The 56,835-nt window shown below is 71.2% G+C and carries 51 protein-coding genes (2 of these 51 running past the window's edge); 27 read left to right on the top strand and 24 right to left on the bottom strand.

From position 1 onward, the window contains the following. Both APR04_RS24185 and APR04_RS24180 read right to left on the bottom strand, forming a co-directional pair. A protein-coding gene (locus tag APR04_RS24185) for a hypothetical protein (protein WP_253875301.1) crosses the window boundary here: on the bottom strand, positions 1–442 show its 5' portion. The gene continues 326 nt to the left of window position 1, outside the view; the window shows 442 of its 768 coding nt (coding positions 1–442); it begins with the start codon at positions 440–442; its stop codon lies beyond the left edge, outside the window. A 193-nt stretch (positions 443–635) separates the two neighbouring features. Then, on the bottom strand, positions 636–839 hold the full coding sequence (locus APR04_RS24180) for a cold-shock protein (RefSeq protein WP_116677330.1): 204 nt from the start codon (positions 837–839) through the stop codon (positions 636–638). A 225-nt stretch (positions 840–1,064) separates the two neighbouring features. On the opposite strand from APR04_RS24180, the gene APR04_RS24175 reads away from it, so the two are divergent. The 7 genes from APR04_RS24175 to APR04_RS24145 all read left to right on the top strand — a co-directional run bounded on the left by APR04_RS24175 (position 1,065) and on the right by APR04_RS24145 (position 9,216). Next, on the top strand, positions 1,065–1,919 hold the full coding sequence (locus APR04_RS24175; protein ID WP_253875299.1) for an aldo/keto reductase: 855 nt from the start codon (positions 1,065–1,067) through the stop codon (positions 1,917–1,919). A gap of 256 nt (positions 1,920–2,175) precedes the next feature. Then, complete coding sequence (locus tag APR04_RS24170) at positions 2,176–3,459, top strand: ABC transporter substrate-binding protein (RefSeq protein ID WP_253875297.1); 1,284 nt, start codon at positions 2,176–2,178, stop codon at positions 3,457–3,459. A gap of 319 nt (positions 3,460–3,778) precedes the next feature. Beyond that, positions 3,779–5,221, top strand: coding sequence for a branched-chain amino acid ABC transporter permease (locus tag APR04_RS24165; protein WP_253875295.1), 1,443 nt, complete (start codon positions 3,779–3,781; stop codon positions 5,219–5,221). A gap of 13 nt (positions 5,222–5,234) precedes the next feature. Then, on the top strand, positions 5,235–6,221 hold the full coding sequence (locus tag APR04_RS24160; RefSeq protein ID WP_253875293.1) for a branched-chain amino acid ABC transporter permease: 987 nt from the start codon (positions 5,235–5,237) through the stop codon (positions 6,219–6,221). Then, the gene (locus tag APR04_RS24155; protein ID WP_372496167.1) at positions 6,211–7,233 is read left to right on the top strand and encodes an ABC transporter ATP-binding protein; all 1,023 of its coding nucleotides are present in this window, start codon (positions 6,211–6,213) and stop codon (positions 7,231–7,233) included. The genes APR04_RS24160 and APR04_RS24155 overlap by 11 nt, the downstream gene beginning before the upstream one ends. Further along, the gene (locus APR04_RS24150; protein WP_253875291.1) at positions 7,230–8,015 is read left to right on the top strand and encodes an ABC transporter ATP-binding protein; all 786 of its coding nucleotides are present in this window, start codon (positions 7,230–7,232) and stop codon (positions 8,013–8,015) included. The genes APR04_RS24155 and APR04_RS24150 overlap by 4 nt, the downstream gene beginning before the upstream one ends. 85 nt (positions 8,016–8,100) lie before the next feature. After that, positions 8,101–9,216, top strand: coding sequence for a threonine aldolase family protein (locus APR04_RS24145; protein WP_253875289.1), 1,116 nt, complete (start codon positions 8,101–8,103; stop codon positions 9,214–9,216). A 35-nt stretch (positions 9,217–9,251) separates the two neighbouring features. Here APR04_RS24145 and APR04_RS24140 read toward each other — a convergent pair whose 3' ends face one another. Further along, the gene (locus APR04_RS24140) at positions 9,252–11,513 is read right to left on the bottom strand and encodes a S9 family peptidase (RefSeq protein ID WP_253875287.1); all 2,262 of its coding nucleotides are present in this window, start codon (positions 11,511–11,513) and stop codon (positions 9,252–9,254) included. 92 nt (positions 11,514–11,605) lie between these two features. Next, the gene (locus APR04_RS24135) at positions 11,606–12,955 is read right to left on the bottom strand and encodes an endonuclease/exonuclease/phosphatase family protein (RefSeq protein WP_253875285.1); all 1,350 of its coding nucleotides are present in this window, start codon (positions 12,953–12,955) and stop codon (positions 11,606–11,608) included. A gap of 284 nt (positions 12,956–13,239) precedes the next feature. On the opposite strand from APR04_RS24135, the gene APR04_RS24130 reads away from it, so the two are divergent. Further along, positions 13,240–13,797, top strand: coding sequence for a septum formation family protein (locus APR04_RS24130; RefSeq protein WP_253875283.1), 558 nt, complete (start codon positions 13,240–13,242; stop codon positions 13,795–13,797). On the opposite strand, the gene APR04_RS24125 is transcribed toward APR04_RS24130, so the two are convergent. Beyond that, positions 13,778–14,995 carry an MFS transporter gene (locus APR04_RS24125; RefSeq protein ID WP_253875281.1) on the bottom strand — a complete coding sequence of 406 codons (1,218 nt, stop codon included), beginning with the start codon at positions 14,993–14,995 and terminating at the stop codon, positions 13,778–13,780. The two genes, APR04_RS24130 and APR04_RS24125, sit on opposite strands and share 20 nt — an antisense overlap. Before the next feature lie 249 nt (positions 14,996–15,244). Here APR04_RS24125 and APR04_RS24120 point away from each other — a divergent pair, with 249 nt between their 5' ends. Beyond that, on the top strand, positions 15,245–17,566 hold the full coding sequence (locus APR04_RS24120) for an immune inhibitor A domain-containing protein (RefSeq protein ID WP_253875279.1): 2,322 nt from the start codon (positions 15,245–15,247) through the stop codon (positions 17,564–17,566). Between the two features lie 92 nt (positions 17,567–17,658). Next, the gene (locus APR04_RS24115) at positions 17,659–18,639 is read left to right on the top strand and encodes a Gfo/Idh/MocA family protein (protein WP_253875277.1); all 981 of its coding nucleotides are present in this window, start codon (positions 17,659–17,661) and stop codon (positions 18,637–18,639) included. A gap of 105 nt (positions 18,640–18,744) precedes the next feature. On the opposite strand, the gene APR04_RS24110 is transcribed toward APR04_RS24115, so the two are convergent. The 4 genes from APR04_RS24110 to APR04_RS24095 form a co-directional block, all read right to left on the bottom strand. Beyond that, on the bottom strand, positions 18,745–19,575 hold the full coding sequence (locus APR04_RS24110) for an amino acid ABC transporter ATP-binding protein (protein WP_253875275.1): 831 nt from the start codon (positions 19,573–19,575) through the stop codon (positions 18,745–18,747). Then, on the bottom strand, positions 19,562–20,221 hold the full coding sequence (locus APR04_RS24105; protein ID WP_253875273.1) for an amino acid ABC transporter permease: 660 nt from the start codon (positions 20,219–20,221) through the stop codon (positions 19,562–19,564). Before APR04_RS24105 ends, APR04_RS24110 begins: the two co-directional genes overlap by 14 nt. A 44-nt stretch (positions 20,222–20,265) precedes the next feature. Further along, a complete protein-coding gene (locus APR04_RS24100) occupies positions 20,266–21,063 on the bottom strand; it encodes an amino acid ABC transporter substrate-binding protein (RefSeq protein ID WP_253875271.1) in 798 nt (265 codons plus the stop codon). Between the two features lie 80 nt (positions 21,064–21,143). Next, complete coding sequence (locus APR04_RS24095) at positions 21,144–22,091, bottom strand: AraC family transcriptional regulator (protein WP_253875270.1); 948 nt, start codon at positions 22,089–22,091, stop codon at positions 21,144–21,146. Positions 22,092–22,304: 213 nt separating this feature from the next. On the opposite strand from APR04_RS24095, the gene APR04_RS24090 reads away from it, so the two are divergent. Further along, complete coding sequence (locus APR04_RS24090; protein WP_301312927.1) at positions 22,305–23,102, top strand: class I SAM-dependent methyltransferase; 798 nt, start codon at positions 22,305–22,307, stop codon at positions 23,100–23,102. Between the two features lie 17 nt (positions 23,103–23,119). Here the strand turns inward: APR04_RS24090 and APR04_RS24085 are convergent, their stop codons facing one another. Together APR04_RS24085 and APR04_RS24080 are read right to left on the bottom strand one after the other, a co-directional pair. Next, complete coding sequence (locus APR04_RS24085) at positions 23,120–26,608, bottom strand: S41 family peptidase (protein ID WP_253875268.1); 3,489 nt, start codon at positions 26,606–26,608, stop codon at positions 23,120–23,122. Positions 26,609–26,640: 32 nt separating this feature from the next. Next, positions 26,641–27,282 (bottom strand): hypothetical protein, encoded by a 642-nt coding sequence (locus APR04_RS24080; RefSeq protein ID WP_253875266.1) that lies wholly within the window; start codon positions 27,280–27,282, stop codon positions 26,641–26,643. Positions 27,283–27,471: 189 nt separating this feature from the next. On the opposite strand from APR04_RS24080, the gene APR04_RS24075 reads away from it, so the two are divergent. After that, positions 27,472–28,128: a nucleoside/nucleotide kinase family protein gene (locus tag APR04_RS24075; protein WP_253875264.1), complete on the top strand. Its 657-nt coding sequence runs from the start codon at positions 27,472–27,474 to the stop codon at positions 28,126–28,128. Between the two features lie 8 nt (positions 28,129–28,136). Here APR04_RS24075 and APR04_RS24070 read toward each other — a convergent pair whose 3' ends face one another. The 3 genes from APR04_RS24070 to APR04_RS24060 all read right to left on the bottom strand — a co-directional run bounded on the left by APR04_RS24070 (position 28,137) and on the right by APR04_RS24060 (position 30,477). Continuing rightward, positions 28,137–28,889, bottom strand: a complete 753-nt coding sequence (locus tag APR04_RS24070; protein WP_253875262.1) for a VOC family protein — start codon at positions 28,887–28,889, stop codon at positions 28,137–28,139. Between the two features lie 107 nt (positions 28,890–28,996). Further along, positions 28,997–30,064: an arsenate-mycothiol transferase ArsC gene (locus APR04_RS24065; protein ID WP_253875260.1), complete on the bottom strand. Its 1,068-nt coding sequence runs from the start codon at positions 30,062–30,064 to the stop codon at positions 28,997–28,999. Positions 30,065–30,111: 47 nt separating this feature from the next. Further along, positions 30,112–30,477 carry an ArsR/SmtB family transcription factor gene (locus tag APR04_RS24060; protein WP_253875258.1) on the bottom strand — a complete coding sequence of 122 codons (366 nt, stop codon included), beginning with the start codon at positions 30,475–30,477 and terminating at the stop codon, positions 30,112–30,114. A gap of 142 nt (positions 30,478–30,619) precedes the next feature. Here APR04_RS24060 and APR04_RS24055 point away from each other — a divergent pair, with 142 nt between their 5' ends. After that, complete coding sequence (locus tag APR04_RS24055) at positions 30,620–32,203, top strand: FAD-dependent oxidoreductase (RefSeq protein WP_253875256.1); 1,584 nt, start codon at positions 30,620–30,622, stop codon at positions 32,201–32,203. Between the two features lie 132 nt (positions 32,204–32,335). On the opposite strand, the gene APR04_RS24050 is transcribed toward APR04_RS24055, so the two are convergent. The 6 genes from APR04_RS24050 to APR04_RS24025 form a co-directional block, all read right to left on the bottom strand. Beyond that, positions 32,336–33,151, bottom strand: a complete 816-nt coding sequence (locus APR04_RS24050) for an aquaporin (protein ID WP_253875254.1) — start codon at positions 33,149–33,151, stop codon at positions 32,336–32,338. After that, entirely contained in the window at positions 33,148–33,582 is a 435-nt protein-coding gene (locus APR04_RS24045) for an arsenate reductase ArsC (RefSeq protein WP_308292392.1), read from the bottom strand. The genes APR04_RS24050 and APR04_RS24045 overlap by 4 nt, the downstream gene beginning before the upstream one ends. Before the next feature lie 42 nt (positions 33,583–33,624). Next, on the bottom strand, positions 33,625–35,343 hold the full coding sequence (locus tag APR04_RS24040) for an FAD-dependent oxidoreductase (protein WP_253875252.1): 1,719 nt from the start codon (positions 35,341–35,343) through the stop codon (positions 33,625–33,627). Next, positions 35,340–36,410, bottom strand: a complete 1,071-nt coding sequence (locus APR04_RS24035) for a metalloregulator ArsR/SmtB family transcription factor (RefSeq protein WP_253875251.1) — start codon at positions 36,408–36,410, stop codon at positions 35,340–35,342. Before APR04_RS24035 ends, APR04_RS24040 begins: the two co-directional genes overlap by 4 nt. A 39-nt stretch (positions 36,411–36,449) precedes the next feature. Beyond that, positions 36,450–37,529 (bottom strand): glycoside hydrolase family 5 protein, encoded by a 1,080-nt coding sequence (locus tag APR04_RS24030; protein WP_253875249.1) that lies wholly within the window; start codon positions 37,527–37,529, stop codon positions 36,450–36,452. 105 nt (positions 37,530–37,634) lie between these two features. Beyond that, positions 37,635–39,005, bottom strand: a complete 1,371-nt coding sequence (locus tag APR04_RS24025) for an NAD(P)/FAD-dependent oxidoreductase (protein WP_253875247.1) — start codon at positions 39,003–39,005, stop codon at positions 37,635–37,637. Positions 39,006–39,086: 81 nt separating this feature from the next. Between APR04_RS24025 and APR04_RS24020 the strand changes: the two genes are divergently transcribed. The 3 genes from APR04_RS24020 to APR04_RS24010 all read left to right on the top strand — a co-directional run bounded on the left by APR04_RS24020 (position 39,087) and on the right by APR04_RS24010 (position 42,605). Then, positions 39,087–40,490 carry an amino acid permease gene (locus APR04_RS24020; protein WP_308292391.1) on the top strand — a complete coding sequence of 468 codons (1,404 nt, stop codon included), beginning with the start codon at positions 39,087–39,089 and terminating at the stop codon, positions 40,488–40,490. Positions 40,491–40,566: 76 nt separating this feature from the next. Then, positions 40,567–41,799: a metallophosphoesterase family protein gene (locus APR04_RS24015; RefSeq protein WP_253875245.1), complete on the top strand. Its 1,233-nt coding sequence runs from the start codon at positions 40,567–40,569 to the stop codon at positions 41,797–41,799. A 98-nt stretch (positions 41,800–41,897) separates the two neighbouring features. Further along, positions 41,898–42,605, top strand: a complete 708-nt coding sequence (locus APR04_RS24010) for an MOSC domain-containing protein (RefSeq protein ID WP_253875243.1) — start codon at positions 41,898–41,900, stop codon at positions 42,603–42,605. 75 nt (positions 42,606–42,680) lie between these two features. Here APR04_RS24010 and APR04_RS24005 read toward each other — a convergent pair whose 3' ends face one another. After that, a complete protein-coding gene (locus APR04_RS24005) occupies positions 42,681–43,172 on the bottom strand; it encodes a DUF6194 family protein (RefSeq protein ID WP_253875241.1) in 492 nt (163 codons plus the stop codon). A 42-nt stretch (positions 43,173–43,214) separates the two neighbouring features. On the opposite strand from APR04_RS24005, the gene APR04_RS24000 reads away from it, so the two are divergent. Next, the gene (locus APR04_RS24000; protein ID WP_253875239.1) at positions 43,215–44,003 is read left to right on the top strand and encodes a MerR family transcriptional regulator; all 789 of its coding nucleotides are present in this window, start codon (positions 43,215–43,217) and stop codon (positions 44,001–44,003) included. Between the two features lie 54 nt (positions 44,004–44,057). Here the strand turns inward: APR04_RS24000 and APR04_RS23995 are convergent, their stop codons facing one another. After that, positions 44,058–44,549 (bottom strand): PH domain-containing protein, encoded by a 492-nt coding sequence (locus tag APR04_RS23995; RefSeq protein ID WP_253875237.1) that lies wholly within the window; start codon positions 44,547–44,549, stop codon positions 44,058–44,060. Positions 44,550–44,582: 33 nt separating this feature from the next. Next, positions 44,583–45,269 carry a histidine phosphatase family protein gene (locus tag APR04_RS23990; protein ID WP_253875235.1) on the bottom strand — a complete coding sequence of 229 codons (687 nt, stop codon included), beginning with the start codon at positions 45,267–45,269 and terminating at the stop codon, positions 44,583–44,585. A gap of 122 nt (positions 45,270–45,391) precedes the next feature. On the opposite strand from APR04_RS23990, the gene APR04_RS23985 reads away from it, so the two are divergent. The 9 genes from APR04_RS23985 to APR04_RS23945 all read left to right on the top strand — a co-directional run bounded on the left by APR04_RS23985 (position 45,392) and on the right by APR04_RS23945 (position 55,125). Beyond that, positions 45,392–47,170: an FAD-dependent oxidoreductase gene (locus APR04_RS23985; protein ID WP_253875233.1), complete on the top strand. Its 1,779-nt coding sequence runs from the start codon at positions 45,392–45,394 to the stop codon at positions 47,168–47,170. Beyond that, the gene (locus tag APR04_RS23980; RefSeq protein ID WP_253875231.1) at positions 47,163–48,071 is read left to right on the top strand and encodes a hydroxyquinol 1,2-dioxygenase; all 909 of its coding nucleotides are present in this window, start codon (positions 47,163–47,165) and stop codon (positions 48,069–48,071) included. Before APR04_RS23985 ends, APR04_RS23980 begins: the two co-directional genes overlap by 8 nt. A gap of 62 nt (positions 48,072–48,133) precedes the next feature. Continuing rightward, the gene (locus tag APR04_RS23975) at positions 48,134–49,441 is read left to right on the top strand and encodes an ABC transporter substrate-binding protein (protein ID WP_253875229.1); all 1,308 of its coding nucleotides are present in this window, start codon (positions 48,134–48,136) and stop codon (positions 49,439–49,441) included. Continuing rightward, positions 49,438–50,235, top strand: a complete 798-nt coding sequence (locus tag APR04_RS23970; RefSeq protein WP_253875227.1) for an ABC transporter ATP-binding protein — start codon at positions 49,438–49,440, stop codon at positions 50,233–50,235. The genes APR04_RS23975 and APR04_RS23970 overlap by 4 nt, the downstream gene beginning before the upstream one ends. Continuing rightward, complete coding sequence (locus APR04_RS23965; protein WP_253875225.1) at positions 50,232–50,963, top strand: ABC transporter ATP-binding protein; 732 nt, start codon at positions 50,232–50,234, stop codon at positions 50,961–50,963. Before APR04_RS23970 ends, APR04_RS23965 begins: the two co-directional genes overlap by 4 nt. After that, positions 50,963–51,874 (top strand): branched-chain amino acid ABC transporter permease, encoded by a 912-nt coding sequence (locus APR04_RS23960; RefSeq protein ID WP_253875223.1) that lies wholly within the window; start codon positions 50,963–50,965, stop codon positions 51,872–51,874. Before APR04_RS23965 ends, APR04_RS23960 begins: the two co-directional genes overlap by 1 nt. Then, positions 51,871–52,941 (top strand): branched-chain amino acid ABC transporter permease, encoded by a 1,071-nt coding sequence (locus tag APR04_RS23955; protein WP_253875221.1) that lies wholly within the window; start codon positions 51,871–51,873, stop codon positions 52,939–52,941. Before APR04_RS23960 ends, APR04_RS23955 begins: the two co-directional genes overlap by 4 nt. Positions 52,942–53,105: 164 nt before the next feature. After that, on the top strand, positions 53,106–53,246 hold the full coding sequence (locus APR04_RS23950; protein WP_253875219.1) for a hypothetical protein: 141 nt from the start codon (positions 53,106–53,108) through the stop codon (positions 53,244–53,246). A gap of 406 nt (positions 53,247–53,652) precedes the next feature. Next, positions 53,653–55,125: a class-II fumarase/aspartase family protein gene (locus tag APR04_RS23945; RefSeq protein ID WP_253875217.1), complete on the top strand. Its 1,473-nt coding sequence runs from the start codon at positions 53,653–53,655 to the stop codon at positions 55,123–55,125. A 58-nt stretch (positions 55,126–55,183) separates the two neighbouring features. Here the strand turns inward: APR04_RS23945 and APR04_RS23940 are convergent, their stop codons facing one another. Next, positions 55,184–55,786 (bottom strand): ribonuclease H family protein, encoded by a 603-nt coding sequence (locus APR04_RS23940; RefSeq protein WP_253875215.1) that lies wholly within the window; start codon positions 55,784–55,786, stop codon positions 55,184–55,186. A gap of 200 nt (positions 55,787–55,986) precedes the next feature. On the opposite strand from APR04_RS23940, the gene APR04_RS23935 reads away from it, so the two are divergent. Continuing rightward, positions 55,987–56,835, top strand: the 5' portion of a protein-coding gene (locus APR04_RS23935) for a VIT1/CCC1 transporter family protein (protein WP_372496168.1). Its footprint extends 312 nt past the window's final position; the window shows 849 of its 1,161 coding nt (coding positions 1–849); it begins with the start codon at positions 55,987–55,989; the stop codon falls past the right edge of the window.

Below are 56,835 nucleotides of genomic sequence, written 5' to 3'. Positions count from 1 at the left end.
GCATCGAGCCGAAGCCCGGTCCGCGGCTCGAGCCGAAGTTCCGCTCGAGCGTGCCCGGGTTACGCATCTCCGCGCGGGTCGCCATACGGGCCAGGTCCCGCGGCTCGTCCGACGTCGCGCGCTCGTTCGCCGGAACGGTCTCGCTCAGCTGCGCCTGGACCTGCCGCCGCTGCTCGGGCGTGAGCTGCGCGAACGCTTCGGCGTGCGCCTCCTCCACCTGGTCCGGCGGGGCGGTACGGAGCAGGTAGCGGTACCGCTCGATCGCCACCTCGTCCTCGCTGCGGCCCGTGCTCGCGGCAGAGCCGTAGACAGGCGCCGTGCCGTACTCGGGGGTCTGGCCTGGCTGCTGCTGGTACTGCTGTCGAGGCGCGCTACTGCCCTGGTACATGCCGGGGATCTGCTCGCGTGGTTCGCGGCCGAGCAGTCGGTCGAGGAAGCCCATGATCTCGTCCTTCGTAGGTGACGGTCCAGGTGGGGAACGCCCGGCGCGGTCCAACGGTTCCGGATCGGACCGTCAGGCCTCCGGGTGGAATGGCGAAGGCCCGGCCACCTCGAAAGGTGACCGGGCCGACGTCGTACAACCGGCGACGAACTCAGACGAGCTCACCGCGGAGGCTGCGAAGTTTGTGAAGGGATCAGATCGGGCGGATGTTCTCCGCCTGCAGGCCCTTGGGGCCCTGCTTCACGTCGAACTCGACGCGCTGGTTCTCCTCCAGTGAACGGTAGCCGTCCGACTGGATCGCGCTGAAGTGGGCGAACACGTCCTGCCCACCGTCCTCGGGTGCGATGAACCCGAAGCCCTTCTCGGCGTTGAACCACTTAACGGTGCCGAATGCCATGTACTGCTCCTTGCAAGATGCGACGACCCCGGCCTTCGGGATCGCAGTAATCACGGTGTCGTCGTCATCTCTTGGAAGAACGATCGAGGCACTGCAACACCCCTACCCTACCCGCACTGCGCAAGGAAAGCCCGATCAAACTCGAGTGAGTTGTGTCGAGGGGCCCTCCGGGCCGGTTCTCGGCCGCCGTCGACGGTGCGGGACCGGGGTGTTAGAACGGTTGGCATGAACCCAGTCACCGACATCCCGTCCGTCACGCTCAACAACGGCGTAGTGATCCCGCAGGTTGGTCTTGGCGTCTTCCAGGTGCCCGACAACGGCACACAGGCGTGTGTCGAGACCGCCATCGAGCTCGGCTACCGGCACATCGACACTGCCGCCGCCTACTACAACGAGGAGGGCGTCGGCGCGGCCGTCCGGGCGACAGGCGTCCCGCGCGAGGAAATCTTCGTCACCACAAAGCTCCGCAACGGCGATCAGGGCTACGAGAACGCCCTGCGGGCCTTCGAGAACAGTCGGCAGGCGCTCGGCCTCGACGTCGTCGACCTCTACCTCATCCACTGGCCGACGCCCGGCCGCGGTCTGTACGTAGAGACCTGGCGTGCCTTCGAGAAGCTGCTGGCCGACGGCGCGGTACGGGCGATCGGCGTCTCCAACTTCTTGCCCGAGCACATCGACCGCCTGGTCAGCGAGTCGAACGTGGTGCCGGCGGTCAACCAGGTCGAGCTTCACCCGACCTTCCGGCAGCCCACGACGGTCGAGCGGAGCCGGGCCCACGGGATCGTCCCCGAGGCGTACTCGCCACTGGGGCAGGGCGCCGATCTGGAGGCGCCCGCGGTGGTCCGCATCGCGAGCGAGCTGGGCGTGACACCTGGACAGGTGGTGCTCCGCTGGCAGGTCCAGCACGGGGTGATCCTGATCCCGAAGTCCGTGAACCCGGAGCGGATGGCGACCAATATCGACCTGTTCTCGTTCTCGCTCAGCGAGGCGCAGATGTCAGATATCAACGCATTGCACAGGCAGGACGGCCGGATCGGCGCCGACCCGGCGACCGCAGCGTTCACACAGTTCCGGAGCTGAGCCCAGGGACCGACGGCGGTGTCCGTGCGGGCCGGGAACGGGCCCTCGCGCACGCCGCCAACTCATTCTCTTTCCTGTTTGAGACCTGTTATCACCCCCTCTCTTGGGACGCCGCGCGCGTGAGTAACATCCTCGTAACGATCGGGTCGGTGTGACGGACTAGACACACTCGTGTCACACAAGGTGGCTACGTTCATCGCCACGACGAGGCAATTCGCCGCGTCAGGTTCACTCCCGCTCGAAGGGGAACAGCAGAATGATTCGACGTTCCACGGCGGCGCGCGGTCTCGCGATCGCAGCTGTCCTCAGCGTGGGCCTCGCGGCCTGCTCCACGACCACGGAGTCCGGCGGCGACGGCGACGGTGCCGCATCGCAGGATCCGCTCATCGTCGGCACCATCCTCCCGCTCACCGGCACGCTCGCCTCTCTCGGCCCGCCCGAGGTCGCGGGCGTCGGTCTGGCGATCGACGACATCAACGCAGTCGGCGGTGTGCTCGGCAACGACGTCACCCTGGAGCAGGGCGACTCCGGCGACACGACGGACACGAGCGTCGCCCAGCAGACGGCGACCGACCTGATCAGCAAGGGCGCTCAGGTGGTCATCGGTGCCGCGTCCTCACAGGTGAGCCTGAACGTGGTGGACCAGTTCACCGAGGCAGGCGTCATGCAGGTCTCCCCGGCCAACACGGCCGCCGACCTCTCCGGTGCGAGTGACTTCTTCGCACGTACGGCCCCGCCGGACACCGTGCAGGGCGCGGCCCTCGGTTCGCTGATCCTCGACGGCGGTCACCAGAAGGTGGCCATGATCGTGCAGGACGAGGCCTACGGCACCGGTCTGCGCGACCACATCCAGGAGGCGGTCGAGGCAGGCGGCGGCGAGGTCGTCTACGGCGCCTCCGACGCGGGCGACGAGTTCCCTCCCGGTGAGAGCAACTTCTCCACGATCGTCACGGAAGCCCTGGCGGCCAAGCCGGACGCCATCGCGGTCATCGCCTTCGAGGAGACCAAGGCGATCATCTCCGAGCTGACGGCGCAGGACTGGGACTTCAGCGGCACCACGTACTTCTGCGACGGCAACACGCAGACGTACGAGCCCGACTTCGACCCCGGCACGCTCGAGGGCGTCGTCGGCACGATCCCCGGTGCGCAGGCCCCTGACGACTTCAAGGACCTCCTGAACGCCTGGTACGAGGAGAACGAGGGCGAAGAGCTCACGGACTACTCCTACGGGCCGGAGTCGTACGACGCCGTCATCCTGGCCGCGCTCGCCGCCGTCCGCGGTGAGGGCACCGACGGCGCGACCATCTCGGAGAACATCAAGGCGGTCTCCGGTGCCGACGGCGGTACCGAGGTCACGACGTTCGAGGAGGGCGTCGCGGCGCTCGAGGCCGGCGAGGAGATCCACTACGTGGGTCAGTCCGGTGTGGGCCCGCTGAACGAGCAGAACGACCCGACGTCCGCGTTCATCGGCGTCTACAAGTACGACAAGGACAACGTGAACGTCTTCGAGCGCGCGATCGAGGGCAAGGTCGCGGAGTAGCCCGCGAACCGGGGTGACCGCCTGCCACGGCCGGGGTCAGCCCACTTGTGACGACGGCCCGATCGCCTTCCGCGCGGAGGGTGACCGGGCCGTCGTCCTGCCTCGGTTGATGTTTCCTGTAGACAAAAGCAGGCGGACCGTAACTCTTTCGTGTGACATCGGCTGCGCCGAATGTGACACAAACCACGGCTACACTTCCGGCACGCTCGCGAAAACCTTGCGATACACGGCCCGTTCAGGGCTGCTACATCACGGGGAGAACGGTGGCCCGGAGGCTCAGCCCCTTGGCCAGCCCCAGACACCACGGAGGACCCGGCACATGACAGCCGACCGACAGATCGCCTCCGCGGCGCGGCGAATCCTCGCCGTCGTCGTGGCGGTACTCGCGGGCTTGACCGCGAGCGCGGCGATGCTCGCCGCCCCAGCTGCCGCGTCCACAACGGACGTCGCCACCGACTGCACCCCTGACGGGACCACCGCATGTGTCTCCCCGATCGTGCTCGACGAGAACAACGAACCCCTGCCCGGCGTCGACGTGACGATCAGCGGCCAGGGCTTCGAGGAGGTCGTGACCTCCACCGACGGACCGGTGTCCGTCGCGGTCCCCGAGGTCGGCAGCTACACGCTGACCCTCGATCCGGCGACGGTGCCGGACGGTATGCAGCCGAATGCCGCTGAACGTCAGGTCACGGCTCAGCTGGGTTCGACGGCCCGCGGGGCGTTCAGCATCACGGCAGGCTCGGCGCCCGCCGAGACCGGATCGACGACGGAGCCGTCGGAGACCGCTGACGGCGAAGGGGCCAGCACGGACGACGAGGCGGAAGCCAGCGGCATCGGCGCCGATGGATCGACGGAGAACGTCTCAGGATGGCCGGCGTTCAGCCAGGTCTGGCAGCAGTTCGGTTCGGGCATCCGGTTCGGCCTGCTCCTCGCGCTCGCCTCGGTGGGCCTGAGCCTGATCTACGGCACCACCGGCATCTCGACCTTCTCGCACGGCGAGCAGGTGACGCTCGGCGCCCTGCTCGGATTCGTGTCGATCAACTGGTGGGGCCTGCCGGTCTGGGCGGCCGTGCTCGTCACGATCATCGTCTGCGCCGCGACGGGGTGGTTCCAGGACGTGGTCCTGTGGGGACCGCTACGCAGACGTGGCACACCCGTCATGCAGCTCATGATCGTGACCATCGGTCTGTCGATGGCTCTGCAGTACGCGATCCAGATGGTCATCGGCGGCCGCTCCCAGCGGGTGCTGTCGTCGAACGCTCGACCGGTCGAGATCGCGGGCGTCACCCTCAGCGCCGCGTCCTGGCTCTCGATGCTCGTCGCTCTGGTCGTGATCGGCGTCATCGCCTGGTTCCTCACGCGGACCCGGATCGGCCGTGCGACACGTGCCGTCTCCGACAACCCCGCGCTGGCAGCGGCAACGGGGATCAACCCGGACCGCATCGTGCGCATCGTCTGGACCGTGTCCACCGGCCTGGCCGGCCTGTCCGGCATGCTGCTCGCGATCTCGTTCGGCTCGTTCACGTGGACGCTCGGCATGATCCTGCTGCTGCTCATGTTCGCGGCGGTGACGCTCGGCGGCATGGGCACGGCCTTCGGCGCCCTGGCCGGATCCATAGTGATCGGCCTCGTCGTCGAGATGTCCACCCTCATCCCCGGCATGCCGAGCAGCCTTCGGTACGCCTCGGGCCTCTTGATCCTCATCCTCGTGCTGCTGTTCAGGCCCCAGGGCCTGCTCGGTCGCGCCGTGCGGGTCGGCTGAAAGGAGAATCGTCATGGACGAACTGAGTCGAATCCTCATCCAGGCGCTTGGCCAGCTCATTGCGCCCGCCACCGCCGCATACGCTCTCGCGGCGATCGGCCTCAACCTGCACTTCGGCTACACGGGGCTGCTCAACATCGGCCAGGCCGGCTTCATGCTGATGGGGGCGTACGGGTTCGCTATCGCCACCATCGAGGGCGCGCCGTTCTGGCTCGCCTTCCTCATCGCGGCGGCCGCGGGTGCTCTGCTGGCCTTCGTGCTCGGCATCCCCACGCTGAAGCTGCGCGGGGACTACCTCGCGATCGTGACCATCTCAGCGGCGGAGATCATCCGGTTCGCCGGCCGTTCCACCCTCTGGGCCGAGTACACCGGCGGCGCCTCGGGTCTTGCCGGCACCGCGTACAAGGGCACCTTCCAGGACCTGTCCCCGCTGCCGGACGGGCGGACCGCCATCGGGCCGCTCGAGTACATCCACAACGGGTCGGACTCCTGGTGGACCCGGATCTTCGCCTGGGGCGTCGTGCTGATCGCCGTCCTCCTGGTCTGGCTCATCACCCGGAGCCCGTGGGGCCGGGTGCTCAAGGGGATCCGTGAGGACGAGGACGCCGTGCGTGCCCTCGGCAAGAACGTCTTCTCCTACAAGATGCAGGCCCTGGTCCTCGGCGGTATCGCCGGATCCTTGGCGGGCATGTTGTTCGTGCTACCCATATCCGTCGCCCCCGACAACATGGGCCGCACCCTGACGTTCTTCGTCTGGACCGTCATGCTGCTCGGCGGTGCCGCCACCCTGTTCGGGCCGGTACTGGGCTCGATGCTGTTCTTCTTCGTCTACATGCTGCTCCGCACGGGCATGCGCGCGGGGCTCAGCGACGTCATGCCGGCGCAGAACGTGGAGCACCTGGCCGGCCTCATGGTGGGCGTCGCGCTGATGTGCATCGTGATCTTCCGGCCGCAAGGCATCCTGGGAAACAAGAAGGAGCTCGCCTTCGATGTCCGTTGAGAAGACGAAGAACGAGAACGAGCCCGTCGAGCCGACCACGCCCGACGAGGCGGAGCCGATCGGGGCCGTCGCGGCCGCAGAGGCTGCCGCAGTGTCGGACGACGAGCGCAGCGACGCCGCCAGGAAGGTGACCGAGACGCTGAGCCACGTGGAGGCGAAGGTCGGCGTCGCGAAGCCGGACATGATCCTCACGGCCACCGGCGTGCAGCGCCGCTTCGGCGGTATGACCGCCGTCGACGTGGACCACCTGGAGGTGCAGCGTGGCGCTATCACCGCGCTGATCGGCCCCAACGGTGCGGGAAAGACGACGTTCTTCAACCTGCTGACCGGCTTCGACAAGCCCAACCAGGGCAAGTGGGAGTTCGAGGGCCGGCCGATCACCCACACCAGCGCCGCGAAGCTGGCTCGCACCGGCATGGTCCGCACGTTCCAGCTCACCAAGGCGCTGTCGCGCCTGACGGTGCTGCAGAACATGCTGCTGGCCGCGCCGGGCAACCCCGGCGAGAACCTGTTCGGTTCCCTGTTCCGGCCGCTGTGGTCGGGCGTGGAGAAGCGGAACACGGTCAAGGCGATGGAGATCCTGGAGCGGTTCAACCTCGCCGCGAAGAAGGACGACTTCGCCGGGTCGCTCTCCGGTGGGCAGCGCAAGCTGCTGGAGATGGCCAGGGCCCTCATGACCAACCCGACCATGATCATGCTCGACGAGCCCATGGCCGGCGTGAACCCTGCCCTGGTGCAGTCGCTGCTCCACCACGTCCAGGCGCTGCGCGACGAGGGCATGACCGTGCTGTTCGTCGAGCACGACATGCACGCCGTCCGGCACATCTCCGACTGGGTGGTCGTCATGGCCGAGGGCCGCATCGTGGCCGAAGGCCCGCCGGACAGCGTGATGCAGGACCAGGCCGTCGTGGACGCCTACCTCGGCGCCCACCACGACACCGATCTCGGGGACGACGCGCTGCTCGACCCCGCAGTGCTGGCCCGGCTCGAGGCCGAGGAGGAGAAGCGATGAGCGAGGCGACCACGACCGAGCCGAAGGCACCCGAGGCGAAGGCCCCAGAGCTGCTGCTGCGCGCCGAGCACCTGGTGGCGGGCTACGTGCCCGGCGTCAACATCCTGCAGGACTGCTCCATCGAGGTGGCCAAGGGCGAGCTGGTCGGCATCATCGGCCCCAACGGCGCCGGCAAGTCCACGCTGCTCAAGGCGATGTTCGGGCTCGTGAAGATCCACAGCGGCAAGGTGATCCTCGAGGGCGACGACATCACGGGCATGAAGGCGAACCGGCTCGTGGAGCGCGGCGTCGGGTTCGTGCCGCAGAACAACAACGTGTTTCCGTCGCTCACCGTCGAGGAGAACATGCGCATGGGCGTGTTCCTGCGCCCCAAGACGTTCAAGGAGCGGTTCGAGTTCATCACCGACCTGTTCCCCAACCTGGGGGAGCGACGCTCGCAGCGAGCGGGCGCCATGTCGGGCGGTGAGCGCCAGATGGTCGCGATGGCCCGCGCGCTCATGATGAACCCGTCGGTGCTGCTGCTCGACGAGCCGTCCGCCGGCCTGTCGCCGGTGCGGCAGGACGAGACGTTCCTGCGGACCCGCATGATCAACAAGGCAGGCGTCTCCGTGATCATGGTGGAGCAGAACGCGCGGCGCTGCCTCCAGATCTGCGACCGGGGCTACGTGCTGGACCAGGGCACGGACGCGCACACCGGGACCGGCAGGGAGCTCCAGGCCGACCCCAAGGTGATCTCGCTGTACCTGGGAACGCTGGCGGAGGACGTCGACAAGGCCTCCTGACCCACCTCCCGCGACGTGTCAGACGTACGGGTCGCCTCAGGCGACCCGTACGTCTGACGTGTTGGGGGAGAGGGAGAATGGGGGCGTGCAGCATCTCGCCTCCGACAACTACGCCCCCGTCCACCCCGAGGTCATGGCCGCGATCGTCGCGGCCAACGACGGGGCCGCCGTCTCGTACGGTGACGACCCCGTCTCCGCCCGTCTCCAGGAGCGCGCCACCGAGGTGTTCGGCGACCAGGCCCGCATCTTCCCGGTCCTGAACGGCACGGGCGCTAACGTCATCAGCCTCATGGCCGCCGCACCTCGCTGGGGCGGCGTGATCACCAGCGACGTCGCGCACGCCCACACCGACGAGAACGGCGCCCCCGAGCGCGTCGGCGGTCTCAAGGTCCTGGCCGCACCGAGCGTGCAGGGCCGCATCGGGCCCGACGCCGTCGACCGCTACGCCGGCGACATCGGCAACGTGCAGCGCGCGCAGCCGGCGGTCCTGAGCCTCACGCAGGTCACCGAGCTCGGCACCGTCTACTCGCCTGCCGACCTCAAGCTCCTCGCCGACACCGCCCATGCGATCGGCCTGCGCGTGCACGTCGACGGGTCACGTCTGGCGAACGCGGCGGCCACGCTCGGCGTCGGGCTGCGGGAGATCACCACCGACGTCGGCGTGGACATCGTGTCCCTCGGCGCGGCGAAGAACGGCGGCATGCTCGGCGAGGCGGTAGTGGTGCTGGCCGACGGCGCGGCGGGCTCGCGCGGGGCGGCCGGCGCACCGGCCGGGCTGGTCGAAGCGGTGCCCTACCTGCGCAAGGCCACCATGCAGCTCGCGTCGAAGACCCGGTTCGTGTCGGCACAGCTCCTGGCGCTGCTCGGCGAGCCGGGCACACCGACGTCCGGCACAGGGGACAGCGCGCCCCTGTGGCTGCGCAACGCCACGCACTCCAACGCGATGGCGGCGCGCCTGCGCGCGGGCATCGAGGCGGCAGGCCTGACCGGGACCGTCCGCATCACCTGTCCGACCGAGGCCAACGTCGTGTTCGCGACCCTGCCTCGCGCCGCTGCCGACCGGGCGCGTGCCCACACGCGCTTCTACGACTGGGCAGCCGGCGAGACGGCGGACCGCGTCGAGGTGCGCTGGATGTGCGCGTGGGACACCACGGAGGCGGACGTCGACGGGTTCGTACGGGTGCTTGCCGACGCCCTCTGACCGGGCCCTCGCGGCCAAGGCCGACCGCTGACGGATCAGCGGTCGGCGAGGCTCAGGACATCCAGCACCCACGCGTGCTCGAACGCGATCTGCTCCCACGCGGAGTAGCGCCCCGAGACGCCGCCGTGCCCCGCCGACATCTCGATCTTCAGCATCGCGGGCGCGCCGGCGGCCTGCAGCCGGGCCACCCACTTCGCCGGCTCCACGTACAGCACGCGGGTGTCGTTGAAGCTGGTGGTGGCCAGGATCCGGGGGTAGTGCGAGGCGTCGTCCGCCACGTTCTCGTACGGCGTGTACGAGCGCATGTACGCGTACACCTCTGGATCGTGCAGCGGATCGCCCCACTCGTCCCACTCGGTGACGGTGAGGGGGAGCGTCGGGTCGAGCATCGACGTCAGCGCGTCCACGAACGGCACGCCGGCCAGCACGCCCGCGAACAGCTCGGGGGCCAGGTTGGTCGCGGCTCCGACGAGCAGCCCGCCGGCGCTGCCGCCGTCGGCCACCATGCGCTCGGACGACGTCCAGCCGCTGTCGACGAGGTGCCGGCCAGAGGCCACGAAGTCGGTGAAGGTATTGCGCTTGGCGCCCAGCTTGCCGTCGTCGTACCAGGCGCGGCCCATCTCGCCTCCGCCCCGCACGTGCGCGACGGCGAACACGACGCCGCGGTCCAGCAGGCTCAGGCGCGGCACCGAGAAGTAGGGGTCTATCGACATCTCGTAGGCGCCGTACCCGTACAGGAGGAGGGGCGCAGGCTCGGCGGGGACGTCGGAGCCGAACCGGACCTTGTCCTTGCGCCAGACCAGGGAGATCGGGATCCGCGTCCCGTCCTCGGCGACCGCCCACTCCCTGCGCTGGTCGTAGTCGGCGGGGTCGTAGCCGCCGAGCACCGGCTGCTGCTTGAGCAGGGTGCGCTCGCCGGAGGCGACGTCGTACAGGTAGAGCGACTGCGGTGTCACGAACGACGTGTAACCGGCCTTGAGGTTGGGCTGCTCCCACACGCCCACGCCCGCGCCGACCGACTCCAGCGGCTGACCGAACGAGATCTCCTGGAAGTCCCAGTCCCGCTGGTCGAGGCGTGCCTCCAGCGACAGCACCGCCGAGCGGGAGATCGCCTCTCGGCGGTAGTAGAGCACGAGGTAGCGCTCGCTCGCGCTCACGCCTTCCAGGCGCACGTCCGGTGCGTGCGGCACGACGACGGTCGCCGCCTCCGGGGTGACCGTCTCGCCGGGTGCGGGCACCGGTGAGCAGACCAGCTCGAAGTTCAGGGCGTCCTTGTTGTGCAGGACCAGGAGCACGTCGCGGGTCGCGGGCGCCGCGTCCTGGGTCTCGACGGGCTCGACGAGCGACGGCGGCTCGGACAGCGAAGGTGGCTCGACCAGCGAGGCAGGCAGCACGGCGTGCTCCACCGAGTACTCGACGCCCTCGCGGCGCGGCCACACGATCCGGAACTCACCCGTCGGGTCGTCGGACTCCAGCAGCCACGACTCGCTGGTCACCTTGGAGCCGAGCTCGATCTGCAGGTACTTCTTCGACCGTGACAGCCCGACGCCGACCCAGTACCGCTCGTCGGGCTCCTCGAACACGAGCACGTCGTCGGACGCGGGCGTGCCGAGCCTGTGCCGCCAGACCCGCCACGGGCGCCAGGCCTCGTCGACGGTGAGGTAGAAGATGTGCTCGCCGTCGGGGGCGAACAGTCCGCCGGGTGCGGTGTCCCGCACCTCGTCCGGGAGATCCTCGCCCGTCGCCAGGTCGCGAACGCGCAGCGTGTAGCGCTCGTCACCGGCTGTGTCGGACGCGTGGAGCAGCCGGGAACCGTCGTCGGACACGTCGAGCGAGCCGAGTGCGAAGAAGTCGTGGCCGGCGGCCGCGACGTTCTGGTCCAGCAGCACCTGCTCGCCCGGCACCGGCTCGCCGGGCTCGAGCAAGCGGGGCGTCCAGTCGTCGGGCCCGGCGGCGGGGTAGCGCGCGTGGATCGCGTACTGCTGGCCCTCGACCGTGCGGGCGTAGTACCACCAGTCGCCGTCGCGGGAGGGGACCGAGAGGTCGGTCTCGAGGGTGCGGCCCTTGATCTCGTCGAACAGGGTCTGCCGCAGCGGCGCCAGATGCTCCTGGCGGGCCAGGGCCCACGCGTTCTGCGCCTCCAGGTGTGCGACGACCTCGGGGTCGTCCTTGCGGCGCAGCCACTCGTAGTGGTCCGTGACGGTGTCGCCGTGGAACGTTCGCTCGCTCGGGCGGCGCGCCGTGGAGGGGGGTGTGGTGGCGGGGTCGATCTCGGCGGGGGTCAGGGCGTCGGACACCGCGTCAGCCTATCCGCGCAAAGCATCGTCGGGTGCGGGATTCTCGCCCTCCAGACGGAACCGGACGGGCGAAGATCCCGCACCCGACGATCTCAGGGCTTCAGGTCGGTCCAGACCAGGCGGTGGTCGCTGCTCGGGAACGGGTAGGCGCCCGTGAGCCGGGACAGCGGGTCGGCGGCGACCGGCCAGAAGACGCCGGCGTCCCGGACCCGCAGGTCACGCGACGGCAGCACGTAGTCGACGCGCAGGTTGCCCGGTGCCGTGTCGGCGAAGTCGGCGGTGTCCAGCGCCGGGTCGCCCAGGTGGTCGAGGTTCGCCCCGGCCTGGAGCCCGGCAGCCTCGGGAGCGCCCGCCGACGTCGCCTGCGGGTCGGCGATCCACGGGTGGTGCAGCAGCTGGTCGATCGCCGCGGCCCCAGAATCGCCGGTGACGGAGTCGCCGTCGAGGGGGTCGGCGTTGTAGTCGCCCACGATCACGAACGACGAGCCGGGCCGCAGCCCGCCGCGCCGGCCCGCGTCGTCGTACTGGTAGCCGGCGGCGCGGCCACCGCGCACGTAGTCGGCCCAGAACCGGATCTCGTCATGGTTGCGCAGCCCGTTGCGGTCCTCGGTCCCGTCGAACGACGGCGGGGTCGGGTGTGCCGCCAGGACGTGCACCGTGTCGCGCCCGACGCGCACGGGGACGTCCCAGTGCGACTTGCTCGACAGAGGCAGGGCCGCCAGCTCCTCGGCCGAGTACCAGTCGGCCGGCGCGTCGGTGGCGGGGTCGTCGGGCAGCAGCGCGCCCGGCATGTCCTGCCACCTGAAGTCCTGGAACGTGCGCACCCGGTCGTGCTGGATCGGGTACTTCGACAGCACCACCATGCCGTACTGCCCCGGGAACAGGCCGAAACCGAGGGCGTCGTCGCCCCCGCCCACCGTCCCGTCGTTGTTCAGGTCGAACCCGCTCGGGACCCCCGTGTTCACCGGTGCCACGAAGGCGTACGGGTACTCCACCGGATCGCCGGTGCCCTGCGGCACCTCGAGGTAGTTCTCCCGGAACAGGTCCGCGGCGGCGTATGCGTCGGCGTCACCGGAGTAGTCGAACTCGTTCAGCAGCACGACGTCGGGGTTGGCGTGCTGGATGACCTCGGCGACCGTCGCCGCCTGGGCGTCGCCACCCGTGGACAGGTCGTCGACGAGCTCGCCCTCCTCCGCGCGGTTGAGCGACAGGTTGTAGGTGGCAGCGCGCAGGGTCTTGTGGCCGGTGCCGCGCCGGCCGCCGTCGGACGAGGTGCCCGCCGAGAGCGTGTCCGCCGACGACGTCGGGGCTGTGCCTGCCGACGTCGCGCCTGCCGACATCGTGCCTGCCGAGGCCGTGCCTGCCGAGGCGACGAGCGCCCCGGCCAGCAGGGCCGCTGCCGCGGCTGCGCCGGTCAGGCGCGCGGGGGTGCTGGCTCGCATGACTGCTCCTTCTTTGCCGGCGCCGTGGGTGTCACCGGCTCCGTGCGGGTGGTGTGGTGCGCGGTGGTCCGCAGCAGTCACGGTAGAGCGGAGTCGGTTCGCCGGGGTGAACGGCGCATGAACAGCCCCGGCGGCGAGCGGCACCAGCTGCCTGCCGGGTGGGTCGTGACCGAATAGTTGCACGTCAGAGCCTGGCGAGGGCCGTTGTGACGGTAGTTTTCGGGGCGGCCGTCCTGGCCGTGACGTCGGCGTCCGTCGTCGCGCAGATCTCTGAGGAAGAGTCGATGAACCGCACTTTCCGTTCCCTCCGCAACGCCCGGCTGCTCGCGACCGCCGCAGCGATGACCGTCTCGCTGACGATGCTCACCGGCTGCGGCGCGGCTCTTGACGAGATCCTGTCGGGCGGCGAGCCCCCGCGTGACGAGCCGGGCGGCGAGATCACCGCCTCGGCCGAGGCGGACGCCTTCGAGATCCTGAAGGGCGACTGCATCGACCTGGGAGCCCTCGCCGGCTACGACGACCACGCGGCGGGCGAGGAGTACGAGGTCGAGTCCGTTCCGGTGGTGCCCTGCGCCGAGCCGCACACCGGCGAGGTCTATGCCGAGCTGGTCATGGAGGGCGACAGGTTCCCGGGCGAGAAGGGCATGGCCAAGACGTTCGACGACTGGTGCTACGCCGAGTTCGAGAAGTTCGTCGGCATCTCCTACGACGAGTCGGTGTACGGCTACACCGGCTTCTACCCGACGAAGGACACCTGGGAGATGCTGGACGACCGCACCCTGCAGTGCATCGTCAGCTCCGAGGAGCCCGTCAAGGGCACGCTCAAGGACGCGCTGAAGTAGCGCCCCGCGCCGTCGCCCGCAGGTCGATCGCGAGCACTGCCAGCGCGGCCAGCACGAACGCTGCCCCGACCAGGGGCACAAGGCCGACGCCGACCGTGGCCACCACCAGTGCCCCGAGCGCCGACCCGCCGCCGATCCCGACGTTGAACACCGAGCTCGATATCGCGGTCGCCGACTCGGTGGCGCCGGGGGCTACCTGCATGGACAGGAACGACAGGGCGGGTGGGATCGCGCTGAACGCGAGCCCGAACAGGGCCAGCCCGACCAGCGCGAGGGCCGGGATGTGCCCGAGCCCCCAGAGCAGGAGCAGCGCGCCGGTCAGCAGGCCGAGCGCCACGAGCACCGTCTGCCACGGCCGCTTGTCGAGCACCTGGCCGATCAGCAGGGTGCCCGTCAGGCCGGCGGCGCCCTGGCCAAGCAGCAGGGCGCTGAGATACCGGTCGGGGAAGCCCGCCGTCTCCAGCAGGAACTGGGTGACGAACGTGATCATCATGAAGCCGCCGGTCACGAGCAGGACCGTGACGGCCATGAGCACCAGGAAGTGGCGCATGCTTGGATGCGTGCCGACGGCCGTGCCGCTCAGCTCGGCGTCGACGTTCGGCATGGCGATCGCCATCGTGATGCACGCGAGGAGGCTCACCACGGAGAACGCCAGGAAGGCGGTGCGCCAGCTCGACTGCTGCCCCACCCAGGTGCCGAGCGGCACGCCGAGCAGCGGCGCGAGCGAGTTGCCGATGGCGAGCCGCGCGATCATCTTGCCCCGGACGGCGGGGGCGAACAGGCTGGCGGCGGCCGGAGTGACGACCGACCAGAACAGCGCCTGCCCCAGCGCCGTGACCATGCGTGCGGCCATCAGGTCCGCGTAGCCGACGGCGACCGCCGACCAGAGCGTTCCGACGGCGCACACCGCGGTGGTCGCAGCCAGCACGTAGCGCCGCGGGAACCGGCGCGTGAGGCGCGAGAGCGGCCACGACGTGAGGACGACGACGGCGGCGTAGGCGGTGACCAGCAGACCGATCTCGGACGTGGTGCGGTCCAGGTCGGGGGCGATGAGGGTGAGCAGACCGCCCGGCAGGTTCTCCGCGGTGACAAAGGTGAACGCGCTCACGGAAAGGGCGAGGAGCGCGACGATCGCGCGGCGCTGGTCCACCGGTGGCGCGGCGAAGCTCGCTGCGGTGGTGCTCGTGCTCACGTTCATGCTGTTCTCCGGCGGGTCGGCAGGCTGTCACCCGGACGACGAACGGCCGGCGGGTACGACGAACGTACGTGGCCTCGAATCGATTCTATCGCGCCGTGTCCGCTATACGTCATGACCTTGATATGTGTCGTAGGCAACATTGTCGTAATATTTCCCTGCTTTCCTCCTCCAGGGACATTGGTGTCCCGGTAGGTCCGGTGACCCGAATCACCTCCTCGTCCCGGACGTCGCACTCTTCACGGAGGAAAGATGAACCGACGTATCTGTGCCGTCGGCGCGGGAGCCGCTCTGCTGCTCTCCACCGCCGTAGTGCCGATCACCGCCTCGGCAGCACCCCATGCCGAGGAAGCACCGCCACAGGCGGCGCCGGCCAAGGAGGACAACCGTCCCGACGCCCTCGCCGAGAAGCAGATCGCGAAGCGGCAGACCGCTGTCGACATGGTCGCGACCGGAGAGGCCAAGGTCGAGACCCGCGGCAAGGGGTCCCGCGCCTCGAAGGTCGTGGAGATCTCCCCGCGTGAGTACGTGCAGTACGGCGTCGAGGAGACGGCGCAGCTGTTCAGCATCCTCGTCGAGTTCGGCGACGGCGACGGTGGTGCCAACACCGACGCCCCTGCCGGCCCGCTGCACAACGAGATCCCTGAGCCGGCCGAGGACGACAGCTCTACCTACTGGGAGCCCGACTTCTCGCGCGAGCACTACAAGGAGATGTTCTTCACCGGCCTGGAGGACCAGAACGGGGAGTCGTTCGCCGGTGTGTACGACGAGATGTCGTCGGGCCGGTTCGACCTGCAGGGCGACGTGTCCGACTGGGTCTCCGTGCCGCACCGGGAAGCCTATTACGGCGATGGCGACGGTGACGGTGACGGCGTTCTCGACGGTGCGGAGACCGGCGCCGGTATGACGGCGTACATCCAGGACGCCGCGAACGCCTGGTACGAGCAGCAGGTCGCGGCGGGCAAGAGCGCCGAGGAGATCGACGCGTACCTGAAGTCGTTCGACGTCTGGGACCGCTACGACATGGACGGCGACGGCATCACGTCCGAGGCCGACGGCTACATCGACCACTTCCAGGCGATCCACGCCGGCGAGGGCGAGGAGGCCGGTGCGCCGCCGTGGGCCATCTGGTCGCACCGCTGGTCGGTCAACCAGGGCGGTCTCGGGTCTGACGGCCCGGCCGATTTCCCGAAGCTCGGTGGCATCGAGATCGGTGACTCCGACCTCTGGATCCGTGACTACACGACGGAGCCGGAGAACGGTGGCCTCGGCGTCTTCGCGCACGAGTTCGGGCACGACCTCGGTCTGCCGGACTACTACGACACCAACGGTGGCGAGAACGGCACCGGTTTCTGGAACCTCATGAGCTCTGGCTCGTGGCTCGGCCACGGTGACGGCACCATCGGCACCACGCCGAACCACATGGGCGCCACCGAGAAGCTCTTCCTCGGCTGGCTCGACTACGAGACGGTGGAGCCCGGTGCTACCGAGAAGGTGGACCTTGGCCCCTCGTTCCACGCCACCACGCGCACACAGGCCGCAATCGTGAACCTGCCGGACGGTACGGAGACAGTCCCGGTCGTCGACCCGTTCGACGGCGAGTACGTGTACTCGGACTCGGCCAACGGCTTGAACAACACAGTCACATCGCCGTCGTTCGTGGTCCCGGCCGGTGCGTCGCTCGCGGCGAAGGCGAACTACCAGATCGAGGTCGGCTACGACTACGCGTACGCCGAGGTCTCGACCGACGGCGGTTCGTCGTGGACGGCGCTCGAGACCAACCTCTCCTCCGCGGCGAGCGACACCAACCCGGGTGGCGGTATCGACGGCTCGTCCGGCGGCGCCTGGGTCGACCTCACCGCCGACCTCTCGGAGTACGCGGGTCGGGACGCACAGCTGCGGTTCCGTTACCAGTCCGATGGTGGAGTGAACGAGCTGGGGATCAGCGTCGACGCCGTCACCGTCGGTGACGCCCCGGTCGCCGACATCACCGAGTGGGCCACCGACGGCTTCGTGGTCGTGGGCGCCGAGGGTTCCTACGAGAAGGTGAAGCAGCACTACTACGTGGCGGAGAACCGCGTGTACGGCGGGTACGACGCGACGCTGAAGTCCGGCCCGTACAACTTCGGCTGGGCCTTCAGCAACAGCAACCGGGTGGAGCACTTCCCCTACCAGGACGGCCTGCTGGTCTGGTACGTGAACAGCCTCTACGGCGACAACAACACGTCGCAGCACGCGGGCCGCGGCCAGGCCCTGCCGGTCGACGCACGTCCCGAGGCGCTGACCTGGTCGGACGGTTCGATCGCCCGCAACCGGATCCAGGCGTTCGACTCGACGTTCGGCCTCCAGAAGACCGACAAGATCTCGCTGCACCGTGAGGTGTCGGAGACCGAGATGACGCGGCTGTTCGAGCACAAGCAGCGGCCCGTCCGGACCTTCGACGACAGCGACCCGGAGCGCTACTACGACCCGGCCAACCCCGGCCACTCCGTGAAGGTCGGCGGCACCGGCACCACCATCAAGGTGCTGTCGCAGGACACGCGCAGGGGCCAGATGACCATCCAGGTCAACTGAGCGGTTCCTCGCACCAGCGACGGGTCAGGCGCTCAGGTCACCTCGGTGACCTGGGCGCCTGACCCGTTCGGGCTGGTACTACGCTCGGGCGCATGACACACCTGCGATGGGGAATCCTGGGGGCCGGCGGGATCGCCTCGGCCTTCACATCAGACCTGAACGACAACGGCTTCACCGTGCAGGCGGTGGGGTCACGATCGCTGGAGAAGGCGCAGGAGTTCTCGCAGCGCTTCGGCATCCGGACGGCGCACGGCTCGTACGAGAACCTCGTGGACGACCCCGAGGTCGACATCGTCTACGTGGCCACGCCGCACCCGATGCACCTCGCGGCCGCGAAGCTGGTGCTGGAGGCCGGCAAGCACGTGCTGGTCGAGAAGCCGTTCACGCTCAACGCCGCCGAGGCACGCGAGATCGCGGAGCTGGCCGAGCAGAAGGGCCTCGTGGCGCTGGAGGCCATGTGGACCAGATTCCTGCCGCACATGGCGCGCGTGCGCGAGATCATCGCCTCGGGTGCGCTCGGCGAGGTGCGGACCCTGATGGTGGACCACACCCAGGACCTGCCCGACGACCCCGCCCACCGCATCAACGACCTGGCCCTCGGCGGCGGCGCCCTGCTCGACCTGGGCATCTACCCGGTCTCGTTCGCCTGGGACGTGTTCGGCGAGCCGCTCACGGTGCAGTCGCACGCGACGTTCAAGGAGACGGGTGCGGACGCGACCATCGCGACCATCTTCGGGTACGACGGTGCCCGCGTCGCCACCACGGTCTCGGCGTCGGACACGAAGGGCCCCAACCGGGCATCGATCCTTGGCACCGAGGGCCGCATCGAGATCGACGCGGTCTGGTATAACCCGGCGACGGTCCACGTGTACGACGCCGCCGGCACCGAGACCGAGACCTTCACGACCGAGGTGACGGGCCGCGGCATGCATTTCCAGGCCGCCGAGGCGGAGCGCATGGTCGCGGCCGGCGAGCTGGACAGCCCGCTGCTCTCGCGCGCGGAGACGGTCGCGATCATGGCCACGCTGGACGAGATCCGCGCCCAGATCGGCCTGACCTACCCGGGGGAGTAGCGCCTCCGGCTTCTCCACCCTTTCGAAGCCTAAGCTTCTCCGCTTTGAGACGGCTCAAAGCGGAGAAGCCTAGGCCTCGAAAGTGAGCGGGCTCCCGGACTCGGCCTAGTCCAGGGGGTGGAGGATGCGGTCGAGGAAGCGGCGGGTGCGGTCCTCCGCCGGGTTAGAGAAGATCTGCGCGGGAGCGCCGCGCTCGACCACGACACCGCCGTCGAGGAACAGCACCTCGTCCGCGACCTGGCGCGCGAACTGCAGCTCGTGCGTCACCACGACCATGGTCCAGCCCTCGTCCGCGAGCTCCTTCATCACGGTCAGCACCTCGCCGACGAGCTCGGGGTCGAGGGCCGACGTCGGCTCGTCGAACAGCAGGAGGTCCGGCTCGAGCGCGAGGGCGCGCACGATGCCGACGCGCTGCTGCTGGCCGCCGGACAGCTCGTGCGGGTAGGCGTCGCGCTTGTCGGAGAGGCCGACGCGGGCCAGGAGCTCCTCGGCGCGCCCGATCGCCGTCGCGCGCGGGATCCGCTGGACCTGGCAGGGGCCCTCGATCACGTTCTCCAGCACCGTGCGGTGCGGGAACAGGTTGTGGTGCTGGAACACCATCGCCGACCGATCGCGCAGGGCCGCACGTTCCACCTTCGCCCGGCGTGCTCCGGCGCGCCGGGCGGCCCAGCCGCCGGCTCTGGCGGCGGCCTGGGCGCCGAAGTCGACCGCTGGGCCGCCGTCGAGCTCGACCAGCCCGGCGTCGGGCGTCTCCAGCCCGTTGAGCGAGCGGAGCACCGTCGTCTTGCCGCTGCCGGACGCGCCGATCAGCGCGACCACCTCACCGCGCCGGACCTGCACGTCCACGCCACGCAGCACATGGTTGCTGCCGAACGACTTCTCGATGCCGCGGGCGGTCAGCAGGATGTCGGACCCGAAGTCCTCAGTGCGCGACATACCGGTCCAGCCTCTTCTCGATCACGTTCTGGCCGGTGGCGAGCACCGTGCAGAACAGCCAGTAGATCAGGGCCGCCTCGGTGTAGATCACCATGAACTCGTTGGAGAACGCGGCGATCTCCTGCGCCTTGCGGAACATCTCGGTCACCAGGATGACCGTGGCCAGCGACGTGTCCTTGACCAGCGAGATGAACGTGTTCGACAGCGGCGGCACCGACACCCGTGCGGCCTGCGGCAGGATGATCCGGCCGAGCGTCCGGATCGGCGACATGCCGACCGTCCAGCCCGCCTCCCACTGCCCCTTGGGCACGGACAGGATCGCCGCGCGGATCACCTCGGCCGCGTAGCCACCGACGTTCATGGAGAACGCGATGATCGCGCTCGGCCACGGCTCGAGCCGGATCCCGAGCTCCGGCAGGCCGTAGAAGATGATGAAGAGCTGCACCAGCAGCGGCGTGCCGCGGATCAGCGAGATGTACGCGCGGCCGACCCACGACAGCACCGGGTTCGGGGACAACCGCAGCAGCGCCACGACGAGCGCGAGCACCAGCCCGATCGCGAACGACACGAGCGCGAGCGGGATGGTGCCGATGAGGCCGCCCTTCAGGAGCGGCCAGAACGAGTCGGCGACGAGCTGCCAGTCCATGTATCCCTCTCCCCGCGATCAGCGGAGAAGTGTCATGCGCGGGCTCACTCCGAGACGTCCTCGCCGAAGTACTTCTCACCCAGCTCGGCGAGGGTACCGTCCGTACGCAGGTCCTCCAGGGCGCCGTCGATGGCCTCGGTGAGGGCCTCGCGCTCCGGTGTCACGACGAACGCCGACTGCGACTCCTCCTCGGTCTCCGCGGCGACCTTGATGGCCGAGGCGTCCTCGGTGTTCGCGTAGTCGAGGTAGGTCAGGCTGTCGTTGATCGTCGCGTCGACGCGGCCCTGCTCCAGGAGGGCGACGGCCTGTGCCCAGCCCTCGACGGCCTCGACCGTTGCGCCGCTCTCCGTGGCCAGCTCGTTCCAGTTGCTCGTGAGCGACTGGGCAGTGGTCTTGCCGTCGAGGTCGGGGAAGCTCTTGATCTCGTTGTTGTCCGCGGCCACGACGAGCACGCCGGTCGACACCGTGTACGGCGTCGAGAAGACATAGTCCGCCTCACGCTCAGGGGTGAGCGTCACCTGGTTCGCGATCGTGTCGAAGCGCCCGGCGTCCAGACCGGCGAAGATCGCGTCCCACTGCGTCTCCTGGAACTCGATCTCGACGCCCAGGTTCTCGGCGACGGCCTCGGCGACCTCGACGTCGTAGCCCACCAGCTCGCCCGACCCGTCGTGGTAGCTGAACGGCCGGTAGGTGCCCTCCGTGGCGACGGTCAGCGTGTCGCCGGACACCAGGCCGAGCTCCTCGCCGGCGCCTCCGGGCTCACCGGAGCTGCCGCAGCCGGTCAGGGCCAGGAGGGCAGCCGAGGCTGCGGCGGCCGTGAGGAGGGCGCGGTTGCGAGACATGGTGGGGGCTCCTGTCGATGAGTGACACACATCGACATTGCCGATGCGCGCCCCAAAACTAACTGATGTACGAGGTGAACTCACACCCGCTCGCTCCGGCGCCAGCGGTCGGGTGTGACACCGTACCGGTCCTTGAACCGCCGGACCAGGTAGGTCGCGTCGCGCAGGCCGGTCCTGGCGGCCACGACGCCGAGCGGCAGATCGGTGTCGCGGAGCATCCGCCGCACCTCCGTCATCCGGCGCTCGGTGATCCATTCGAGCAGCGTGCGGCCCGTGCGCTCGCGGACCACCGTGGTCAGATAGCCGGCCGTGTAGCCCAGCGCCCTGGCGACGTCGACCGCTGACACCGGTTCGCGGAACGTCGCCTCGATCTCGTCGAAGACGCGCGTCACCAGCGGGTCGGGCGGTGCGGGGGCCGACGGCGCCAGCCGCGCCGCCCCGATGAGGATCCGCGTCAGCAAGGCCGAGACCGCATCGCGTGCGCCCAGCCGGCCGGGCTCCGACAGCTCGTCGGAGAGCTCCGTCAGCCACGCCGACCAGCGCGGGCGCTCGGCGTCGGGGACCTTGGTGCTCGCCCCGGCAGGCAGCGTCGCCAGCGCGAACAGCGCCAGGAGCGGGTGGTGCCCCCAGGCGAGGGGAGACACCGAGGCGAGCGACGGGACGGCGTCGGGCGTGAAGGCCACGCTCCAGGCCCGGCAGTGGTGGAAGCCGGCGAGCGTCGCCGAGTCGATCGCCTGCCCGGGCGGGACGGCCAGCACGTCGCCGTCCCGCAGCGGCGTGTCCTGACCGTTCAGCACGACCGTGCCGCCTCCCTGCTCCACGTAGACGAGCACGAGGAAGTCGTGCACGTGCCGGTGGTCCAGGTGCGAGTGCTCGACATCGGAGTCGATCCGGGTGACCAGCACCGGTGGCATGCCCAGGCGGGTCGGATGCCCGTAGACGGGGGTGCCGTCCGGGCGGACGGTGCGCAGGCGCGCCTGCGCCCGCGGCCCGGCCGGGGCGTCGTCCGGGGGTCGTTCCGTCGTCATGGCCTGCCTCGCCGCACGCCCTCGACGCTACCCGCCGGCCGGGCAGGGGCGCGTAGCCCGCTGGTCCGCTGCTGCCGGGAGAGCCGAGGATCGTGCCATCGTCACCGAATTACATCCTGCCATCGAACCACAGGATGTCTGATGCTGGTAGGTAGCGAGACCTGCGCAGCGGGCCGCGAGACCACCCCGCATCACCGGACGGAAGGCGGACGGATGGACACGACCGTGCAGATCCTCGACCAGCGCACCCCCGAGGAACGTGACCGTGAGTTCCTGCCGGGGATGAACAGATCCTGGCTCCTCCCGATCTACGACCTGTACTCGCTCCTCGCCGGAGTGCGCGCCCTGCACGACCGGGTGGCGGCGCTCGCGGCGGTCGCCCCCGGCGAGTCGGTGCTCGACGTCGGCTGCGGCACCGCGAACCTGTCGCTCGCCGTGCTGCGTGCGCAGCCGGCCGCGATCACTACCGGCCTCGACCCCGACGGCAGTGCGCTGCGGACCGCTGCCCGCAAGGCATCCCGGCGCAGGGTCCCGCTCACGCTCGTCCAGGGCTTTGCCGACAGGCTCCCGGTCGGCGACGAGTCGGTCGACCACGTCGTGTCCGCACTCGCGCTGCACCACATGCCCGAGGAGGACCGGATCCGCTTCGGGCACGAGGCCTTCCGTGTGCTCCGTCCGGGCGGCCAGGTGACGATCGTGGACTTCGCGGACTCGGACGGGCACGGCAAGCGTGGGCATGGCGCGGGTGGTCATGCCGCGGGTGGGCATGGCGCTGGTGGGCACGGCGCGCGTGGGCACGGCGCGCGTGGCCAGCGTGGTCATGGCCTCCCCGGACAAGGTCATGCGGGCCATGACCGGTCCGCCGCGGTCGGCGACCCGCACACCGCCCCCAACCCGGACGGCAGCCTGGTGCACCTCCTCGCGGACGCCGGGTTCACCGACGCCCGCGAGGTGGAGCGTGTGGAGCACCGCTTCGGACCGCTCACCTTCGTGCAGGCCACGCGGGGCTGACGGGACCCCCGGTGCGGCTACTGCCGACGGCGCACCCTCGGCTCCGGGAGCGCCGGCGGCACTGCCGCGGGCCGCTCTGCGAGCCGCCGGAACGCCTCGGCCATGCCGGCCTCGAGCTGTGGGTCGACGTCGGAGAAGTAGTCCGCCGGCGTGTGCCGCACCTCGATGTCGGGGTCGACGCCGTGGTTCTCCACGTCGAAGCCCGTGCCGTCGAGCCAGAACGCGTACCGCGGCTGGGTGATCCCGGTGCCGTCCACGAGGCTGAAGCGGCCGTCGATACCGACCACGCCGCCCCACGTCCGCACCCCGACCACGGGGCCGACGCCGAGCGCCTGTGCTGCCGCGTTCACGATGTCGCCGTCTGACCCGGCGTACTCGTTGGTGACCAGCACCACCGGCCCACGCGGGGCGCGTTCCGGGTAGGTGCTTGGCCGGTCGTAGTGCCGGTTCAGCCCCCAGCCGACGACGCGTGCGGCGAGGCGCGCGATCACGAGCTGCGACGTGTGCCCGCCGCCGTTGAACCGCACGTCCACGAGGATGCCCTCGCAGTCGGTGGCGAGCCGCAGGTCGCGGTGCAGCTGCGCCCACCCGGTGCTCATCATGTCCGGGACGTGCACGTAGCCCAGCCGGCCGCCCGACTTCTCGGCGACGTACTCCCGGCGCGACCGCACCCAGTCCTGATAGCGCAGGTCGGACTCGCTCGCGAGCGGCACGACGACGACGCGGCGGTCCGTGCTGCCCGGCCCACCGTCCTCCGTCGTGCCAGCGGGGCGCCGCAGCGTGAGCTCGACGGGTATCTCGGCGGCGCCGACCAGGCTTGCCGCCGGACCGGCCACCGGGTGCACCGGCCGCCCGTCCACCGCGACGATCAGGTCGCCGGGCCGCGCATCGACTCCCGCTGCGCGCAGCGGCGACCGGGCTCCGGGGTCTGACGACTCGCTCGGCAGCACCCGCTCGATCCGCCAGCCGTCGGCGGTTCGGGCGAGGTCGGCGCCGAGCAGGCCGAGCCTGCGGGACGTGTCGCCCGGTGCGTCCGGCCCGCGGACGTACGCGTGCGACGTGTTGAGCTCGGCGACCGTCTCCCAGAGCACGTCCTCGAGATCGTCGTGGGTGGCCACCCGGTCGACCAGCGGACGCCAGCGCGCCACCACGCCGTCCCAGTCGACTCCGTTCATGTCCGCGCGCCAGTAGTGGTCGCGCATGATGCGGGCGTTCTCGTCGAACATCTGGTGCCACTGGACGCGTGGGTCCACCTCGTAGCGGATGCGGGACAGGTCGATGTCGAACGCGCTGGGGTCGTCGTCGCCCGGCTTGCTCGTCGCCGACTGGGTGCCGAGGCCGAAGCCGTACCGGATCACCACGCGCTCGCGATCGCCCGACACCGCATAGGTGTGCACCTTGTCAGCGATGTCCGTGGCCTTGCGTGCTTCGAACGACCAGAACTGCAGCACGTTGGATGCGGGGTCGGTCGCAGTGCCGGCGTGCCGTGAGCCGAGCACGCCTGCGTCGTCGGTCTCGTGCACCCAGAGCACACCGCCCTTGGCGGTGAGCAGGCGCCGGTACCGGCCTGACGTGACCGGGAACGGCACCACACGCTCCTCGGCGCCGTCGAAGTCGATGTCGGGCGAAGCGTCGTCGCGCTTCTGCTGCTTGTCGCCTGCCTCGGCGCTCGTCTCGCTCTCGGCCGTGCCGCTCGCGTCGTCGCCGGCCTTGCTGTCGTCCTTGCCGTGCGCCTTGTCGTCCGGCTTGTCGTCCGGCTTGCCCAGGCGCCAGCCGTCGGCGCTCGGGCCGAACGGCGCCGGCTCGGTCGCGGACAGCGGGATGAGCCACGGCCGGGTGGCGGCGCTGAACGACAGGGCGAACTCGTGGGAGTCGTAGGACGGGTCGAACGTGCGGTCCGACAGGAACACGAGGTACTTGCCGTCATCGCTGAACGCCGGTGAGAAGTCGTGGAACCGGCCGGACGTCAGCGCGGTCGCCGTCGGCTTCTCGGCCTGCAGGTCCGCCACGAGGATCTGGTGGTGTCCACCCTCGCTGCCCGTGGGGCTCGACCAGGCCAGGTACCGCCCGTCCGGGGAGAACGTCGGCGACTCCGCCTCTCCGTTCCCGGACCGGCCCAGCAGGGTGACGGTGCCCGGTGCGACTGCGCCGGCGGTGTTGTTCGTGCTCTCGCCGGTGCCGGTGTCGGTCGCGGCCCCGTCGGCAGGTAGGGCGACCAGGCTGATCCGGCCGTCGTGCGAGATGGCCGCCACCGCATCGCCCGCCGGGCTCGCGGCGAGGTGCAGCACGCGGCCCAGCTCGCCACCCGCGAGGCGCTGCGGCTCGGTGTCCGCGGTGCCGCTGTCGTCGGTGGCGCCGGGCAGAGCGTGGATCTCGAGCGCGTCCTCCCTGCTCTCGCCCTGCGGAGTGTCGCGCGGTGCGTCCGTCACGACGACGGCACGTCCCGTGTCGCCGAGCAGGACGGGCTCGCGCACGCGGACCGACGGGTCGGCGACGAGCGCCCGGGCCGGCCCCGCGCGGTGGGTCACCCAGTACGCGGTGCCGAGCCAGCCGACGACGCTCGCGTCGCCGGTCCTGTCGACGGCCAGGCCGTCGATACCGGCCGGGGTCGAGTCGGGGTCGGCCGAGTACGGCTGGGGCAGCGCGCCCGTGAGCGCGACGTCGATGCGGCGCGGGGTGCCGCCAAGGCTGTCGAGCAGCCAGAGGTCGCCGCGGCTGTGCCAGACGATGCGCGAGCCGTCGGAGGTCGCGTCGCGGACGTAGCCATCGGCCTCGGACTGGGTGGTGAGCTGCCGGGGCTCGGGGGCCTGGGATGCGGTCGCGAGGCCGTCGAGCACCCACAGGTTCGCCTGCTCGTCGGCGTGGTCAGGGAAGGTCGCCCCGCGGTCGGACGTGAACACCAGCGCGTCGCCGATCCAGAGCGGGTCGTAGATCCCGGCCTCGTCGTCGGGCAGGGGGCGCTGCCAGTCGCCCGTGCCACGGTCGAGCCAGAGCACCGAGGCCGTGCCACCGCGGTACCGCTTCCAGTACGCGGGGGTGCGGTAGCCCGCCGAGACGAGAGCCGTCGTGCGGGCACCTTCAGGTCCCTGGTGCTCGGCCACGCCCCAGGAGGTTCCGTAGCGCGGCGTCTCGACGGCGCCGTCGAGACCTACCGTGCGCACCACGGTCAGCGACCGCTCGTGCGCACCGCTGTTGGACGAGACGAGGACACGGTCGGCGTCCGCCCAGCCGAGCACCATGGTCGTGGTGCCGCCGAACCAGGTGAGACGCCGCGTCGCGCCGTCGGCCAGCTCGACCACGTAGGCCTCGGGATGGCCGTCCTTGTGCGACACGTAGGCGAGACGCGTGCCGTCGGGGGAGAAGCGGGGCGTGGTGGCTGGAGCGTGATCGTTGGTCAGGCGCCACGCGCGGCCGCCGGATACCGGGGCGAGCCAGACGTCGTCGTCGGCCACGAACGCAACCTGGTCGCCGTGGATGTGGGGGAACCGGAGATATGGCTGGGTCACCGGTTCAACGTACTCGCGCGGTCTGACACCCGTCATCGGAAATCGCTGAGAGCGGTGGATGACCTGGCAGCACGTGAAGGGCCCCACCGCAGGCGCCACCAGCTTCCTGGCTCGCGGACGTCCATGCGGTCCGCCGCGATCTCGTCGGGCTCCGGCCAGCACGGTGCGGCACCGTCGTGCCCGAGCCGGGTGGTCACCCAGGCCCAGAGCGCCGGATGCTGCCCGGCGCGAGCGTCGGCGTCGGCGGGGCCGCTCTCGAACCGCACGTAGACCGCGACGACGCTGATGCCCTCGTCCGGTGTCCCGTAGCCGCCGACCCACACGCGTGCCTTGATCTTCCGTGGTTCTCGGGTGATGGCGTGCGCGACCTGTTCGAGTGTCGGCCCACCGCAGAAGCTGCGCGCCAGGGCATGCGGCGGGAACGTCGTGCGGATCAGGTGCGCGTCGATCGGATCACCCAGCAGCGCGGCGAAGCTGCCGCCGTCGGCGAGGCCGGCCCAGGGCGCGAGGTTGTCCACTACCCGGTACGCGGGGGAGCGCAGCAGCCAGCCGGGTGCGTCTTCCCGAATGGTGGCGGCAGTGGCGGCAGTGGCGGCCTGGCGCTGGTCGCGTTCCCGACGGCGCGAGGCCAGGTTGATGACCGGTGCTCGCTGGCCTCTGGGCGTTCGTGGCATGTGTCCTGCTTCCGGACGGCGGGTGATCGTGGGGGCGCTCGTGCTCGTCACGATCCTGGACCGGCCGGAGGCAGCTGCGGGGCGGGCGATCTGCGACCTGTGGACGAAGGGCCAGAACGGGGCCCTGTGGTCGCGCTCGTTCGGTTGTGCTGCCGTCGAACCGGGCTCACGCCATAGAGTCGTTCCACGATGAGCACACGCATAGAACCGGTCAGCGCGGCGCTCCTCGTCGAGCGGGTCGCCGGGCTCGTCCTCGCCCGCGCGGAGCTTCTGACCGAGACGGCGACCGGAGCACGGCAGAACGGTGAGCCGGTGCGGCTGCTCGTCGACGGGCACCCGTCCACCTACCCCGAGCGGCTCGCCGACGCCCTCGTCGTACCGTTCGAAGCCGCCGGCCGGCCTGCGGCACGCGTGAGCGTCAGCGACTTCCTCCGCCCACGGTCCCTGCGGCTCGAACGCGGCCGCGAGGACCCGGACAGCCTGCTCGACGACTGGATCGACGTCGGATCGTTGAACCGCGAGGTGCTGACGCGCGTCGTCGACCGGCGGGAGTACCTACCTAGCCTGCGCGATCCCGACACCGACCGCGCCACGCGGGCCGGCTACCTGGACGCCGCGCCGGGCACCGTCGTCGTGCTCGACGGCACGCTCAGCATCGGCAGGGGACTCGCCGTCGACATCGCCGTGCACCTCGCGCTCAGACCGGCGACGATCCACCGCCGGACGCCGCCTGACGAGACGTGGGCCGTCCCCGCCTACGAGCAGTACGCCCGGGAGATCGAGGGCATGCCGGACCTGGTGGTCCGGGTCGACCACCCGGACCACCCGGCCCTCGAGCGCCCCTGAACCGGAGCTCAGCGCACCAGGCAGAAGGGATGGCCCGCCGGGTCCGCGAACACCCGGAAGTCGTCGCCCTGACCAGGCAGGCGCGTAGCGCCCTGCGCGAGGACCGCCGCCTCGCCGGCATCGAGGTCGGGCACCTCGATGTCCAGGTGGAGCTGCTGCGGGTACGCGGGATCCGGCCACCGCGGCGGGTTGTACCGCTCGACGGTCTGAAAGAGCAGCGGCCGGGAGCCGCCGAGCATGGCGACGCCGTCGGCGTCATAGGTCACCGGCTCACCCATCACGCCCGACCAGAACCGCGCGAGCGCTGACGCGTCAGCGCAGTCGAAGGTGGCGCCCATGACGCTGACGCCGTCCGCCTTCTCGTCGAGGCACACGTCGAAGGGGTGCCCGGCAGGGTCGGCGAGCGTGATCCACTGCTCCCCCTCCCGCAGCACGGTGGCCCCGAGCTCCACCGCCCGGGTGCTCGCCGCTGCCAGGTCCGGGACGTAGAGATCGAGGTGCGCCTGCTGCGGGTGCTCCTGCCCTGGCCACTGCGGCGGCACGAGGTCGGGCGCGAGCTGGAACGCGATACCCCACCGGTCGGGGGTCACGACGGTGATCCAGTCGTCGTCCCTCTTGGCCACGGTGCCGTCCGTCAGGGCCGTCCAGAAGTCCGCCTCGGCGGTGAGGTCAGGGACGTCGAGGACCACGGAGTGCACGGTGCCTACTCCGCCGGAGGCGGACCGTGCGGCTGCGGGGCCGACGGAAGATGGTTCGGTCATGGCTCAGCCCTTCATGAGGCGTGGAACGAAGAATGCGCGTAGTACCACCTTGCACCGAGCCACTGACACTCCCCACCGGACGGTTGCCGCCCGGTTATGCACAGCAGTTATCCACAACCCTGTGAATATCTTTGCCTGGTCCGGTGCGGCAGCCAGGCCGGGGAGCTCTCGGACGCTCCGGCCTCGACCAGGCTCGGCGGCTCCTCCGCGGCATCCAGCTCAGCGAGCAGGGCCCGCACCCGGGCGGTGATGTCGTCGACGATCCGCTCGACCTCCTCGATCGGGCGGCCCGCCGGGTCGTCGAGCGGCCAGTCGAGGTAGCGGCGCCCCGGGTAGACGGGACACGAGTCACCGCAGCCCATCGTCACGATCACGCCGGACGCGCGCACTATGTCGTCCGTGAGCTCGCGGGGGAACTCGATGAGCCCGTCGAGGCCACGGCGGGCCAGGACGGTCTCGGTCAGAGGGTCGGGTTCGGACACCGGCCTGGTACCCGCGGTGCGCACCCGGACGCGGTCGCCCGCGAGGCGTCGCGTGACCGCCGCGGCGATCTGGGAGCGGCCGGTGTTGTGGACGCAGACGAACAGCACGTCGCGCGCGGAGCCGTACGTCACCTCGGTCATCGCGGCGAGGCGGTCGGTCGCGAGCCAGGCGGTGAGAGCGGGCAGGTGCGCGTACGACCCGATCTGCTCGCTCAGCGACGAATAGCACTCGCGCACGAGGCGATCCACCGTGCCGGTGCCCGCGTTCGTGGCGAACCCGGCGGAGAGGGTCTCGGTCAGCCGGGCGAGCAGCGCCTCGTGGTCGCGCACGTCGAGCGGGGCTTCGCCCGGGTAGCGGGGCACCGCGAGGGCGGCCGAGCCGAACCGCGCGATGCCTCGCGACGACACCCGGTACAGCGGCGCGTCCGACGGGTGCTCGGCGAGCGGCCCGTCGGGCAGCCGCTCGTCCGCCGCAACCGGCCCGGCTGTGGCGACCAGGCCCACCGCGACCAGTGCCGCGAGGTCGTGTTCGACGTCCGTGACGTTCAGCGTGACGTTCAGCGCGGGGTGGCGCACCAGGCCCTTGGCGGTCGAGCCGCCTCCAGGATGCGTCAGCAGGCGGGCCAGCAGGCGTAACCGCTCAGGGTTCGCCATGGTGAGTCCTTGCGCGGAGCGCAGCTCGTCCGGTGTCATGGGTTCTCCTTGGCCGACGGCGGGGTGGCCGAGCGCCAGGAGCGAGGCTACCCCGCCGCTTCGCTGAGCAGCGCACCCAGCCGGTCGAGCGAGCCGGGCACGACCGAGTAGTAGGCCCACTTGCCGCGCTGCTCCCGAGTGAGGAGTCCGGCGTCGACCAGGATCTTCAGGTGGTGGCTCACGGTGGGCTGGCTCAGGCCGATGGGCTCGGTGAGTTCGCACACACAGGCCTCACCGCCGTCGTGCGCGGCGACGATCGAGAGCAGCCGAACCCGGGTGGGGTCGCCCAGCGCCTTGAAGGAGCGGGCGAGGTCGGCGGCGGCGGCCGGGTCGGCTGCCTCCCGCACGAGCGGGGCGCAGCAGGTGCCGGACGCCGGTGCGGCCGGTGCGAGCTCGAGTGCGGTTGTCGTCATGCGCCCATCTTGCCACGCATCGAAGTTTCTGGATATGTTCGGTCCCACACAACGCATCGAAGTTCTTCGATCCGATCTGGCCGCCGACGAGGACGACGGCGAAGATGAGCGGAGACGACAGCAGAGAATGGGGACGGGACACATGACGACAGCGCAGAACCTTCCGGTCGTAGTGATCGGCGCCGGGCCCGTGGGCCTCGCAGCCGCGGCACACCTCGCCGAGCGCGGGCTCGAACCCCTGGTCATCGAGGCAGGGGACGGCGCAGGCGCCGCCGTCGCGCAGTGGGGCCACGTGCGCCTCTTCTCGCCGTGGCGGTACGACGTCGACGCCGCAGCCCGCCGTCTGCTCACGTCCGCCGGAGCCGGGCGCACCGAGCCGTGGTCCGATCCCGAGCCGGACACGCTGCCAACGGGCACCGAGCTCGTCGAGCAGTACCTCGTGCCCCTCGCCGACGCGCTCGTGAACGGGGCGGGGGCGCAGATCCGGTACCGGACCCGCGTGCTCGCAGTGACCAAGGACGGAGCCGACCGCTCCCGCTCGCTGGGGCGCGAGCGCCTGCCGTACCTGGTCCGCCTGGCCACCGGTCCCGCGGACGGTTCCGGCGGGACCGGCACCGTCGAGGAGATCCGCGCGCAGGCGGTGATCGACGCCTCCGGGACCTATGGCCGGCCCAACCCGCTGGGGACGTCGGGCCTGCCGACGCTCGGCGAGCCCGAGTCGGCGCGGTTCCTCGCGGGCGCGCTGCCGGACGTGCTCGGCCGCGACCGCGACCGGTTCGCCGGGCGGCACACGCTGGTGGTCGGCATGGGGCACTCGGCGGCGAACACCCTGCTGAGCCTGGTCGAGCTCGCGGAGCAGGAGGCTGCACAGGGCGCCCCCGTGAGCCGGATCACCTGGGCCATCCGCGGTGGGTCGCCGCGCCGCCTGTACGGCGGTGGCACCGGTGACGACCTGCCGGCCCGCGGTCTGCTCGGCACCCGGCTGCGCGACGCGGTCGAGGCCGGCCGGATCGAGCTGCTCACCCGCGTGGCGATCGACCGGCTGGAGCCGTCGACCGACCCGGCGGGCGACACGGTGCGCGTCCTGGGGTCGGCCCGCCGCGACGGCGACGACGGTGCCCTCGACCTGACCGTGCACCACATCGCGGCCGCCACCGGGTTCCGCCCCGACCTGGCGATGCTGCGGGAGGTCCGCCTCGACCTGGACCCCGTGGTGGAGGCGCCACGGCGGATCGCGCCGCTCATCGACCCGAACCTCCACTCGTGCGGCACGGTCCCCGCGCACGGTGAGGCCGAGCTGACCCACCCCGACGCCGGGTTCTACCTGGTGGGCATGAAGTCCTACGGCAGGGCCCCGACGTTCCTCCTCGCCACCGGCTACGAGCAGGTCCGCTCGATCGCCGCGGCGCTCGCGGGTGACCGCGCGGCGGCCGACGCGGTCGAGCTGAACCTGCCGGAGACCGGCGTCTGCTCCTCGGACCTCGCGCTGGCCGCTGACGCGGACGGTCGGGTCTCCCCGGACGAGCTGGCGGCGTCCGGGGCCGGCTCCTGCTGCGCCGTCCCCGCTGCGCCCCAGCAGGTCTCGATCGGGGCTCCGCCCGCTAGGGCCAACCCGCTCGGTGGTGCGCCGGCCGACGCTGCGTCGGCCGCGTCGGCCGCGTCGGCCGCGTCAGCCGGGCCTGTCGGGTTCAGCACGGGAGTCATGCACGGCCGCTCCGGAGACTAGGCATCGACTGCAGACTTCGCCGGCGCCCCGGTCGGCGACTGCAGACTTGGTTGCGGTTTGCGGGCCTCTAACCGCAACCAGGTCTGCAGTCGGCGTTGGGGACCGCGACCAAGTCTGCAGTCGAGCGGGCCGTCAGTGCGCAGGCGTGCCGGGTCGCGCCACATCGCCGCCGGTGGTGCCAAGGCGTGCCGGGTACAGCACCGCGACCAGGCCGAGACCGACGGCTCCGCCGACCAGTTGCGCGAGCACGAACGGCAGCACCGAACCGGGGGCGATCCCGGCGAAGCTGTCACTGAGCACGCGGCCGACGGTGACCGCGGGGTTGGCGAACGACGTCGAGCTGGTGAACCAGTAGGCGGCGCCGATGTAGGCGCCCACCGCCGGGGCGATCAGCGTGTCGCGCCCGGCGCGCAGCAGACCGAAGATCACCAGGACCAGACCCGCCGTTGCGACCACCTCCGCGAGGAACGTCGCCCCGGACACCCTGTCGGTGGTCGCGATCGCCGTCGGCTCGGCGAACATCGCGTTGGCCAGCACGGCGCCGCCGATCCCGCCCGTCAGCTGCGCCGCGAGGTACGCGGCCACGTCGCCGAGCCGCGGCCCGGCCGGGTCGCGGCGCCCGAGGGCCCAGTCCACGAGCGTGACCACGGGGTTGAAGTGCGCACCGCTCAGGGGTCCGAGCACGGCGATCAGCACGGCGAGCCCGAGCGCCGTGGCTATCGAGTTCTCCAGCAGCTGCAGCCCGACGTCGTCGGGCGAAAGGTTCGCGGCAGCGATCCCGCTCCCGACCACCACGGCGACCAGCAGCCCCGTACCGAGCAGCTCGCCGAGCGCCCGACGCCACAGAGCCGCAGGCCAGGTCACCGCCACGGTCACCGCCGCACTCACCGCCGCGTCGACGACCGCGCTCTCCGGTGTATCCACCCGTGCGCTCACCGGAGCGCTCATGCCACCGGCTCGACGCCGAGCTCGGCGAGCAGGCCGCGCACCCGCCGCTCGATCTCGTCGCGGATCGGGCGGATCGCGTCGATGCCCTGACCCGCCGGGTCGTCGAGCTCCCAGTCCTGGTAGTTCTTGCCGGGATAGTACGGGCAGGCGTCGCCGCACCCCATGGTGATGACGGCGTCCGAGGCCTCGACCGCCTCTGGCCGCAGTACCTTGGGCCGCTCGTCGCGGATGTCGATGCCCACCTCGAGCATGGCCTCGACGGCGACGGGATTGATCTGCTCTGCGGGCATGGATCCGGCGGAGCGCACGTCGAAGGCGCCGTCGGACAGCGCTCGGAGAAAGCCGGCGGCCATCTGGGAGCGGCCAGCGTTGTGCACGCAGACGAACAGGGCGGACGGCTTGGTCGGCGTCGGGATCGGGGTCTCGGACACTAGGTCTCTCCAGCGGGGTTCGTGGGATCTGTTCAGGAAGGTTCAGGACGACGCAGCGGGGCGCGCCTGGTAGCTCTGGTTGCCGCCCGACAGGTTCGCGACGTCCGTGAACCCGAGGTTGCGCAGCACGTTCTGGCCGGCGTTCCCGGTCACGCCCTTGTTGCAGTACGTGATCGTGGGCAGCGCCGGGTCGAGCTCGCTCGACCGCTTCCGCAGCTCCGCCAGCGGGATGTGCACCGAGTCCGGCACTGCGGACCTCGCGCGGTCCTTCGCCGAGCGCACGTCGACGACCTGGATCAGCTCGCCGTCGGCCCGACGCCGGTCCAGCTCGGTCGGGGTGACCAGCGGTGCCTGCCCGTGGATCGCGTTGGTCAGCGCCATGCCGGTGTAGTGGACCGGGTCCTTGGTGGTGGCATACGTGGGGGAGTAGGCGAGGTCGAGGTGGAAGAGGTCGGCGACGTCTGCCCCGAACGTGATCGCCGTGGCCAGCACGTCGATGCGCTTGTCCGCGCCGGTCGCCCCGATCGCCTGGGCACCCAGGAGCCGTCCGGTGGCCCGGTCGGCCACTGCCTTGAGGACCAGGGGCTTGCCGCCGAGGTACTCGGGCCGGTCGGGCTTGATGTTGTGCAGCACCTCGACGTCGTACCCGGCGGCACGTGCCTGGTCCTCGGTGAACCCGGTCTGGGCGACGCCGAGGTCGAAGACCCGGACGATCGACGTGCCGAGGATGCCGCGGTGCTCCAGCGGCCCGCCGGTCATGGCGTCACCCGCTATGCGGCCCATCTTGTTCGCGGTCGAGCCGAGCGGCACCCACACGGGGTCGCCGGTGATCACGTGGAAGGACTCGGCGACGTCCCCGACGGCCCACACGTGCTCGACGCTGGTGCGCTGCCGGCGGTCGACGGCGACGGCGCCCGTCGGGCCGATCAGCACGCCGGCCTGCTCGGCCAGGTCGGTGTTCGGCCGGACCCCGACGGAGACGATGACCAGCTCGGCGTCGATGTGGTCGGCCCCGGGAGGTCCGCCCTCCACCGCGACGCCGGTCACGACCCCGTCGTCGGACGCGATGCCGACGACCACCGCGCCGAGCCGCAGGTCCACGCCGTGCTTGCGGAGCTCGCCGTCCACCCGCACGGACATGTCCGCGTCCAGGCGGGGCATGGCGTGGTCGAGCGCCTCGACGACCGTGACCGTCAGGCCGCGGGCCACCAGCTGCTCGGTCATCTCGAGCCCGATGTACCCGGCCCCGACGACCACGGCATGGCGTACGACCCGGCCCCTGGACTCGCCGTCCTCGATCCACGCGCGGATGGCGCGGGCGTCGGACGGGGTCCGCACGGAGAACACGCCTGTCGAGTCCACACCGGGGATCGGCGGGACGACGGCGTGGACGCCGGTCGCGAGCACCAGCTCGTCGTAGGTGTCGACGAAGGTGCGGTCGGTGGCCAGGTCGCGCACCGTCACGGTCCGGGCGTCGGCGTCGACCGCGACGACCTCGTGCCCGGTGTGCACGTCGACGTCGTACCGGGCCTTGAACCAGGCCGGGTCGCGCGGAGTGAGCTCGTCGATGTCCTTGACCTCGCCACCCACGAAGTAGGGCAGGCCGCAGCCGGAGTAGGAGATGTCGTGGTCCCGCTCGTACACCGTGATCTGCGCGGTCTCGGTGTTGCGGCGGGCCTTCGCGGCGGCAGAGGTGCCGGCGGCGACCGACCCGACGACGACTATCTTCAGCGGGGCGCTCGGCTGGGGCAGGGCGTTCATCGGGTTCCTCCGGTAGTCAGGGCGTCCTCGGCCGGCAGCAGCGCAGCGAGCAGGCCGCGCACCCGCCCGTCCAGCTCGTCACGGATGGCGGCTACCCCGGCGGGGGAGGCGAGCGCGGGGTCCCCGACGATCCAGTCCTCGTACCGCTTGCCCGGAAGCACCGGGCAGGCGTCGCCGCAGCCCATGGTCACCACGACGTCGGCGGCGCGGACGGCGTCGTCGGTGAGGGGCTTGGGGTAGAAGCGCGTGACGTCGTCGACGACGTCGGCGGCCGCGGTGTCGCCGAGCTCCCCGAGGATGCCGCGCACGGCGGCGTGCACGTCGCTCGCCGGTGCGGAGCCCGCCGACCGGACCACCACCCGGTCGCCGGCGTAGTGCTGCATGAGGGCCGCGGCCAGCTGCGACCGCCCAGCGTTGGCGACGCACACGAAGAGCACCTGCGGCGTGCGCTCGGGGCCCGTCGCCTGCGCCCGCTCGGCGTCGATGATGCGCTGCCGCGCGAAGTGCTCGGTGAGCGGGACGAGGTGCGCCGCGCTCCCGCCGCGGCGGGTGAGCGCCGTGTAGGACTCCCGGACCACGCGGAAGCACTCGCGCTCGGGGGTTCCGGTGAAGCGCTCGGCGAGCGAGGCGGCCACCCGGTCCAGGGCGGGGTCCACGTTGCTGAGCCCCGCGACCTCGCCGTGCCAGGCTCCTGTCGGCGCACCACCCGCGTGCACCTCGACGGCCGCGGGTGCGAACCGGTCCAGCAGCGTGGTGACCGCACCCCGGTAGGCGGGGGCGACGCGGTACCAGACCCAGGTGCCGCGCCGGTCCGACGTGAGCAGGCCGACGTCGCGCAGCACCTTGAGGTGGTGCGACACGGTGGGCTGCGAGACGGCGGTCAGGGTCGCGAGCTCGCCCGCCGTCGTCTCGCCGGTGGGCGAGGTGGCGATCGCCGACAGCATGCGCAGGCGCAGCGGGTCGGCGATCGCCTTGAGCGTCGCGGCGAGACCGGCGGCGGCGTCGGGGCCGATCGCGTGCGCCTCGGCGGACGTGGCCCGCTCGGCGGATGAGCCCTGTATCGACATGGCTCTATGTTTACACCTGTCGATACAGGGCGCAAGCAATCAGGACCCGCAGTCGAACACGTGCGCAGGCACCGAGGTCTCCGCGAGCCCGTCGGGCCCGGTGATGACCCGGTTGCCCCACGAGGTGCGCTGCGCGGGATCGAAGCCGGTCACCATGTCCAGGTACTCGACACCGCCGCCGTTCCCGCTCCAGGACCAGGCGAACCAGCCGATCCCCTGCGACCGGGTGTACGCCATGATCGTGTCCTCGTCGGGGTTGCCGTCGGAGTGGTCGTGCCCGAACTCGCCGACGATGATCGGCAGCCCCTGGCTCGTGAAGGCGTCGAGGTAGGAGGTGACCTCCGCCGCGGTGTCGTACACGCCGTACATGTGCACGGAGAACACCGTGTTGCCGTCCGGGTCGGCCGCGAGGACGTCGGCGGCGGAGTCCCGCATGATGCCCTGCCAGTCCTGGCCCCAGGACGGCGCGTCCACGACGATCGTGTGCTCGAACCCGGCGTCCCGCAGCCGCTGGATCGCGGCGGAGGTGTCGGCGGCCCAGCCCGCGTTGACGGTCGCGTCGTTGCCGTAGGGCTCGTTGCCGAGGTTGACGAGCACGCGGTCCTCGGTGCCCTGGAGGGTCGGGAGCAGGGAGATCCAGTAGTCCGCCGCCGTGTCGAGAGTGCTGGCAGCGGCCTCCTCGCCGTAGCCGGTCGTGTCATGGTCCTCCAGGACGCAGACCAGCCGGTTCTCCTCGCACAGGCCGACGACGCCAGCGACGTCCGCCGGACCGTTGCGGGTCCAGCGGGTCCCGTCGCTGAGCACCACGCGCACGGCGTTGGCCCCGGCGGCGGAGATGTCGGCGAACGCCCCGGTCTCCCCGGCGTACCAGGTGTGGGCGTGGCTGACGCCGCGCAGCAGCAGGGGCGATCCGTCGCTCTCGACGAGCCGGCCACCGGAGACGTGGATGCCGACGGCGTCGACACCGGCAGCATCGGCGTCGGCGGCCCTCGCGCCGTCGGGCGCGGCGGGTGACGCGGGTGACGCGGCGCCGGCCGGAAGGCCGAGCAGCGGGACGAGCAGCAGGCCGAGGATCGCTGTCGTCGCGGTACCGGAGATGATCGCGCGGGTGGGTCTCATGGTGCCTCCCCTTCGAGGTGTACGAGTACGGCCCTCGAAGCGTCCCCATGCGCACGCGGGCCCGACACCCACCAAATCGCTTAAGCGCCCGACCGGTGCCTGCGGTCAGGCGCCGGGCTTGGGCGGGCGGACCGTCGGGACGTCGCCGACGATCGGGACGGGCCGCCGGTGGAACGGGAACCCGTAGCGCGTGGTCAGGCCCGCGAGCGTCGTCACCCGGTTGCGCGGGCCGACCAGCGACATGATGTGCACGAACAGCCAGACCAGCCAGGCCAGGCCCTTGGTGATCCGCAGCGGCTTGCCGCCGGGCAGGTTGATCTCGGCGATCGCGGCCCGACGGCCGATCACCGCCATCGTGCCCTTGTCGACGTAGCGCAGCTCCTGCAGGGGCCGGCCGTCGAGCAGCGCCCGGATGTTCCTGCCGACCACGGTGCCGCCCTGGATGGCGGGCTGGGCCAGCTGCGGGAGGCCCGACGGCGAGACCGCGACGTCGCCCGCCGCGAAGACGCCCGGCAGCCCCTCGACCTGCATGTCCTCACCGGTCTTGATGCGCCCGCCCTCGTCCTGCGGCAGACCCCACCCGGAGACCTCCTCGTGCGGGTGCACTCCCGCGGACCAGACGGTCAGGTCGGCGTGGATGCGCGTGCCGTCGGCGAGCACCACCGCATCGCGCTCGACCGCGGCGACGCCGGCGCCCAGGTGCAGCGAGACCCCGCGCCGGGACAGCTCCTTGGCGGCGTAGGTCCGCAGCTCGGGCGCGAACGCCTTGAGGATCTCGCCGCCGCGCTGCACCACCTTGACCTCGAACGCGTCGCCGTGGATCTCCGGGTAGGCGGGCGCGAGGCCGGCGGTCCGCAGCTCGGCGAGCGCACCCGCGACCTCGACCCCGGTCGCGCCACCGCCCACGACGACGACGCGCAGCCCGTCGTCCAGCCGCTTGGACTTGGCCGCCCTCTCCAGGCGGATGAACAGGTTGTCGCGGATCCGGAGCGCCTGCGAGCGCGAGTACATCGGGAACGCGTACTCCTTGGCGCCGGGCGTCCCGAAGAAGTTGGTGGTCACGCCCGCCGTCACCACGAGGTAGTCGTAGCTGACCCAGTGGTCGTTCAGCAGACGGATCTTCTTAGCCTGGTGGTCCGCCTCGACGAGGTGCTCGTGCACCACGTGGACGTTCTTCTGCCGCAGGCGCAGGCCGCGCAGGAAGTAGGTGACGTCGCCAGGGTTCAGCCCGCCGGTCGCCACCTGGTACAGCAGCGGCTGGAACGTGTTGTAGACACGGCGATCGATCAGCGTGATGCGTACCGGCGCGTCCCGCAGCGCCTTCACGGCGGCCATCCCGGCGAACCCACCACCCACGACGACCACGTGGGGCAACGGTTCGGGGTGCCCGGTCAGCGGTGTCTCGAGGCCGTAGTCGGGGTCCTCCACGGTGGGGTCGTCACCAGCGTGGCCGGGGGTGTGCGCAGAGTCGGTCACGTGCCAGATTCTTCACCGGAGCCGCCGCACTCACATCCGCTGTGGTCCGCCGGCCCCCGGCTCGGGTTACCGTGGTCGGTCGTGAGCACCACCGACGACCAGAGCCAGCAGCTGGCCCACGGACTACGCCCCCGGCACCTGACGATGATGGGCCTGGGTTCCGCCATCGGAGCTGGGCTGTTCCTCGGCTCCGGCCTCGGCATCGCGGCGGCCGGGCCCGCCGTTCTCCTCAGCTACGCGATAGCCGGCGCGATCGTCGTGCTCGTCATGCGGATGCTCGCCGAGATGGCCTCGGCGCTGCCGTCGAGCGGGTCCTTCTCCGTCTACGCGGAGGCAGCGCTGGGCCGCTGGGCCGGGTTCCTCCTGGGTTGGCTCTACTGGTTCACCATCGTGATGGTGCTCGGCGTCGAGGTGACCGGCGTGGCCGGGATCGTGCACGGCTGGTGGCCCGCGGTGCCGCAGTGGGCCGTCGCGGCGGTCGTCGTCGCGGTGTTCGGCGCGATCAACCTGGTGGGCGTGCGGCACTTCGGCGAGGCCGAGTTCTGGTTCGCGGCCATCAAGGTCGCGGCGATCGTCGGGTTCCTGGTGCTGGGCCTGCTCATCGTGATCGGCGCCGTGCCGGTGGCCGGGAGCGTCCTGGGGGACTGGGCGGCGAACGGCGGCTTCGCCCCCGCCGGGCTGCCCGGCATCGCGGCGGGGCTGCTCACCGTGGTGTTCGCCTTCGGGGGCATCGAGATCGTCACCATCGCCGCTGCCGAGGCGCGCGACCCGAGCGCCGCCGTGGCCACCGCTACCCGCACCATCCTCTGGCGCATCCTGTTCTTCTACGTGGGCTCAGTGGCCATCATGGTCGCCCTGATCCCCTGGACCGACACCGCACGTCTCGAGTCGCCGTTCGTGTCCGTGCTCCAGATGGCCGGGTTCGACGGCGCCGCCCGGCTCATGGAGGTCGTCGTGGTGCTGGCGCTCCTGAGCGCCTTCAACGCCAACGTCTACGCGACGTCCCGCATGCTGTTCTCGCTCGGCGGGCGCGGCGACGCCCCGGCGCTCGCGACCCGGGTCTCGCGTCGCGAGGTGCCGTGGGTGGCCGTGCTGGTCTCGGTGTTCTTCGGCGTCGTCGCGGTGCTCCTGAACTACCTGCTGCCCGAGTCGCTGCTCGGGGTGCTGCTCAACGCCGTCGGCTCGGCGCTGCTCGTGGTGTGGCTGCTGATCGTCGTCTCGCAGCTGCGGCTGCGGCCGCAGCTGGAGGCCGCGGCCGCCGAGCGCGGCGAGACCCTGCGCCTGCGCGCCTGGGGCTACCCCTGGCTCTCGTGGGCCACGCTGGTGGCGCTCCTGGCCGTGGTGGGCCTCATGCTGTCCGACGACGCCGCCCGGCCGCAGATCGCCGCGACCGCCGGTCTGGTCGTCGTGATCCTGGCGGTCTACTGGATCGCGCGTGCGGTGCGGCGGACGTCTGCCGGGGCCGGCGAGCGCGCTCAGCGGTAGGGCGTTCAGCAGACCGTCATCGGGAGGCCACCCTCCGGTCGGACGGTCGCCAGCCCGGCCCCCGATCGTCGTCGGCATGAGCGAGAAGACTGCCGGCGACATGCCGAGCGAGATCAGTCCGGCCGACAGCGGCACCGCGGGGAGCGGGGCGTCCGCCGTCGACCGCCGGATGTTCCTGTCCCTGAGCAGCCTCGGCGCTGCCGGCGTCGCGACCGTCGCGGCGGCCACGCCCGCCGGCGCGACGGAGCTCGGCCGGCACCCGCAGCGGGGCCTGCGGTTCGGGCGGGACGGGAAGTTCAAGATCGTCCAGTTCAACGACACGCAGGACGACGAGAAGGTCGACCGGCGCACCCTCGAGCTGATGCGGGCAGTGCTCGACGACGAGCGCCCCGACCTCGTGATCCTCAACGGCGACAACATCACCGGCGGCTGTGACACCCCGCTCGAGATGCGCCAGGCGATGAACAACGTGGTGCAGCCGATGGAGGAGCGGTCGGTGCCGTGGGCCATCACCTTCGGCAACCACGACGAGGACTCGACGCCCGACAGCGGCCTCGACGAGGCCGACATGCTGGCCTTCTACCGGTCCTACCGCTACAACATGAACGGCCCGACGGCGCGCGGGGTGACCGGACAGGGCAACTCGAACCTGCTGATCGACGGCAGGAACGGCCGGCCGGCGTTCAACCTCTGGCTGCTCGACTCCGGGCGGTACGCCCCCGAGGAGCTGGCCGGCCAGGACTTCGAGGGCTACCCCACCTGGGACTGGCTGCGCATGGACCAGGTCAAGTGGTACTACGACACGTCGGTGCAGATCGAGCGCCGGGCAGGGCACGTCGTCCCGGCCCTCATGTTCATCCACATCCCCCTGTGGGAGTACCGGTTCATGTGGTTCGGCTCGGTCGACGGGCGCACCGACGCCGACCACGAGCGCGGCAAGGCCCGCCACCGCATCGAGGGCGAGCGGAACGAGGACGAGTGCCCTGGGCCGTTCAACTCGGGCATGTTCTCGGCGATCCAGCACCGGGGCGACGTGCGCGGCGTGTTCTGCGGTCACGACCACGTGAACACCTACTCGGGCGACTACTACGGCGTGCTGCTCGGCTACGCGGGGAACACCGGGTTCGGCACCTACGGCCTGTCGGGTGCCGAGCGGAACCGGCTGCGCGGCGCCCGGGTCTACGACCTCGACGAGTCGGCGGACGGCGTGCTGACCGGCACGCGCATGCGGTTCGCCGGTGAGTTCGACATCGACCTCACCGCGAACGACCAGTGGATGGAGCCGCTGCCGCTGCCGAAGGGCAGGTGACGCACGCGACCCGCGCACGTACCGGACACACAAGTCACCCGGGTGACCTGTGTGTCCGGTACGTAATGGGCATAACGCGGAAATGAGAGCATGTGCGCATGGCTGAACTCCTCGCGGTCTGTCGCGTCCACGTCCTGCTTCCCGACGCAGGCACCGTGGGAGTCACAGCGATCGACAAGCGGCCGGTCGAGGGGCGCGTCAAGGTCCGGCCCCTCGGGCTGTATGCGGACATCCAGGCGGACCGTAAGGACCACGGCGGTCCCGACCAGGCGGTCTACGCCTACGCGCAGGAGGACGCCGACTTCTGGTCGGCCGAGCTGGGCCGCCCGGTCCCGCCGGGGCTGTTCGGCGAGAACCTGCGCGTCCGTGGCCTGGACGTGAACCGCGCGGTGATCGGCGAGCGCTGGCAGGTCGGCTCGGCGCTGCTCGAGGTGACGCAGCCGCGTGTGCCCTGCCAGACCTTCGGCCGCCGGCTCGGCGAGCAGCGCTGGGTGCGCCGGTTCACGCAGGCGAACCGCACGGGCGCCTACCTGCGCGTGATCGAGAACGGCGAGATCGGCGCGGGCGACGCCGTCGAGCTCGTGCAGACGCCGGTGCACGGAGTCACCGTCGCGGAATGGTTCGCCGCGCGCTACGGCGTCGCGCGCTCCGACGACCCGACGACGGTTCCCGGCGCTGACGAGAAGGGCAGGCCCGACCCCGACACGCTCGAGAAGCTGGCCCGGCGGCTGCTGGACGCGCACGCCATCGGCGATATCCGGCTGAGCGTCGACCTGCTCCGCCGCAGCGAGCAGGCTGTCGTCTAAGGCAGGAGCAGGCCCGTCGAGAACGGGCTTGTGCTCGTCCGGGCGGACGTCGTGGACACAACCCCGTTCTCGGTCTCAGCGTCGGCGTTCGGACCTGACCCGTGCGGCGTCGTGGGCGTCGTGCAGGAGGCGGAGGACCGTGTCCGCGGTCCTCGGGCCGGGGTTCACGACGGCGATCCAGCCGGCGGTCCCGTAGACCGGGTGCGGCAGCACGACGTCGGTGGCCGCGAGGTCGACGGTGGCGTCGGCCGGGGTCTGAGCACCGTCCCCGGCGGCGTAGTGCTCGGTGAGCTCCCGGAACGTCCCGCGGTCGACATGGAGGTTCACGCGCCATCGTTCGGCTGGGTCGAGGTCCGAGGCCGTGTCGTCCGGGTAGTTCTTGGTGACGATGGTCCCGTAGGGCTGGACGGTCCGGGGCAGCACGCCGTCCGGCGCGTAGTAGAAGAACGCGTCGCCCCAGGCCAGCTCGGGAAAGCCGGCGTCGCCGACGGCGGGGGCCACGACGAGCGAGCCTTCGAGGTGCTGCACGGCGGCGATGATCTGGTCGATACTCAGGTCGGTGCTCATGGTTCAAGCATCACCTTCAAGTCCTTGTGTGGGGTTGAGCGAATGAGGCGAGAGAGCCGCCTGCAGCTCCGTACGGTCGACGTCGCGCGGGAGTCGGGGTACTCCGTCCAGCAGGTCCGCGACCTGGAGCGGCTGGGCGTGATCCCGCCTGCCCTCCGCGCGACCAACGGTTACCGGGCCTACACGGCGCATCACGTCCAGGCGCTGCGCGCGTACCGAGGCCTCGCGAGTGCGGCAGGGCCGGTGGTCGCGCGGCGGCTGCTCGCCGAGCTGTTCGCTGGGGCGGCGCTTGCCGCACAGCGTGATGAGCCGACAACAAGCCTCGCCGAGGCCGCTGCCCGCATCGGCGCCGTGCACGTCCGGCTGGCGCGCGAGCGCGACGAGGCGCTCCGTGCACGGGAGGCGCTGCGTGCGATCCAGGGTGAGGCCCGGTCCGACGCCGACGCCGACGAGGCGGCCGGGGGCACCATGACCATCACCGAGCTCGCCGACGCCCTCGGCGTACGCACGTCCACGCTCCGGTTCTGGGAGCAGGAGGGACTCGCGGTGCCGGAGCGGGTAACCACCCTGCGCGCCCGCCGGTACGGGACCGGGGCGATCCGGGAGGCTCGCATCGTCGCTGCCCTGCGCGGCAGCGGGTACGGCCTCCCGGCAGTGCGGGATGTCGTGGCGACGCTGCGTAGCGACGCCGGTGACGGCATCGTCGAGGGCATCGACGCGGCCGAGCGGATCCTGGGCAGGCGGCTCGACCAGATCGCCGCCCGCTCAGTAGCCCTGCTGCGTGCGGGCGCGGACCTGGCTGCAGTCCTGGAAGTGGACCCGCGTAGCTGACGAGGCGCAGCCGGTACGCCCGGTCAGTCGCGCGGGTACCCGCTGAGCAGAGAGTCAGTCGTCGCTGAGCTGCGTGCCCTGACGCACCAGGTCCTGCAGGGTGCGCTGGACCGCCTCGACGTCGGGCACGTCGTCGAGCACCATGCCTGGCTGATCGGTGCCGTCGGAGATCACGAGGGTGCCGCACCCCCAGAACCGGTCACTGAGCTGCTTCTCGAAGGTGACGTTGTTGATCCGGTAGAGCGGGATGTCCCGGCCGGTCTGCGTCAGCACTCCGGTACGCATCGCGACGCGCTGGTTGGTGATGATGTAGCGCGTCGTGCGCCAGCGCAGGAACGGTCCCACCGCGGCGGCCAGACCGAGCAGCCCGAGCACGAGCGTCGCGATCCAGAGCACGATCTCGTCAACGGGCAGTGGCACCGTCCACAGGGCGACGAGGACCGCGAGCAGCAGCACCAGCACCAGGATCGGCTTCACGACCTTCTTCGGGTGGGTGCGCAGCTGCATCACGATGGTCTCGCCGTTGGCGAGTTGCTCTTCCCTCATTCCGCGAATACTGCCTTACTGCGTGACCGGGATCTACTGTGCGGCGAGGTTCCATCCTTCGATCGTGCGCAGGTTGTGTCCGTAGCCCAGCAGGCAGACGGCGGCGGTCCCCAGCTCGAACCGGGAGCCGAGCCGCGGGTCGACGCCGAGCCAGACGGTGACGAGCACCCGCAGCAGGTGGCCGTGCGCGACGAGCAGCACGTCCCCGCCGCCGTCCGACCCGGCTGGTCCGGCTGGCCCGGCTCGGCCCGTCAGTGACTCCTCTGCCCGGGCCACCATCCGCGCCGCCCGCACGGCGACCTCGTCCAGCGTCTCGCCCGCCCGCCCGTCGCCGTGCTCGGCCGACGGCGGCAGGATGCGCACGCCGTCGTCGAAGATGAGGAACTCCCGCCCCAGCTCCTCGGAGACGTCGGCCGAGGTGCGGCCGTCCACGGGCCCGTAGTCCCACTCGGCGAGGTCCTCATCGACGACGGCGTCGGGGTAGCCCGCCAGCTCCGCCGACCGCCGGGCCCGGAGCAGCGGGGACGTGTAGACGGCCTGGAACTCGTGGTCGGCGAGGGCCAGCCCGGCGACCCTCGCCTGTTCCTCGCCTGCTGTCGTGAGCGGGAGGTCGGTGCGTCCCGTGTGCTGCCCGCTCGCGCTCCACTCGGTCTCGCCGTGCCGCAGGAGCACGAGCTGCGGGTCGCGCGAGGGCTTCAGGACTGTCGGCTGAGTAGGCATGGAACGAGCATCCTGCGTCCGAGGGCGACACGCACGTCTGCTCGCCCGGCGGTCTGGGGGTATCTGCGAAATATTACTGGTTTGCCCTTTTCTGGGAGGTGGTCTCACGCCATCCTGGGCTCATGAACACCGCCACCACCGCTGTCGTCGTCGAGACCGACGTGCTGGTCATCGGCTCCGGGCCCGCCGGTGCGTCCGCTGCCCTGTTCCTGTCCAGCCTGGGGATCGGCAACATCATGATCACCAAGTACCGCTGGACGGCGAACACGCCCCGCGCGCACATCACCAACCAGCGGACCATGGAGATCTTCCGGGACCTGGGCATCGAGGACCAGGTCCTCGCGGACGCCACGCCGCACGAGCTGGTGGGCGACACGGTGTTCTGCACGACGATCGCCGGCGAGGAGATCGGCCGCATCCTCACCTGGGAGACGCACCCGGCGCGCGAGGCGGACGCCCGGCTCGCCTCGCCGTCCCGCACGGTGGACATCCCGCAGACCTACCTCGAGCCGATCCTGGTGAAGAACGCGACCCAGCGCGGCACGCAGTCGCGGTTCTCCACGGAGTACCTGAGCCACACCCAGGACGCCGACGGCGTCAGCACCCGCGTGCTCGACCGGGTCACCGGCCTGGAGTACACGATCCGGTCCAAGTACCTGATCGGGGGCGACGGCGCCCGCTCCCAGGTCGCCGCCGACCTCGACCTCCCGTTCGAGGGCGCCATGGACATCGCCGGCTCCATGAACATCACGTTCAAGGCCGACCTCGCCCACCTGGTGGGCCACCGCCCGTCGGTCCTGTACTGGGTGCTGCAGCCTGGCTCCGACGTCGGCGGCATCGGCGCGGGCCTGGTCCGCATGGTCCGGCCGTGGAACGAGTGGCTGATCGTCTGGGGCTACGACATCGCGGGCGACCCGCCGCAGCTCGACGACGCAGCGGCCGCCGACATCGTGCGCCAGCTCGTCGGCGTCGACGACCTGGACGTCGAGATCACGGGCTACTCGCTCTGGGGCAACAACCAGATGTACGCGACGCACCTGCAGAAGGACCGGGTCTTCTGTGCCGGGGACGCCGTGCACCGGCACCCGCCGAGCAACGGCCTGGGCTCGAACACGTCGGTCCAGGACTCGTACAACCTGGCGTGGAAGCTCGCCGCGGTCCTGGGCGGCCAGGCGGCGCCGTCCCTGCTGGACACGTACTCGACCGAGCGCGCGCCGATCGCCGAGCAGATAGTGCTGCGGGCCAACAAGTCCGGCGGCGAGTTCCGGTTCATGGAGGTCCTCGGGGTGCTCGACGCGCAGACCCCAGAGGCTATGCAGGCCGCCATCGACGAGCGCAAGGCCAACACCCCGGCGGGCGAGGCCAAGCGCAAGGCTCTCGTCGAGGCCATGGACCTGAAGAACTACGAGTTCAACGCGCACGGCGTGGACATGGGTCAGTTCTACGAGTCGGCCGCCGTCGTGTCCGACGGATCGCCCCGGCCCTTGGACGAGCGCGACCCGGAGCTCTACTACAGACAGTCCACGGTCCCGGGGGCACGGTTCCCGCACGTGTGGGTGGCGGACCCAGCCGGCCACAAGCGCTCGACCCACGACCTCGCCCCGTACGGGCAGTTCACGCTGGTGACCGGCATCGCGGGCGAGGCATGGGCCGACGCCGCTGCGAAGGTCGCCGAGGAGACCGGCGTGCGGCTCGAGGCAGTGGTCATCGGGCCGGGCCGGGACGTCATCGACACCTACTACGACTGGGCGAAGATCCGGGGCGTCGAGGAGTCGGGCGCGATCCTGGTCCGCCCGGACTCCCACGTGGCGTGGCGCGCACAGACGCTCGCCGCCGACCCGGCAGGGGCGCTGGGCGACGCGCTGCGGTCGGTGCTCGGCCGGAGCGAGCAGGATGGCTGAGCCGGTCCCGGACGGTGCGGCCGAGCAGGCGGCCCGGGAGCAGGCGGTCCGGGAGCAGGAGCTCACCGACCGGGTGGCGGCGTCGTTCGACGGCGCCGACGACGAGCGCCTGAAGACCGTCATGCAGTCCCTGACCCGGCATCTGCACGCGTTCCTGCGCGAGGTGCGCCTCACCGAGGACGAGTGGCACCAGGGCATCGGGTTCCTCACCGCCGCCGGGCACCTCACCGACGACAAGCGGCAGGAGCTCATCCTGCTGTCCGACGTGCTGGGCGCCTCCATGCAGACCATCGCGATCAACAACGAGGCCCACGGAGGCGCCACCGAGGCCACGGTGTTCGGCCCGTTCTTCGTGGACGACGCTCCCCGCGTCGACAACGGCGGCGACATCGCCGGCGGGGCGACGGGCCAGCCGTGCTGGGTCGAGGGCACGGTCACCGACACAGCGGGAGACCCGGTCCAGGGCGCCCGGATCGAGGTGTGGGAGGCCGACGAGGACGGTTTCTACGACGTCCAGTACGGCGACGACCGCACCGCGGGCCGCGCGCACCTCTTCTCGGACGCCGATGGCGGCTACCGGTTCTGGGGTACGACGCCGACGCCGTACCCGATCCCGCACGACGGTCCGGTGGGCGCGCTGCTCGCGGCGTCGGGCCGATCGCCGGTGCGCGCGGCGCACCTGCACTTCATGGTGACCGCTCCTGGCCTGCGCACGCTGGTGACCCACATCTTCGTGCGCGGCGATGAGCTGCTCGGCTCCGACTCCGTGTTCGGCGTCAAGGACTCGCTCGTCAAGGACTTCGAGGAGCTGCCGGCGGGCACGCCGACGCCGGACGGCCGGGCGATCGTGGGCACATGGTCACGCACGCGGTTCGACATCGTGCTGGCTCCGGCCGGCTGACCAGCGCTACCTGCAAGGCACAGCTGACAACAGGCTCGACCACAGACTATGGAGTGACGACGATGGTTCGTAACGGACGGTCCATGAACGTGCGGGCAGGAGTGGCCTGGGCGTCGACGGCAGCGCTGGCCGGAGCACTCGCGGGCTGCGGCGAGGTGGGCGGTGGCACGGTCGGTGCCGGTGGGGACGACGACGTCCTGAAGATCGGCTTCGTCTCGACCGAGACCGGCCCGTCGGCGCCGTTCGGCGAGGCCAACACCTACGTGATCGAGGCCATGGAGCAGTGGTTCGCCGACAACCCGGTGACCATCGACGGCACCGAGCACACCGTCGAGATCATCGCGAAGGACTCGCAGTCCAGCTCTGCCCGCGCGGGCGAGGTGGCGGCCGAGCTGATCAACAGCGACGGCGTCGACCTGGTGCTGACCTCCTCGACGCCGGACATCACCAACCCCGTCTCGGAGCAGTGCGAGGCGAACTCGGTCCCGTGCATCTCGACGGTCGCGCCCTGGCAGCCCTTCGCCATCCGGGAGGGTGACGAGCCAGCCGACCTGAAGTACAGCTATCACGCGTTCTGGGGCCTCGAGGACGTGTCCGCGGTGTACGCGGACATGTGGGGCCAGGTCGACACGAACCAGAAGGCCGCTGGCCTGTTCCCGAACGATCCGGACGGCCAGGCGTGGAGCGCGAACTTCCCAGCCCTCACGGCGGACACCGGCGTCACCATCCACGACCCGGGCCTGTACCCGAACGGAACCCAGGACTTCTCGGCGCAGCTCTCCGCGTTCAAGGGCCACGACATCCTGGTCGGCGTGCCGATCCCGCCGGACTTCACCACGTTCTGGCAGCAGGCCGGGCAGCAGGGCTATCAGCCCAAGATCGCGACGATCGGCAAGGCCCTGCTGTTCCCGTCGGCCGTCGAGGCGCTGGGCAACGCGGGGGACGGCCTCACCTCCGAGGTGTGGTGGCACCCGACCGCGCCGTTCACGTCCTCGCTGACGGGGCAGACCGCGCAGGAGCTGGCCGACCAGTACGAGGCCGACACCGGCAAGCAGTGGACCCAGCCGCTCGGCTTCGCGGAGGCCCTGTTCGAGATCACGGTCGCCGCAGTGGAGGAGGCCGGCTCCACCGAGCCGGACGCGATCACCGAGGCGCTGTCGACGCTCGAGGTCTCCACGGTGGTCGGCGACGTCGCCTGGGGCGTCGACGACAGCGTCCCGCCGTACGTCGCGAAGACGCCGCTCGTCGGCGGCCAGTGGCGGCTCGACGAGGGGCAGGGCGAGGACGAGAACCCCTACGAGCTCGTGGTGGTCTCCAACGAGCTCGCCCCGGAGATCCCGACGGGCGGCGAGGTCGAGCCCCTGAAGTGAGCGATTCCTTGCTGCGGGTGACCGGCGTCGCCAAGCGCTTCGGACCGGTCGTCACGGCCCGCGACGTGTCGTTCGAGGTGGCGGCCGGCGAGGCACTGGGCCTCGTCGGCCCGAACGGTGCCGGCAAGACCACGCTGCTCGACATCGTCGGGGGCACCCAGCGGGCCGACGCCGGGACCGTGGTGCTCGACGGCCGGGACATCACCCGGCTCGGCGCCGCCGCCCGCGCGGACCGGGGCATCGCGCGGTCGTACCAGGTGCCGCGGCCCTTCGGCGGCCTCACCGTGTACGAGAACGTGCTGGTCGGGGCGTCGTTCGCGGGGCAGCGGCACGCCAGGACCGGACCGGCGGACGACGCCGGCGCCCAGGCCTGGCACGCGCTCGAGGTGACCGGCATGACCGAGGTGGCCAACACGCCGTCGGGCAGCCTGCGCCTGCTGGACCGCAAACGGCTGGAGGTCGCCAGGGCCCTCGCGACCCGCCCGCGGCTGCTCCTGCTGGACGAGATCGCCGGGGGGCTCACCGACCGCGAGCTGCCCCAGGTCGTGCGCCTGGTCCGCAGCCTGCGGGACGACGGCGTGGCGGTGGTCTGGATCGAGCACGTGCTGCACGCGCTGCTCGACGTCGTGGACCGGCTGATGTGCCTCGCCGCCGGTGAGGTGATCGCGCAGGGCGACCCGCACGACGTGATCCGCAGTCCTGAGGTGATCGAGGTCTACCTTGGCTCGACCGTCGACGCGGTGACGGACCCGGCTCCGGACCCGGCGACCACACCCCCCGGGGAGACCGCATGAGCGTCCTGGAGGTGACCGGTCTGGAGGTCCGGTACGGCGACCTGACGGCCGTCGACGGCGTGGCCCTGTCGCTCGCCGAGGGGGAGACCCTCGCGGTTCTCGGCGCCAACGGAGCGGGCAAGTCCACGCTGCTGGCGGCGCTCGCCGGCACCCACCTGCCGACGTCGGGCACGGTGCTGCTCGACGGCGAGCCCGTCACCCGGCTGCCCGCCCACCGGCGGGTGCGGCGTGGGATCGTGCTCGTCCCGGAGGGGCGGCGCATCTTCGGGTCGCTCACCGTCGAGGAGAACCTGCTCATGGGCCGCTTCCCGAAGCGCGCCGGGCCGTGGCACCTGCGCGCGGTCTACGACATGTTCCCGCTGGTGGCGGAGATGAAGGACCGGCGAGGCAGCGTCCTGTCCGGCGGGCAGCAGCAGGCGGTGGCGATCGGCCGGGCGCTCCTGGCGAACCCACGGGTGCTGCTGCTCGACGAGGTGTCGCTCGGGCTCGCGCCGACCGTGGTGACACAGCTCTACGACGCCGTACGGCGCATCACGGCGGAGGGCACCACCGTGCTCGTCGTCGAGCAGGACCTGGACCAGGCGCTGCGCGTGGCCGACCGCGTCCAGTGCCTGCTCGGTGGCCGGACGGTGCTGGAGGCCCAGGCTGCCGGCCTGGACCGCGACACCGTCGCCGACGCCTACTTCGGGATCACCCGGGGCTCGCGAACAGATCCGACGGAGGCCTGATGGACTGGCTCAACGCCGGCGTGCAGGGCGTGCTGCTCGGTGGGCAGTACGCGCTCCTGGCCTGCGGCCTGTCGCTGATCTTCGGCGTGATGCGCATCGTCAACCTGGCCCACGGCGTGCTCGCGGTGCTGGCCGCGTACCTCTCGCTGGTCCTGGTGGAGCAGGGGCTCCCGCTCTGGCTCGCGGTCGTCGTGGTGGTCCCGGTGTTCGCGGCCCTCGGCTACGCGGTGCAGCGCGGCCTGTTCAACCCGGCCCTCGCGCAGGTCGGCGGGGGTGCTCGCGGCGGCAGCGGCGGCGGCTCGCGCGGCGCGGGGGAGCTCGCGCCGCTGCTGGTGTCGTTCGGCGTCGCCGTCGCCCTCACCAACCTGCTCCAGGTGGTCTTCAGTGCGGACACCCGCAAGATCCCCACGGGCGGCCTCGCCTCGGCGGGCCTGCCCCTCGGTGACCTCTCGGTCGGCGTGCTGCCGCTGATCACCCTTGCGGTCGCCGTGGCGGTCATCGCGGCGGTCCAGCTCTTCCTGGCGCGCACCGCGACGGGCCGCGCCATGCGGGCCGTCGCCGACGACGCGGGGGCCGCCGCCATGATGGGCGTCGACCCGAAGCACATGTACGCCGTCGCGACGGCTCTCGCGTTCGCGACCCTGGCGCTGGCGGGCGTGTTCGTCGGCATGAGCACCCAGTTCTCGTCGGGCTACGGGGACCTCGTGCTGCTGTTCGCGTTCGAGGCAGTGATCATCGGCGGGCTCGGCTCGCTGTGGGGCACGCTCGCGGGCGGCGTGGTCCTCGGCCTGGCCCAGACGATCGGTGCACAGATCGACCCGCAGTCCGGGGTGCTCGCCGGGCACCTCGTCTTCCTCGCCGTCCTGGTGGTCCGGCCGGGCGGCCTGATGCCGAGGAGCGTGCCGGCATGAGCGGCCCCGCCGCCGTAGCGCCCAGCACCCCGCCCGCGACCCCGCCGACCGCCCCCACCGTCACGCGGGGCGGGCGTGGATCCTGGGTCGGCGGCGGAGCCATGCTCCTCGTGGTGGTGCTGCTCGCCGCCGTCGTGCCGTACGCGGTGACCCTCGGCGCGCTGTCGAGCCTGGTGATGCTCTTCGCCCTCGTGATACTCGGTACCACCTGGAACCTGCTCGCCGGGTACGGCGGCATGGTGAGCGTCGGCCAGCAGGCCTACGTCGGCGTGGGCGGGTACGCCCTGATCCAGCTCGCCGACGCCGTCGGCGCACCGCCGTGGGCGGCCGTCCTGGCCGCCGGCCTGGTCGGCGCCGCGATCGCCCTGCCGACGAGCTACCTCGTCTTCCGCCTGGCCGGTGGGTATTTCGCGATCGGGACCTGGGTGGTGGCCGAGGTATTCCGCCTGGTCACCATGCAGATCGACGGGCTCGGCGGCGGGACGGGCCTGTCCCTGAGCGCGTTCCGCGGGACCGACCGGGTGGAGCGCGTGGCCTTCGTCTACTGGTTCGCGCTGGCCCTCATGGTCGCCGTCGTGCTCGGGACCTACCTGCTCATGCGCTCCCGCGTGGGACTCGGGCTCACGGCGATCCGTGACGACCGCGTCGCCGCGAGCAGCCTCGGCGTGGCCGTGGACCGCGGACGCCGCCTCGTGTACGTCGCCGGATCGGCCGGCGCGGCGCTCGCGGGCGCCCTGATCGCCCTGAGCACGCTTGGCGTGACCCCTGGGTCGATCTACTCCGTGAACTGGACCGCCGCGATGATCTTCATCGTGGTGGTCGGCGGAATCGGGACCATCGAGGGCCCGATCGTCGGGGCGGTCCTGTACTGGGTGCTCCAGCAGGCTCTCGCGCCGCTCGGCACCTGGTACCTGGTGGTGCTGGGGGCGGTGGCGGTGGCCGTGGTGCTCCTCGCGCCGCGCGGCCTCTGGGGCCTGGCAGCGGGCCGCTACCAGCTGTTCCCCACGACCCACCACGTCCGCCCTCTCGCTGCGAGCGCGACCGTTGCGCCCAGAACGGGCAGGTAGCCGCAACGATCGCGCCCGCAACAAAGTTCTGACGGTGCGGTGAGGCCCATATCACAGCCTCTTCGGTCGACGGCGCGACTCGGTATCAATCAAAATGGTTGATCCGCACACCCAGCGGTGAACCACGTGCACCGTAGCCCGTACGCCTGCACCGGAGGAGGACCATGACGGACGCCAACGACGCCCAGCACCACTCCATCGCCAACCCTCGCCGGACCACGCTCCTGCATCGGAGCGTCGCCGACACCTACGTGTCCCAGCACGAGGAACACGAAGCCCCGGCCGACGAAGCCGCTGCAGGCTGACTCGCGCGGCACTCGCCGCCGAACAGCTCGTACCTCGCCCGAGAGCCCGGCCGCACGCCCCAGTGGCGCGTGCGGCCGGGCTCTCTACGCGCGAACGCCTGTGACGGACCTCACCCGCGTTACATTCCCGAAACAGTTCCGCTAACCTGGAGAAGGCGACTTCTTCCACGATTCGGAACAGCAGGTCTGTGCATCGAGCAGTCGGCACAGCGCGTGCAGCACGGCAGGCAGGTAGGCGGGCAAGGTCCCGCGGCAGCCGGTGCGAGGTGGAGAACGAGCTCGCCGGCAGGTCGACCCCACGCAAGGGACCGGTCTGCCAGAGCGCGTCCGGTCACGTACGAGACAAAACTGAGTGGGGAACCCAGCAATGTACAGCGAATCGATTCGACACTTCACTGACGGACGCGTGCCCTACGCCGGGATCGCGCACCTCTTCAGCGTCGAGAACCGATTCCAGGCGAGGCTCGACGTCGAGGCCGCGCTCGCGCTCGCAGAGGCCGAGGTCGGTCTGATCCCGGAACCGGCAGGCGAGGCCATCGCTCAGGCGGCGCAGATCGAGAAGCTGGACCTCGTCAGGGTGGCGGCCGAGACGGTGTCGGCGAGCCACCCCCTGATGCCGCTCATCGAGGAGTTCGCGCGGGTGGTCGGACGCGAGTACGGCGGGTGGGTGCACTGGGGCGCCACGACGCAGAACATCACCCAGACGGCCGACGTGCTGGTGCTGCGCGACGCGCACCGTGCGGTCAAGGACCTGCTCGCCAAGGTGCTGCGCGGCATGTCGAAGCTGGCGGAGGCGTCCGCCGCGGTGCCGATGGCCGGCCGCACGCACAGCCAGCACGCGGTGCCGGTCACGTTCGGGTTCAAGGTGGCCGTCTGGATCGACGAGCTGGCGGCCCACACCGACCGGCTGGAGCGCCTCGAGGACCGGCTGTTCCGGGTCCTCATGGGCGGCGCCGTCGGTACGTTCGCGTCGTTCGGGCCCGCCGGGCGTGAGGTCGAGCGTCGCGTCGCCGAGCATCTCGGGCTGGGCACCATGCCGGTGCCGTCGCGCGCCATCAACGACGGCATCGTCGAGCTGGTGCTCGTCCTCGGCCAGGTCGCCGGGACCGCCGGCAAGATCGGCAAGGACATCTACTCGATGATGCAGCCGGAGTTCGGCGAGGCGTTCGAGCCCATCCCGGACGGCACGGTCGGCAGCTCGACCATGCCGCACAAGCGCAATCCGCAGCTCGCCCTCGACCTGCTGTCGATGAGCGCTCAGCTGCGCGCCCTCGCCGCGCCGGCGCTCGAGTCGATGCAGCACGACCACGAGGCCAACGGGGGCATGACCGATCTCCTGGAGGAGACGGTGAAGCGCGCCACCGTGCTCGGCGGCGACATCCTGACCCGGCTCGACGTCATCCTCGACGGTCTCGAGCTGGACGAGCAGCGGATGCGCGCCAACCTCGCGCTGAGCGAGGGGCTCATCGGTTCGGAGTCGCTCATGATGGAGCTGGGCGAGCGCATCGGCCGGCAGAAGGCGCACGAGGTCGTGTACGAGGTGGCGCAGGAGTCGGCCGTCGGCGACGCGCAGTTCCTCGACCTGCTGGTGCGGAACACGACGGTCAGCGCCTACTTCGACCGCGACGAGATCCGTCGCCTGATCGACCCCAGCGCGTACCTGGGCGAGAGCATCACGATCGCGCACGAGATGGCGCAGCACGCTCGCGCCGTCGCCGACCGGCTGGAGTTCAGCGCCCGCACGGCGCGGCCCGTCCCGCTCTTCGTGCGGGCGGCCGCGACGAAGGACGACGACGTCGACGACGCCGACCCGGTCACCGCCGGCCGCATCGCGCCGGACACGCGCACACCGGACGAGCTGCTGCGCCTCGGCCGCTAGCCGATCAGCGCCCCGGCAGGGCCCGAGCGCCAGGCCGGGGCCCGCCGGGGAGCACGCGTCAGAAGAGAGTTCCGGACTCCCACGTCGCGCCGGCGACCGCCGGTGCAGGGACGGGCTTGGGGGCCTCGGGCTCCCGCGGTCCGGCGACGAGGACGCTGCCGCGCAGCTCGGCGTCGGGAATCATCCCGGCGTCGGGGACCAGCATCTCGCCGACACCGCCACGTCCCGCGTCCCACTCCTCGGCGGCGAAGCCGGCGAGCTGGTCCACCCGCTCGTTGTACGGGTTGCCAACGTGTCCCCGCACCCAGTGGAACCGGACCGGGCCGGTGCGTTCCGTGACGGCGGCGTCGATGGCCTGTACCAGGTCGAGGTTCGGGACGGGGTCGCCGGACGGGGAACGCCAGCCGTTGCGCTTCCATCCATCGGACCACTCGGACACCGACCGGATGGCGTACTGCGAACCGGACTCGACGAGCAGGGGCTCGTCACCGGGGTGGGCCTCGACCGCACGCAACAACGCCGAGAGCGCGGCCACCTGGTCGTTTCCCCGGGCAGCGCCGCCCGAGTCGAACTGGCCACCCGCGTGGTTGATCCACGCCCATCCGATCGCGCCGCCGGGTGCGGCCGACCCGTGCGTGCTGACGATGATCACGGCGTCCATTGTGCATCCTTCCGCCCGCGAATCCGTACGGCAGGCCGGGAGACGGCAGGTTCGGGCCCGGGAGGCAGAGAGTTCGGCAGGTCGAACCTCGGGCCCTGGAGCCACGAAACCCACGCCACGTGATCCGTGGGCATGATGGCGGAGTGCCTCAGCGATCCTCCGACCCGCCGTCCGACCCGGCCCGCCGCTCGTCCCAGCGCATCCCCACGCCCGCCGAGCGAGCGCAGGAGCTGCACCCGGCCCGCCGTCGGACACGTGCCGACATCCGGCGGTGGCGCAGGCTGCTCGCGGACGAGCGAGCCGAGGCGGCGGTCTATCGCGACCTGGCCGGCCGGCGCACCGGTGAGGAGCGAGACATCCTGCTCGCGCTCGCGCGCGCGGAGAAGAGACATGAGTCGCACTGGCTCGCGCTCCTGGGCCCCGACGTCGGCGCGCCCGTGCGTGGCGACCTCCGCACCCGGGCGCTCGGGTTCCTCGCCCGCCGCTTCGGCGGGGTCTTCGTGCTGGCGCTCGCTCAGCGTGCCGAGGCCAGGTCGTCGTACGCGCACGACGCCGACGCCACCGTGGCCATGGCGGCCGACGAGCAGATCCACGAAGAGGTGGTGCGTGCTCTGGCCACCAGGGGCCGGAACCGGCTGTCCGGCACCTTCCGTGCCGCGGTGTTCGGCGCGAACGACGGGCTGGTGTCGAACCTCGCGCTCGTGCTCGGCATCGGCGCCTCCGGTGTGGCGACGAGCACCGTGCTGCTGTCCGGGCTGGCCGGCCTCCTCGCGGGCGCGCTCTCGATGGGCGCAGGGGAGTTCGTGTCGGTGCGGTCGCAGCGGGAGCTGCTCGAGGCGTCGTCGCCGTCGCCCGCTACCGGTGCGGCCCTGCCGCACCTGGATGTCGACACGAACGAGCTCGCGCTCGTGTACCGCGCGAGGGGGATGAGCGTCGAGGACGCGACGGCGCACGCCGACGCGGTGCTCGCCGGGCTCGCGGTCTCGCCCGTCGAGCACCAGGGTCCGCTCCTGTGGGTGCAGGAGGCGCCGGTCCAGGACCGCCCGGCG

The sequence above is a fragment of the Promicromonospora umidemergens genome (genome assembly GCF_024171995.1).
GTDB lineage: Bacteria > Actinomycetota > Actinomycetes > Actinomycetales > Cellulomonadaceae > Promicromonospora > Promicromonospora umidemergens.
Note: the sequence above shows the minus strand (reverse complement) of the source record. Positions and strands in the feature narration are given on the sequence as shown.

Bases quoted from the DNA above. Each gene is read 5' to 3' on its own strand.
- APR04_RS23940 (WP_253875215.1), bottom strand. From the start codon at position 55,786: ATGGACGCCGTGATCATCGTCAGCACGCACGGGTCGGCCGCACCCGGC.
- APR04_RS24115 (WP_253875277.1), top strand. From the start codon at position 17,659: ATGACACACCTGCGATGGGGAATCCTGGGGGCCGGCGGGATCGCCTCG.
- APR04_RS23985 (WP_253875233.1), top strand. From the start codon at position 45,392: ATGAACACCGCCACCACCGCTGTCGTCGTCGAGACCGACGTGCTGGTC.
- APR04_RS23950 (WP_253875219.1), top strand. From the start codon at position 53,106: ATGACGGACGCCAACGACGCCCAGCACCACTCCATCGCCAACCCTCGC.
- APR04_RS24135 (WP_253875285.1), bottom strand. From the start codon at position 12,955: ATGCGAGCCAGCACCCCCGCGCGCCTGACCGGCGCAGCCGCGGCAGCG.
- APR04_RS24150 (WP_253875291.1), top strand. From the start codon at position 7,230: ATGAGCGAGGCGACCACGACCGAGCCGAAGGCACCCGAGGCGAAGGCC.
- APR04_RS24175 (WP_253875299.1), top strand. From the start codon at position 1,065: ATGAACCCAGTCACCGACATCCCGTCCGTCACGCTCAACAACGGCGTA.
- APR04_RS24015 (WP_253875245.1), top strand. From the start codon at position 40,567: ATGAGCGAGAAGACTGCCGGCGACATGCCGAGCGAGATCAGTCCGGCC.
- APR04_RS24120 (WP_253875279.1), top strand. From the start codon at position 15,245: ATGAACCGACGTATCTGTGCCGTCGGCGCGGGAGCCGCTCTGCTGCTC.
- APR04_RS24075 (WP_253875264.1), top strand. From the start codon at position 27,472: ATGAGCACACGCATAGAACCGGTCAGCGCGGCGCTCCTCGTCGAGCGG.
- APR04_RS24060 (WP_253875258.1), bottom strand. From the start codon at position 30,477: ATGACGACAACCGCACTCGAGCTCGCACCGGCCGCACCGGCGTCCGGC.
- APR04_RS24030 (WP_253875249.1), bottom strand. From the start codon at position 37,529: ATGAGACCCACCCGCGCGATCATCTCCGGTACCGCGACGACAGCGATC.
- APR04_RS24095 (WP_253875270.1), bottom strand. From the start codon at position 22,091: ATGACGACGGAACGACCCCCGGACGACGCCCCGGCCGGGCCGCGGGCG.
- APR04_RS24070 (WP_253875262.1), bottom strand. From the start codon at position 28,889: ATGACCGAACCATCTTCCGTCGGCCCCGCAGCCGCACGGTCCGCCTCC.
- APR04_RS24000 (WP_253875239.1), top strand. From the start codon at position 43,215: ATGAGGCGAGAGAGCCGCCTGCAGCTCCGTACGGTCGACGTCGCGCGG.
- APR04_RS24100 (WP_253875271.1), bottom strand. From the start codon at position 21,063: ATGTCTCGCAACCGCGCCCTCCTCACGGCCGCCGCAGCCTCGGCTGCC.
- APR04_RS24065 (WP_253875260.1), bottom strand. From the start codon at position 30,064: ATGACACCGGACGAGCTGCGCTCCGCGCAAGGACTCACCATGGCGAAC.
- APR04_RS24155 (WP_372496167.1), top strand. From the start codon at position 6,211: ATGTCCGTTGAGAAGACGAAGAACGAGAACGAGCCCGTCGAGCCGACC.
- APR04_RS23960 (WP_253875223.1), top strand. From the start codon at position 50,963: ATGGACTGGCTCAACGCCGGCGTGCAGGGCGTGCTGCTCGGTGGGCAG.
- APR04_RS24170 (WP_253875297.1), top strand. From the start codon at position 2,176: ATGATTCGACGTTCCACGGCGGCGCGCGGTCTCGCGATCGCAGCTGTC.
- APR04_RS24160 (WP_253875293.1), top strand. From the start codon at position 5,235: ATGGACGAACTGAGTCGAATCCTCATCCAGGCGCTTGGCCAGCTCATT.
- APR04_RS23955 (WP_253875221.1), top strand. From the start codon at position 51,871: ATGAGCGGCCCCGCCGCCGTAGCGCCCAGCACCCCGCCCGCGACCCCG.
- APR04_RS23995 (WP_253875237.1), bottom strand. From the start codon at position 44,549: ATGAGGGAAGAGCAACTCGCCAACGGCGAGACCATCGTGATGCAGCTG.
- APR04_RS24165 (WP_253875295.1), top strand. From the start codon at position 3,779: ATGACAGCCGACCGACAGATCGCCTCCGCGGCGCGGCGAATCCTCGCC.
- APR04_RS23980 (WP_253875231.1), top strand. From the start codon at position 47,163: ATGGCTGAGCCGGTCCCGGACGGTGCGGCCGAGCAGGCGGCCCGGGAG.
- APR04_RS24130 (WP_253875283.1), top strand. From the start codon at position 13,240: ATGAACCGCACTTTCCGTTCCCTCCGCAACGCCCGGCTGCTCGCGACC.
- APR04_RS24005 (WP_253875241.1), bottom strand. From the start codon at position 43,172: ATGAGCACCGACCTGAGTATCGACCAGATCATCGCCGCCGTGCAGCAC.
- APR04_RS23965 (WP_253875225.1), top strand. From the start codon at position 50,232: ATGAGCGTCCTGGAGGTGACCGGTCTGGAGGTCCGGTACGGCGACCTG.
- APR04_RS24040 (WP_253875252.1), bottom strand. From the start codon at position 35,343: ATGAACGCCCTGCCCCAGCCGAGCGCCCCGCTGAAGATAGTCGTCGTC.
- APR04_RS24050 (WP_253875254.1), bottom strand. From the start codon at position 33,151: ATGAGCGCTCCGGTGAGCGCACGGGTGGATACACCGGAGAGCGCGGTC.
- APR04_RS24105 (WP_253875273.1), bottom strand. From the start codon at position 20,221: ATGGACTGGCAGCTCGTCGCCGACTCGTTCTGGCCGCTCCTGAAGGGC.
- APR04_RS24080 (WP_253875266.1), bottom strand. From the start codon at position 27,282: ATGCCACGAACGCCCAGAGGCCAGCGAGCACCGGTCATCAACCTGGCC.
- APR04_RS23990 (WP_253875235.1), bottom strand. From the start codon at position 45,269: ATGCCTACTCAGCCGACAGTCCTGAAGCCCTCGCGCGACCCGCAGCTC.
- APR04_RS24180 (WP_116677330.1), bottom strand. From the start codon at position 839: ATGGCATTCGGCACCGTTAAGTGGTTCAACGCCGAGAAGGGCTTCGGG.
- APR04_RS24010 (WP_253875243.1), top strand. From the start codon at position 41,898: ATGGCTGAACTCCTCGCGGTCTGTCGCGTCCACGTCCTGCTTCCCGAC.
- APR04_RS23975 (WP_253875229.1), top strand. From the start codon at position 48,134: ATGGTTCGTAACGGACGGTCCATGAACGTGCGGGCAGGAGTGGCCTGG.
- APR04_RS24035 (WP_253875251.1), bottom strand. From the start codon at position 36,410: ATGTCGATACAGGGCTCATCCGCCGAGCGGGCCACGTCCGCCGAGGCG.
- APR04_RS24055 (WP_253875256.1), top strand. From the start codon at position 30,620: ATGACGACAGCGCAGAACCTTCCGGTCGTAGTGATCGGCGCCGGGCCC.
- APR04_RS24125 (WP_253875281.1), bottom strand. From the start codon at position 14,995: ATGAACGTGAGCACGAGCACCACCGCAGCGAGCTTCGCCGCGCCACCG.
- APR04_RS24110 (WP_253875275.1), bottom strand. From the start codon at position 19,575: ATGTCGCGCACTGAGGACTTCGGGTCCGACATCCTGCTGACCGCCCGC.
- APR04_RS24090 (WP_301312927.1), top strand. From the start codon at position 22,305: ATGGACACGACCGTGCAGATCCTCGACCAGCGCACCCCCGAGGAACGT.